The organism is Pseudomonas sp. PB101, from assembly GCF_009764265.1.
In the GTDB taxonomy this organism is placed as follows: domain Bacteria; phylum Pseudomonadota; class Gammaproteobacteria; order Pseudomonadales; family Pseudomonadaceae; genus Aquipseudomonas.
On sequence record NZ_RWIR01000078.1, the window covers coordinates 1 to 51,721 of the forward strand.

Annotated in this window: 52 protein-coding genes and 4 pseudogenes; 35 read left to right on the plus strand and 21 right to left on the minus strand. The window is 62.5% G+C overall.

All coding sequences use genetic code 11. The features are described 5' to 3' along the window. Nucleotides 1-74: 74 nt before the first annotated feature. Together EI969_RS30665 and EI969_RS30670 are read left to right on the plus strand one after the other, a co-directional pair. Nucleotides 75-149: pseudogene (locus EI969_RS30665) on the plus strand (GntR family transcriptional regulator); the annotation flags it as partial. Between the two features lie 99 nt (nucleotides 150-248). Then, nucleotides 249-323 (plus strand): annotated as a pseudogene (locus EI969_RS30670) (GntR family transcriptional regulator); the annotation flags it as partial. Between the two features lie 76 nt (nucleotides 324-399). Here the strand turns inward: EI969_RS30670 and EI969_RS23975 are convergent. Beyond that, complete coding sequence (locus EI969_RS23975) at nucleotides 400-1,311, minus strand: DMT family transporter (RefSeq protein WP_160389956.1); 912 nt, start codon at nucleotides 1,309-1,311, stop codon at nucleotides 400-402. A 96-nt stretch (nucleotides 1,312-1,407) separates the two neighbouring features. Between EI969_RS23975 and EI969_RS23980 the strand changes: the two genes are divergently transcribed. Continuing rightward, nucleotides 1,408-2,271 carry a LysR family transcriptional regulator gene (locus tag EI969_RS23980; RefSeq protein ID WP_160389957.1) on the plus strand — a complete coding sequence of 288 codons (864 nt, stop codon included), beginning with the start codon at nucleotides 1,408-1,410 and terminating at the stop codon, nucleotides 2,269-2,271. 43 nt (nucleotides 2,272-2,314) lie between these two features. On the opposite strand, the pseudogene EI969_RS31075 reads toward EI969_RS23980, so the two are convergent. Then, a pseudogene (locus EI969_RS31075) lies at nucleotides 2,315-2,419 on the minus strand (hypothetical protein); the annotation flags it as partial. 159 nt (nucleotides 2,420-2,578) lie between these two features. On the opposite strand from EI969_RS31075, the gene EI969_RS23985 reads away from it, so the two are divergent. Then, on the plus strand, nucleotides 2,579-3,640 hold the full coding sequence (locus EI969_RS23985) for an AI-2E family transporter (protein WP_160389958.1): 1,062 nt from the start codon (nucleotides 2,579-2,581) through the stop codon (nucleotides 3,638-3,640). On the opposite strand, the gene EI969_RS23990 is transcribed toward EI969_RS23985, so the two are convergent. From EI969_RS23990 to EI969_RS24000, 3 genes are all read right to left on the minus strand, one after another. Next, nucleotides 3,637-3,828: a hypothetical protein gene (locus EI969_RS23990; protein ID WP_150715869.1), complete on the minus strand. Its 192-nt coding sequence runs from the start codon at nucleotides 3,826-3,828 to the stop codon at nucleotides 3,637-3,639. The genes EI969_RS23985 and EI969_RS23990 overlap by 4 nt on opposite strands. A gap of 115 nt (nucleotides 3,829-3,943) precedes the next feature. Further along, the gene (locus EI969_RS23995) at nucleotides 3,944-4,138 is read right to left on the minus strand and encodes a hypothetical protein (protein WP_007988042.1); all 195 of its coding nucleotides are present in this window, start codon (nucleotides 4,136-4,138) and stop codon (nucleotides 3,944-3,946) included. Nucleotides 4,139-4,654: 516 nt separating this feature from the next. Beyond that, nucleotides 4,655-5,020 carry a hypothetical protein gene (locus EI969_RS24000; protein ID WP_160389959.1) on the minus strand — a complete coding sequence of 122 codons (366 nt, stop codon included), beginning with the start codon at nucleotides 5,018-5,020 and terminating at the stop codon, nucleotides 4,655-4,657. A gap of 246 nt (nucleotides 5,021-5,266) precedes the next feature. On the opposite strand from EI969_RS24000, the gene EI969_RS24005 reads away from it, so the two are divergent. Both EI969_RS24005 and EI969_RS24010 read left to right on the plus strand, forming a co-directional pair. Further along, entirely contained in the window at nucleotides 5,267-6,085 is an 819-nt protein-coding gene (locus tag EI969_RS24005; RefSeq protein WP_160389960.1) for a shikimate 5-dehydrogenase, read from the plus strand. A 14-nt stretch (nucleotides 6,086-6,099) separates the two neighbouring features. Continuing rightward, a pseudogene (locus EI969_RS24010) lies at nucleotides 6,100-6,285 on the plus strand (cupin); the annotation flags it as partial. A 163-nt stretch (nucleotides 6,286-6,448) separates the two neighbouring features. Here the strand turns inward: EI969_RS24010 and EI969_RS24015 are convergent. Further along, nucleotides 6,449-7,093, minus strand: a complete 645-nt coding sequence (locus EI969_RS24015) for a YceH family protein (protein ID WP_150715873.1) — start codon at nucleotides 7,091-7,093, stop codon at nucleotides 6,449-6,451. A gap of 171 nt (nucleotides 7,094-7,264) precedes the next feature. Between EI969_RS24015 and EI969_RS24020 the strand changes: the two genes are divergently transcribed. From EI969_RS24020 to EI969_RS24050, 7 genes are read left to right on the plus strand one after another with little or no spacing between them, the layout of a single operon-like run. Next, nucleotides 7,265-8,437, plus strand: coding sequence for an acyl-CoA dehydrogenase family protein (locus tag EI969_RS24020; RefSeq protein WP_160389961.1), 1,173 nt, complete (start codon nucleotides 7,265-7,267; stop codon nucleotides 8,435-8,437). Beyond that, a complete protein-coding gene (locus tag EI969_RS24025) occupies nucleotides 8,434-9,627 on the plus strand; it encodes an acyl-CoA dehydrogenase family protein (protein ID WP_160389962.1) in 1,194 nt (397 codons plus the stop codon). The genes EI969_RS24020 and EI969_RS24025 overlap by 4 nt, the downstream gene beginning before the upstream one ends. A gap of 13 nt (nucleotides 9,628-9,640) precedes the next feature. Continuing rightward, a complete protein-coding gene (locus EI969_RS24030; RefSeq protein ID WP_160389963.1) occupies nucleotides 9,641-10,423 on the plus strand; it encodes an SDR family oxidoreductase in 783 nt (260 codons plus the stop codon). A gap of 2 nt (nucleotides 10,424-10,425) precedes the next feature. Continuing rightward, a complete protein-coding gene (locus EI969_RS24035) occupies nucleotides 10,426-10,884 on the plus strand; it encodes a MaoC family dehydratase (protein WP_160389964.1) in 459 nt (152 codons plus the stop codon). Nucleotides 10,885-10,915: 31 nt separating this feature from the next. Beyond that, complete coding sequence (locus EI969_RS24040) at nucleotides 10,916-12,118, plus strand: acetyl-CoA C-acyltransferase (protein ID WP_160389965.1); 1,203 nt, start codon at nucleotides 10,916-10,918, stop codon at nucleotides 12,116-12,118. Continuing rightward, nucleotides 12,119-12,508, plus strand: a complete 390-nt coding sequence (locus EI969_RS24045) for a steroid Delta-isomerase (RefSeq protein ID WP_160389966.1) — start codon at nucleotides 12,119-12,121, stop codon at nucleotides 12,506-12,508. It begins immediately after the preceding gene. Beyond that, a complete protein-coding gene (locus EI969_RS24050) occupies nucleotides 12,505-12,939 on the plus strand; it encodes a nuclear transport factor 2 family protein (RefSeq protein ID WP_160389967.1) in 435 nt (144 codons plus the stop codon). Before EI969_RS24045 ends, EI969_RS24050 begins: the two co-directional genes overlap by 4 nt. Nucleotides 12,940-13,236: 297 nt before the next feature. Here the strand turns inward: EI969_RS24050 and EI969_RS24055 are convergent, their stop codons facing one another. Both EI969_RS24055 and EI969_RS24060 read right to left on the minus strand, forming a co-directional pair. Continuing rightward, nucleotides 13,237-13,734, minus strand: coding sequence for an SRPBCC family protein (locus EI969_RS24055; RefSeq protein ID WP_160389968.1), 498 nt, complete (start codon nucleotides 13,732-13,734; stop codon nucleotides 13,237-13,239). 13 nt (nucleotides 13,735-13,747) lie between these two features. Further along, entirely contained in the window at nucleotides 13,748-14,524 is a 777-nt protein-coding gene (locus tag EI969_RS24060) for an SDR family oxidoreductase (protein WP_160389969.1), read from the minus strand. A gap of 293 nt (nucleotides 14,525-14,817) precedes the next feature. Between EI969_RS24060 and EI969_RS24065 the strand changes: the two genes are divergently transcribed. From EI969_RS24065 to dmpG, 4 genes are read left to right on the plus strand one after another with little or no spacing between them, the layout of a single operon-like run. Further along, nucleotides 14,818-15,648 (plus strand): alpha/beta fold hydrolase, encoded by an 831-nt coding sequence (locus EI969_RS24065; protein ID WP_160389970.1) that lies wholly within the window; start codon nucleotides 14,818-14,820, stop codon nucleotides 15,646-15,648. Beyond that, nucleotides 15,645-16,436, plus strand: a complete 792-nt coding sequence (locus EI969_RS24070) for a fumarylacetoacetate hydrolase family protein (protein WP_160389971.1) — start codon at nucleotides 15,645-15,647, stop codon at nucleotides 16,434-16,436. The genes EI969_RS24065 and EI969_RS24070 overlap by 4 nt, the downstream gene beginning before the upstream one ends. An 18-nt stretch (nucleotides 16,437-16,454) precedes the next feature. Continuing rightward, nucleotides 16,455-17,363, plus strand: coding sequence for an acetaldehyde dehydrogenase (acetylating) (locus EI969_RS24075; RefSeq protein ID WP_160389972.1), 909 nt, complete (start codon nucleotides 16,455-16,457; stop codon nucleotides 17,361-17,363). 13 nt (nucleotides 17,364-17,376) lie between these two features. Beyond that, on the plus strand, nucleotides 17,377-18,411 hold the full coding sequence (gene dmpG / locus EI969_RS24080) for a 4-hydroxy-2-oxovalerate aldolase (protein ID WP_160389973.1): 1,035 nt from the start codon (nucleotides 17,377-17,379) through the stop codon (nucleotides 18,409-18,411). Nucleotides 18,412-18,475: 64 nt separating this feature from the next. On the opposite strand, the gene EI969_RS30295 is transcribed toward dmpG, so the two are convergent. From EI969_RS30295 to EI969_RS24095, 4 genes are all read right to left on the minus strand, one after another. Continuing rightward, a complete protein-coding gene (locus tag EI969_RS30295; RefSeq protein WP_178120803.1) occupies nucleotides 18,476-18,643 on the minus strand; it encodes a hypothetical protein in 168 nt (55 codons plus the stop codon). Nucleotides 18,644-18,865: 222 nt separating this feature from the next. Then, nucleotides 18,866-19,414: an ADP compounds hydrolase NudE gene (nudE, locus tag EI969_RS24085; RefSeq protein WP_150715887.1), complete on the minus strand. Its 549-nt coding sequence runs from the start codon at nucleotides 19,412-19,414 to the stop codon at nucleotides 18,866-18,868. Between the two features lie 87 nt (nucleotides 19,415-19,501). Beyond that, complete coding sequence (locus tag EI969_RS24090; protein WP_160389974.1) at nucleotides 19,502-20,632, minus strand: helix-turn-helix transcriptional regulator; 1,131 nt, start codon at nucleotides 20,630-20,632, stop codon at nucleotides 19,502-19,504. Nucleotides 20,633-20,767: 135 nt separating this feature from the next. Beyond that, nucleotides 20,768-21,811, minus strand: a complete 1,044-nt coding sequence (locus EI969_RS24095) for a Rieske 2Fe-2S domain-containing protein (protein ID WP_160389975.1) — start codon at nucleotides 21,809-21,811, stop codon at nucleotides 20,768-20,770. Nucleotides 21,812-21,957: 146 nt separating this feature from the next. Here EI969_RS24095 and EI969_RS24100 point away from each other — a divergent pair, with 146 nt between their 5' ends. The 4 genes from EI969_RS24100 (at nucleotide 21,958) to EI969_RS24115 (ending at nucleotide 25,531) form a co-directional block, all read left to right on the plus strand. After that, nucleotides 21,958-22,797, plus strand: coding sequence for an SDR family NAD(P)-dependent oxidoreductase (locus EI969_RS24100; RefSeq protein WP_160389976.1), 840 nt, complete (start codon nucleotides 21,958-21,960; stop codon nucleotides 22,795-22,797). Continuing rightward, complete coding sequence (locus EI969_RS24105) at nucleotides 22,784-23,710, plus strand: alpha/beta hydrolase (RefSeq protein WP_160389977.1); 927 nt, start codon at nucleotides 22,784-22,786, stop codon at nucleotides 23,708-23,710. Before EI969_RS24100 ends, EI969_RS24105 begins: the two co-directional genes overlap by 14 nt. Next, on the plus strand, nucleotides 23,707-24,822 hold the full coding sequence (locus EI969_RS24110) for a 3,4-dihydroxy-2-butanone-4-phosphate synthase (protein ID WP_160389978.1): 1,116 nt from the start codon (nucleotides 23,707-23,709) through the stop codon (nucleotides 24,820-24,822). The genes EI969_RS24105 and EI969_RS24110 overlap by 4 nt, the downstream gene beginning before the upstream one ends. 250 nt (nucleotides 24,823-25,072) lie before the next feature. Next, nucleotides 25,073-25,531 (plus strand): transposase, encoded by a 459-nt coding sequence (locus EI969_RS24115; protein ID WP_160389979.1) that lies wholly within the window; start codon nucleotides 25,073-25,075, stop codon nucleotides 25,529-25,531. Nucleotides 25,532-25,776: 245 nt separating this feature from the next. On the opposite strand, the gene surE is transcribed toward EI969_RS24115, so the two are convergent. The 3 genes from surE to EI969_RS24130 all read right to left on the minus strand — a co-directional run bounded on the left by surE (nucleotide 25,777) and on the right by EI969_RS24130 (nucleotide 29,814). Next, nucleotides 25,777-26,754: a 5'/3'-nucleotidase SurE gene (surE, locus tag EI969_RS24120; protein WP_160389980.1), complete on the minus strand. Its 978-nt coding sequence runs from the start codon at nucleotides 26,752-26,754 to the stop codon at nucleotides 25,777-25,779. A gap of 79 nt (nucleotides 26,755-26,833) precedes the next feature. Beyond that, nucleotides 26,834-28,213, minus strand: coding sequence for a DUF1329 domain-containing protein (locus EI969_RS24125; protein ID WP_160389981.1), 1,380 nt, complete (start codon nucleotides 28,211-28,213; stop codon nucleotides 26,834-26,836). Nucleotides 28,214-28,236: 23 nt separating this feature from the next. Continuing rightward, complete coding sequence (locus EI969_RS24130) at nucleotides 28,237-29,814, minus strand: DUF1302 family protein (RefSeq protein ID WP_160389982.1); 1,578 nt, start codon at nucleotides 29,812-29,814, stop codon at nucleotides 28,237-28,239. Between the two features lie 265 nt (nucleotides 29,815-30,079). On the opposite strand from EI969_RS24130, the gene EI969_RS24135 reads away from it, so the two are divergent. Next, nucleotides 30,080-31,822 (plus strand): FAD-binding protein, encoded by a 1,743-nt coding sequence (locus EI969_RS24135; RefSeq protein ID WP_160389983.1) that lies wholly within the window; start codon nucleotides 30,080-30,082, stop codon nucleotides 31,820-31,822. Continuing rightward, a complete protein-coding gene (locus EI969_RS24140) occupies nucleotides 31,819-32,697 on the plus strand; it encodes an SDR family NAD(P)-dependent oxidoreductase (RefSeq protein WP_160389984.1) in 879 nt (292 codons plus the stop codon). The genes EI969_RS24135 and EI969_RS24140 overlap by 4 nt, the downstream gene beginning before the upstream one ends. A 145-nt stretch (nucleotides 32,698-32,842) precedes the next feature. On the opposite strand, the gene EI969_RS24145 is transcribed toward EI969_RS24140, so the two are convergent. From EI969_RS24145 to EI969_RS24170, 6 genes are all read right to left on the minus strand, one after another. Then, the gene (locus EI969_RS24145) at nucleotides 32,843-34,423 is read right to left on the minus strand and encodes a FadD3 family acyl-CoA ligase (protein WP_160389985.1); all 1,581 of its coding nucleotides are present in this window, start codon (nucleotides 34,421-34,423) and stop codon (nucleotides 32,843-32,845) included. Nucleotides 34,424-34,495: 72 nt separating this feature from the next. Next, complete coding sequence (locus EI969_RS24150; protein WP_160389986.1) at nucleotides 34,496-35,242, minus strand: SDR family NAD(P)-dependent oxidoreductase; 747 nt, start codon at nucleotides 35,240-35,242, stop codon at nucleotides 34,496-34,498. Nucleotides 35,243-35,449: 207 nt separating this feature from the next. Next, entirely contained in the window at nucleotides 35,450-36,532 is a 1,083-nt protein-coding gene (locus EI969_RS24155; RefSeq protein ID WP_160389987.1) for a ferredoxin--NADP reductase, read from the minus strand. 13 nt (nucleotides 36,533-36,545) lie between these two features. Continuing rightward, a complete protein-coding gene (locus tag EI969_RS24160; RefSeq protein WP_160389988.1) occupies nucleotides 36,546-37,301 on the minus strand; it encodes a glucose 1-dehydrogenase in 756 nt (251 codons plus the stop codon). Continuing rightward, the gene (locus tag EI969_RS24165; protein WP_160389989.1) at nucleotides 37,289-38,968 is read right to left on the minus strand and encodes an FAD-binding protein; all 1,680 of its coding nucleotides are present in this window, start codon (nucleotides 38,966-38,968) and stop codon (nucleotides 37,289-37,291) included. Before EI969_RS24165 ends, EI969_RS24160 begins: the two co-directional genes overlap by 13 nt. Nucleotides 38,969-38,977: 9 nt before the next feature. Further along, the gene (locus EI969_RS24170; RefSeq protein WP_110663281.1) at nucleotides 38,978-39,493 is read right to left on the minus strand and encodes a flavin reductase family protein; all 516 of its coding nucleotides are present in this window, start codon (nucleotides 39,491-39,493) and stop codon (nucleotides 38,978-38,980) included. A 379-nt stretch (nucleotides 39,494-39,872) separates the two neighbouring features. Between EI969_RS24170 and EI969_RS24175 the strand changes: the two genes are divergently transcribed. The 12 genes from EI969_RS24175 (at nucleotide 39,873) to EI969_RS24230 (ending at nucleotide 51,655) form a co-directional block, all read left to right on the plus strand. Further along, nucleotides 39,873-41,057 (plus strand): flavin-dependent monooxygenase, encoded by a 1,185-nt coding sequence (locus EI969_RS24175; RefSeq protein ID WP_160389990.1) that lies wholly within the window; start codon nucleotides 39,873-39,875, stop codon nucleotides 41,055-41,057. Nucleotides 41,058-41,180: 123 nt separating this feature from the next. Next, nucleotides 41,181-42,302 carry an LLM class flavin-dependent oxidoreductase gene (locus EI969_RS24180; RefSeq protein ID WP_116581264.1) on the plus strand — a complete coding sequence of 374 codons (1,122 nt, stop codon included), beginning with the start codon at nucleotides 41,181-41,183 and terminating at the stop codon, nucleotides 42,300-42,302. A 397-nt stretch (nucleotides 42,303-42,699) separates the two neighbouring features. Continuing rightward, entirely contained in the window at nucleotides 42,700-43,200 is a 501-nt protein-coding gene (locus tag EI969_RS24185; protein WP_160389991.1) for a DUF4822 domain-containing protein, read from the plus strand. A gap of 107 nt (nucleotides 43,201-43,307) precedes the next feature. Beyond that, nucleotides 43,308-43,748 (plus strand): hypothetical protein, encoded by a 441-nt coding sequence (locus EI969_RS24190; protein ID WP_160389992.1) that lies wholly within the window; start codon nucleotides 43,308-43,310, stop codon nucleotides 43,746-43,748. Nucleotides 43,749-44,095: 347 nt separating this feature from the next. Continuing rightward, entirely contained in the window at nucleotides 44,096-44,986 is an 891-nt protein-coding gene (locus EI969_RS24195) for a VOC family protein (protein ID WP_160389993.1), read from the plus strand. Nucleotides 44,987-44,997: 11 nt separating this feature from the next. Next, nucleotides 44,998-45,879: a CoA transferase subunit A gene (locus EI969_RS24200; protein ID WP_160389994.1), complete on the plus strand. Its 882-nt coding sequence runs from the start codon at nucleotides 44,998-45,000 to the stop codon at nucleotides 45,877-45,879. A 12-nt stretch (nucleotides 45,880-45,891) separates the two neighbouring features. Next, nucleotides 45,892-46,680, plus strand: coding sequence for a CoA-transferase subunit beta (locus EI969_RS24205; RefSeq protein WP_160389995.1), 789 nt, complete (start codon nucleotides 45,892-45,894; stop codon nucleotides 46,678-46,680). A gap of 23 nt (nucleotides 46,681-46,703) precedes the next feature. After that, the gene (locus EI969_RS24210; RefSeq protein ID WP_160389996.1) at nucleotides 46,704-47,576 is read left to right on the plus strand and encodes an enoyl-CoA hydratase; all 873 of its coding nucleotides are present in this window, start codon (nucleotides 46,704-46,706) and stop codon (nucleotides 47,574-47,576) included. Nucleotides 47,577-47,578: 2 nt separating this feature from the next. Further along, nucleotides 47,579-48,646, plus strand: a complete 1,068-nt coding sequence (locus EI969_RS24215; protein WP_160389997.1) for a nitronate monooxygenase family protein — start codon at nucleotides 47,579-47,581, stop codon at nucleotides 48,644-48,646. 10 nt (nucleotides 48,647-48,656) lie between these two features. Further along, nucleotides 48,657-49,412, plus strand: a complete 756-nt coding sequence (locus EI969_RS24220) for an enoyl-CoA hydratase family protein (protein ID WP_160389998.1) — start codon at nucleotides 48,657-48,659, stop codon at nucleotides 49,410-49,412. A 10-nt stretch (nucleotides 49,413-49,422) separates the two neighbouring features. Beyond that, complete coding sequence (locus EI969_RS24225; RefSeq protein WP_160390000.1) at nucleotides 49,423-50,589, plus strand: acyl-CoA dehydrogenase family protein; 1,167 nt, start codon at nucleotides 49,423-49,425, stop codon at nucleotides 50,587-50,589. A gap of 10 nt (nucleotides 50,590-50,599) precedes the next feature. Then, on the plus strand, nucleotides 50,600-51,655 hold the full coding sequence (locus EI969_RS24230) for an acyl-CoA dehydrogenase family protein (protein WP_160389999.1): 1,056 nt from the start codon (nucleotides 50,600-50,602) through the stop codon (nucleotides 51,653-51,655). The last annotated feature ends 66 nt before the right edge of the window (nucleotides 51,656-51,721 follow it).

Consider the following 51,721-nt stretch of genomic DNA (forward strand, 5'->3'; position numbering starts at 1 on the left):
CATCGCGGGCAAGCCGCGCTCCCACAGGTTCTGCGGCTGTACTCAAGAACTGCGGCAACCCTAAAACCCTGTGGGAGGACCCGGATGCGGCGCGGGCGGCGATGTGGTTGCACCTGACCAACAGCCGTGATCGGTTTGCGCCCAGTTGAGGGTCAGTGATACCGCGTTATCGTTCATCGCGGGCAAGCCGCGCTCCCACAGGTTCTGCGGCTGTACTCAAGAACTGCGGCAACCCTAAAACCCTGTGGGAGGACCCGGATGTGGCGCGGGCGGCGATGTGGTTGCACCTGACCAATAGCCGCGACCGCTTTTCGCCCAGTTGATGGTCAGGGATACCGCGTTATCGTTCATCGCGGGCTTGCCCGCGATAGCGCCAGACCTGACAGCGAAAAACCTGAATCAGACCCTGACAGCCTGAACAACCACAATCCGCCGCTCCAGATTCAACGCCAGCACACTCGCCAGCACCACCAGCCCGCCGACCACGATCATCAGCGTCGGCCGCTCGCCGAGCGCGCAGGACGCTATGACCATTGCCGTCGGCGGCGTCAGGTACAGGGTCATCGTCGCCCGGCTCAAATCGACGTGCGCCAGCACATAGGCCCAGGCCAGGTACGCCAGGGCACTGGGGAATACACCCAGGGTGAACACGGCGAGCTGCACGCGCAGCGGCGCCTGGGCGATCTGGTCCACCAGGCCGGGCAGGAAAACCAGCAACAGCGCCGTCCCGGACCACACCGTGTAACACACCAGCGTCAGCCCGTCGTATCGCCCGGTGTGATGTTTTTGCAGGGCGAAGTAGAGACTCCAGGACACCGCCGCCAGCAGGATCAGCAAGCCGTGGGCGTCGATGCTGCCCAGGCCATGATCGCCCGCCACCACAATCACCACGCCGAACAACCCGAGCAGCACGCAACCCCAGCGCCACAGGCTCACCTGATCCTTGAGCACGAAGCGCGCGATCAGCGTGCTGAACAATGGTGTGGTCTGGGCCAGGACGCTCGAAGCGCCAGCGCTGACACCCTGTTGTCCGAAGTTGATCGCCACGTGGTGCAGGCTCACCGCGAAGAAACCCAGGCCGAGCATCAGTGGCAGATCGCGCAGGCTCGGCAGGCGTATGCCTTTGAATGCTGCGATCACGGCCATGAACAGCGAAGCCAGGAGGAAGCGCAGGAGCGCCAGGTGCACAGGGTCGTAGGCCAGCAGGCCGATATGGATACCGGTCGGGGAATAACCCCAGCACGCCACGACAAACGCCATGGCCAGGATGATTTTCCAGGGTGAAACGGGGGAGGGCGTGAGCGGCGTCATGGTCGTGCACCTGTGGGCGGATGCAGCGAGTATCAGAAAGCGTACCGTTCACCACAACTGACTTATACTGTGCTTATCGTTCACTATGGGTGATGTATGGAGCTGGCACAGATTCGCATGTTCAAGACCGTGGCCGAGGTCGGCAGCATCGCCCGCGCGGCCGAGCTGTTGCATTGCGTGCCGTCGAACATCACCGCGCGGATCAAGGCCCTGGAGGCCGAACTCGGCGTCGCGCTGTTTCTGCGTGAGGGCCGCGGGCTGCGCATCAGCCCGTCCGGGCAGACCTTCCTGGCCTACGCTTCGAAAATTCTTGCACTCACCGCCGAAGCCAAGCGCGCGGTTGATCCAGGCTCCGAACCGTCCGGCGCGTTGCGCATCGGCGCCATCGAGTCGTCGGCCACCGGGCGCTTGCCGCGCCTGCTGGCGAAATTCCACAAGCGTTTCCCGCAGGTCGCGCTGGAGCTGACCACCGGCACCTGGGCCCAGTTGCTCGACGACACGCTCAATCACAAGCTCGACGGTGCAATCGTCGCGGTCGACGTCGAGCGTTCGCACCTCAAGCGCACGCCGATGTACCGCGAAGAGTTGCTGCTGATCGCCTCGACTTCCCTCGGGCCGCTGCGCGACGTGACGGACCTGCATGACAAGACCGTGTTCCTTTGGCCCCAGGGCTGTCCGTACCGGGCGGCGATGGAGCACTGGTTATGGCGCAACGGATTGGCACTGCCGATTGTCAGCCTGGCCAGCTATGGCGCGATTGTCGGTTGCGTCAGCGCCGGGGCCGGCGTGGCGCTGGTGACGAAAGGGGTGTTCGATCAATACGCCAAGGGCGCCGGGTGCGTGGCGTTCGAGTTTCCCGAACTGACGGCCATCGAGAGCCTGTTCTACTGGCACGAAAACGCCGGGGTGCACCCGGCGCGTGAGGCGTTCGTGGCGATGCTGCGCGAAGAGTTTGCCTGACGCAGAACCTGTGGGAAACCTGTGGGAGCAAGCTCGCTCCCACAGGTTTTTGTGTGTATTTGACCCCCGGGCCGCCGTAGGCGAAGGCATAACGCATGTTTTTCAGGGTGCCGGTGGGGGCGAGCAGTTCTGGCGCGCTGGGGGGCATGGCGGTGTCGGTCGCAAAAGCCGCGCAGGGTAAACCTTCGGTGGCGAGGTTTATTGACCTGAATCCATGATAGTTCAACAAAGCGATGGCACTCGCGCGAGCCGTAGCGGACTAAACATCAAGGCGGAAGTTTTTCGTCCTCGCTGGCATGGACCGGACATGAAAGAAACGACCCTGCAAGACAGATCGCTGACGGTTTTGCTGGTGCTGGTGAGCGCCGCCTTCATCTGGATCCTGCTGCCGTTTTACGGCGCGGTGTTCTGGGCGGTGATCCTCGGCATCCTCTTTGCGCCGCTGCAGACCCGGTTGCAACTGAAGTTTGGCTGGCAACGCAACCTCACGTCGCTGTGCACGTTGAGCATTTGCCTGGTGATTGCGATTCTGCCGGTGATCATCATCAGCGCCTTGCTGGTTCAGGAAGGCGCGACGCTCTACAAAAGCATCGAGAGCGGCGAACTCGACATTGCCGGGTACGTGTCGCAGTTCAAGCACAGCCTGCCGCCGTATTTCCAGCATCTGCTGGATCGTTTCGGCATGGGCGAGTTGAATGGGCTGCGAGAGAAAATCGTCAAAAGCGCGATGACCGGCGGTCAGGAGCTGGCGGCGCAGGCCTTCATTTTCGGCCAGGGCACCTTCGAGTTCGTCGTCAGTTTTTTCATCATGCTGTACCTGCTGTTTTTCTTCCTGCGCGACGGTGCGGAGCTGGCGCGCAAGGTGCGCCAGGCGGTGCCATTGCAGGAGCAGCAGAAGCGCCGTTTGCAGCTCAAGTTCAATCGTGTGGTACGGGCCACGGTGAAAGGCAACCTGGTGGTGGCGATCACCCAGGGCGCGCTGGGTGGCCTGATTTTCTGGTTTCTGGACATCCACAGCGTGTTGCTCTGGGCGGTGTTGATGGCGTTTCTGTCGCTGCTGCCGGCGGTGGGGGCGGGGATCGTCTGGGTGCCGGTGGCGGTGTTTTTCCTGCTCACCGGGGCGATCTGGCAGGGTGTAGTGCTGGTGTTGTTCGGGGTCTTCGTGATCGGGCTGGTGGACAACCTGCTCAGGCCATTGCTGGTGGGCAAGGACACCAGGATGCCGGACTACATGATCCTGATCTCGACCCTCGGTGGCCTGGCGATTTTCGGCCTGAACGGCTTTGTCATCGGCCCGTTGATCGCGGCCTTGTTCATGTCGAGCTGGGCCATTTTCATTGAAACCAAACCGCGGGTGCAGCTGCCTTAGGCGCTGAGCCTGCCGGACTGCCCGGTGCCGATGCGTTGCGACAGCTCCTTTGCTGCGGGCAGCGAAGTGAGCGGGCCGCTGATCTGCACGCCGTCCTGCACCAGATACCAGCAGGCGAGCATGCCCAGCTCTCTGAGCTGTGCGGGGACGGCGCTGCCGATAACGGACATGATCTGAACCTGGGACATGACAAGTACCTCCATCAATCTGTGGAGCTACTGTAAGGTCCGGGTACCTTGAGGGGTAATCAACGTTTTCAATAGTGGTCATTAATGCCAGCGGGGGCAAACGACCGTTGGTCGGTCAGCTGACCACCTGATCGAGCATATGAACCACTTCCTGCTCGTTGAGCAGGCCCTTGCGCACCAGGTTTTGCGTGAGCAGCGAAAGAAACTTGGCGCTGCGATGGCCTTCCAGGTGCTTGAGTTCGGTCAGTGCGTTGTACACCTTGCTGGAGGTGCACAGACCGACGATGCGGTGCGGGTTTTGCGTTGGCATGTGGTCGTCCTTGTTGTTATCAACCTGTTTTCGACGGACAGCACCGAGCTTGGGCATCTGTCATGACAAAAATATGACCGCTTGATGCCGCACGGCAGAAAACCGGTCGAGTCCATCTTGCCCGCTTTCGCCGCGTGCACTGTCCCGATAGCGACCTTGACGAGATTTATCCAGACCTGCGTCGACAGACGGGCATGAAAAAGGCTCTTCATGCGATCCCTGTAGGAGCCGGCTTGCTGGCGATGGACTCAAACGCGCCGCGTTTATCCTGTTTACACGCGTTATCGTTGACGACCATCGCTGGCAAGCCAGCTCCTACAAGGGACCGCGTCCTGGTCGAAACACGCAAAACCTGTAGGAGCCGGCTTGCTGGCGATGGACTCAAGTGCGCCGCGTTTATCCGGTTTAGACGCGTTTTCGTTAACGACCATCGCCGGCAAGCCGGCTCCTACAGGTTTTCGGGAATCCGTGACGGACAAAAAAGCCCCGCTGATTCAGCGGGGCTTGATGGGTTCGTTACCAGCGACCGTGTGGTGGGCCGTAGTAGCCGCGTGGCGGGCCGTAGTAACCACGGGGTGGTCCGTAGTAGACCGGGGCCGGACGGTAGTAGATCGGTTGTTGCACGTAGACCGGGGCCGGCTGGTAGTAAACCGGAGGCGGCGGTGCGTAATAAACCGGAGGCGGTGCTGCGTACACCGGTTGCGGTGCGACATAGACCGGGCGGTTGGCGTTGATCAGAGCCGAGCCGACAATGGCCGTACCGACGATTGCGCCAAACACCGCCGGGCCCTGCCAGTAATTGCCACCACCATGGGCTTGCGCCTGTCCTGCGATAGCGAGGGCGCCGATCAGCAAGGCTACTGTGGGGATTTTACGGATCATGATAGTTCCTCGGTTCTTCAGCCCGGCGCCTGTGCCTGCAATAGACCCAGGGATTGTCGCGGGGTTACTTCTAAGACAGCGTTTTTTTGAAAATCGGCACGGCCGTTGGGTAAATTTTGTGTAAGGTCTGTACCGACTTTCTTACCGAGCCGTGTAAGCCCGTGTAATCAGGCTTATATGATCGATCAGAACCCGATGGGGGGCTAATCCCGTCCATCCGAAAAGTGCATTCGAAGGAGCTTGCCCATGCAGATGAACCCCAACAAAGACACCCAGTTGTGCATGTCCCTTTCAGGGCGTCCGGGGAACTTTGGCCTGCGTTTTCACAATCATCTGTATGAACAGCTTGGCCTGAATTTTTACTACAAGGCCTTTGCCAGCCAGGACCTGACGGGCGCCGTTGCCGGCATTCGCGCGCTGCGCATCCGTGGCTGTGGCGTGTCGATGCCGTTCAAGGAAGCCTGCATTGCCCTGGTGGACGAACTCGATGCTTCGGCCGCCGCGATTCAATCGATCAACACCATCGTCAACACCGACGGCCATCTCAAGGCCTACAACACCGATTACATCGCCGTTGCCCAGTTGCTGGAAAAACACCAGGTGCCCAGGGATTCGACCTTTGCCCTGCGCGGCAGCGGTGGCATGGCCAAGGCCGTGGCGAGCGCCTTGCGCGATGGCGGCTATGAAAACGGCCTGATCGTCGCCCGCAACGAACGCGCCGGGCAGGCGCTGGCGCAGTCGCTGGGGTATGAATGGCAGGCGGAGCTGGGCAATCGTCGCCCGCAGATGCTGGTCAACGTCACCCCGATCGGCATGACGGGCGGAGCGGAGGCCGGGCAACTGGCCTTTGAACCTGACGTGATCGAAAAAGCGCAAACCGTGTTCGATGTGGTGGCGATTCCCTCGGAAACGCCACTGATCGTGCGAGCTCGTGCCGAAGGCAAGCGGGTCATCACCGGGCTGGAAGTGATCGCGATCCAGGCGCTGGAGCAATTTGTGCTCTATACCGGTGTGCGGCCGACGGATGAGCAATTCCACAAGGCCGTCGAGTTTGCCCGCAGCTAGGAGGTGTCCATGCATCCAGTCACGGCGAGTTGCGCTACCTGGCCGTCAGCACCCAGCAGTCACCGCAGATCTGCGAGTACCCGGATTCCGGCAAGTATGCGGTGATGGATGACTTCAAGGTGGATGCCGAGGGTAACGCGTCAGGCTTTGTTGCGGTGGCCCGGCAGGCGGATGGGGTGGATTACTGGGATGGTGAGTAGCACGCATTACAAGGTGCCTTACAAACCGCTATCGCGAGCAAGCTCGCTCCCACAGTAATTTGTAAAGGTACATGGCATTTGTGAACGCCATAAAACCCTGTGGGAGCGAGCTTGCTCGCGATGTCGACAGTACATCCAACACCAAAGTAAATGGCGGATCACTTTATTCAAGCCGCGCCAAGCGCTCTTCCAGCGCCGCAATCCGTGCTTCGAGCTCTTCGATCCGTTCCACCGAAACCCCGCTGCTGCCGCGCTCGGAAGGGTTCCCTCGGGCCGCCATGATCGCCTCGATATCCGCCGGATCACCCAAAGCGTGGGTATAACGGTCTTCGCGCTGGCCGGCCTGACGTGGAATCAGCACCGCCAGACCCCGGGCAATCAGGCGTTCGAGTTGATGCACCACCTGTTCGGCGTCTTCGAATTCATGCATGCGGCCGCTGCGGGTCAGCAGTTCATTGACGGTCTGCGGGCCGCGCAGGAACATCAGCCCGGTCAGGATCACCTGCGCCGGCACCAGTTCCAGCGCCTTGTCGACCTTGTGCTCCCAGCGGTCGGCGCGGCTGCCCATCACCAGCCTGGCGAAACCGCGTCCTTCGAGGGCGCGCAGGCTCTGGCCGACCTGGCCCGGCGTCAGGTTCATCACCGGCTCGCGGCTGGTTTTCTGGTTGCAGGCGATCACCAGGGCATTGAGGGTCAGGGGATAGGTTTCCGGGCTGGTGGCCTGTTTCTCGATCAACGACCCCAGAATGCGGATTTCCGTGCTGTTGAGCCGCGGCTCGTCGAACGTCGTCTCTTGCTCGGTGCTCATGTTCTGCGTCCTTAGCCGATTCATGTTTTTCACTTGCGTAGACGCACTTTGACATCGCCCGTTCGGACTAGGCAAGGCTAACGATTCTGCCGCGCCCGGGCGGCGCCAGACTTCATGCTCAAAGGGGTGTTGCGCCACGCGCGCCCCGCCAAACGAGCAGAAGGCGCCGCGATGGAGTTTGCATTCAGCGACGAACAGGAAATGATCCGCGCATCGGCCGAGGGATTCCTCGCCGATGTCTCGGATTCTGCCGCCGTGCGCGCGGCAATGGTCAGCGAACGGGGGTTCGACGAAGCCCTCTGGCAGCGGTTGTGCCAGGAAATGTACTGGCCGGCCATTCATATCCCCGAAACCTACGGCGGTCTGGGCCTCGGCTATGTCGAGCTGACGATCCTGCTGGAGCAGATGGGCCGGCGTTTGCTGTGCTCGCCGTTTTTTGCCACCGCCTGCATGGCCACGCCCGCGCTATTGCTGGCGGCCAATGATGAGCAGAAGCAGCGCTGGTTGCCGTCGATCGCCGACGGCAGCGTGACCGCGACCCTGGCGTTCAGCAGTGCCAATGGCTGGTCCGCCGACGACGTCCAGGCAACGGTGGTGGCGGAGGGTGACGGTTTTGTCCTCGACGGCTCCCTCAAGCATGTGCTCGACGGGCAGGGTGCTGACCTGTTGATCATTGCCGCGCGGCAACCCGGCTCGACCGGTGAAACCGGCATCAGCCTGTTTGCCGTCAGCGCCGAGCGGGCCGGCATCGAGCGGCAGATGCTGCCGACCATGGACCAGACCCGACGCCAGGCGCGGATCCAGCTCAAGGGCCTGTACCTTGAAGCCGACTGCCTGCTGGGAGAATTCGGCAGTGGTTGGCCGCACCTCGAGCGGGTCCTGCAACTGGCCTGCATCGGCCTGGCTGCCGAGCAGACCGGCGGCGCGCAACAGGTGCTCGACCTCAGCGTGGCCTACATGCAGGAACGCCAGCAATTCGGCCGTCCGATTGCCAGCTTCCAGGCCCTCAAGCACCGCGCCGCCGACATGATGCTGCAAGTCGAGTGTGCGCGTTCGGCCAGTTACTACGCCGCGTGCGTGGCCCAGGAAGTCCTCGACCCGCAGGGCGATCCGCAGGTCGCGGCCGAACTGCCGCTGGCGGCGGCGCTGGCCAAGGCGCAGTGCTCGGAAACCTATTTCCACTGCGCCTCCGAATCCATCCAGTTGCACGGCGGTGTCGGTTTCACCTGGGAATACGACCCGCACCTCTACTTCAAGCGCGCCCGCGCCAGCGAGAGCTTCCTCGGGCTACCGGCCTGGCATCGCGAGCGCATTGCTTCGGTGATTCTGGGAGAGCAGCCATGAAAATCAGTTTCAGCGAGCAAGACGAACGCTTCCGCCAGGAAGTCGCCGACTGGATGAGCGCCAACCTCTGCGGCGAATTCGAAGCCTTGCGTTTTCGCGGCGGTCCGGGCGACGAGCACATGTTTCCCGAAGAGCGCAAAGCCTGGGAGCGCAAACTCGCCGAGGGTGGCTGGACTTGTGTCGGCTGGGCGCTGGAGCATGGCGGGCGTGGCCTGTCGATCACCCGGCAAGTGATCTTCCACGAAGAGTATGCCCGCGTTGGCGGCCCCGGTCGCATGGGCCACATCGGCGAAGGCCTGGCCGGGCCGACCATTGCCGCGTTCGGCACGGTCGAGCAGCAACAGCGCTTTTTGCCGGGGATCGTCAGCGGTACGTCGTTCTGGTGCCAGGGCTATTCAGAGCCGGGCGCCGGTTCCGACCTGGCCAACGTCAAGACCCGCGCAACGCTGGATGAAGCCACCGGCAGTTGGATTATCAATGGCCAGAAAGTCTGGACCTCCCTGGCCCACGAATCGGACTGGTGTTTTGTCATCGCCCGCACCGAACCGGGCAGCGTCGGCCATCGCGGCCTGTCGTTCCTGCTGGTGCCGATGGCCCAGGCTGAAATCAGCGTGCGACCGATCGAGCAACTGACCGGCACCTCGGAATTCAACGAAGTGTTCTTCGACGATGCCCGCACCGACGCCGCCAACATCATCGGCGCGCCGGGCGATGGCTGGAAGATCGCCATGGCGCTGCTGGGTTTCGAGCGGGGCGTGTCGACCCTCGGCCAGCAGATGCAGTTTCAGAACGAACTCAACGAAATCATCGCCATTGCCAAGGCCAACGGCGCCGACCGCGATCCGATCCTGCGTCAGCGCCTGGCCGAAGCCTGGAGCGGGCTGCGGATCATGCGCTACAACTCGTTGCGCATGCTCTCGGGTAGCCAGGACGGTTCGCTGCGCAAAGAGGCGACCATCTACAAGCTGTTCTGGTCGACCTGGCACGCCAGCCTCGGCAAGTTGGCGATGGACGTGCTTGGCGCCGAGGCGGAACTGCTCGAAGCCGCGCCTTACCAGTTGACCCGTTTGCAGTCGCTGTACCTGTTCAGCCGCGCCGACACCCTGTACGGCGGCAGCAACGAAATCCAGCGCAACATCATCGCCGAGCGTGCCCTGGGCATGCCCAAAGAGCCGCGTCCGCGCGCCTGAAAGGAGAGAGTTCATGTCTGTACCTCAATATGTTGAAGGTCGCGGCCTGCTGCGCGGCAAGTCGGTGCTGATCACCGCCGCCGCCGGCGCCGGGATCGGTTTTTCCGCCGCCGTGCGCGCCGCCGAAGAAGGTTGCTGCGCGCTGATGATCAGCGATATCCACGAAGGCCGGCTGGCCGAAGCGGTGCTGAAAATCCGCGAAACCACCGGGCTGCAACAGGTCTTCGGCCAGGTCTGCAACGTCGCCGACGAAGCCCAGGTGCAAAACCTGATTGCCTGCGCCGAGCGCGACCTGCAAGGGGTCGATGTGTTGATCAACAACGCCGGTCTCGGCGGCTCGCGCCTGCTGGTGGACATGGCCGACGAAGAGTGGAATCGGGTCATCGACGTGACGCTCACCGGCACCATGCGCATGACCCGCGCCATGCTGCCGAAAATGATGGAGCGGCGTGCCGGGGTGATCGTCAACAACGCTTCGGTGCTGGGCTGGCGTGCGCAGAAAGAACAGGCGCACTACGCCGCCGCCAAGGCCGGCGTGATGGCGCTGACCCGCTGTGCAGCGGTCGAGGCCGCCGACTACGGCATCCGCATCAACGCGGTCAGCCCGAGCATTGCCCTGCACGATTTCCTGCGCAAATCCGCGCCCCAGGCGGTGCTCGATCAACTCGCCGCCAACGAAGCGTTCGGCCGCGCCGCCGAAGTCTGGGAAGTGGCCAACGTGATGATGTTCCTGGCCAGCGACTACAGCTCCTACATGACCGGCGAAGTGTTGTCGGTGTCCAGCCAGAGGGCGTGACCATGCCACGTATTTTCGATACGCCGATGGCCTTGTTCGACGCCGTGGGGCAGGCGCTCGGTGTCAGCGACTGGCTGCTGCTGGATCAGGCCCGAATCAATCTGTTTGCCGACGCCACCGGTGATCACCAGTGGATTCACGTCGATCCGGTCAAGGCCGCCAGCGGTCCGTTTGGCGCCTGCATTGCCCACGGCTATCTGAGCCTGTCACTGGTGAACCTGTTCTTGCCGCAGATCGTCGAGGTCCGTGGCCTGGCCATGGGCGTCAATTACGGCTGCGAGCGGGTGCGCTTCCCTTCGGTGGTGCGCGTCGGTTCGCGGGTGCGCGGCAGTGCGCAATTGACTGCGGTCGAGGAAGTGAAGGGCGGCGTGCAGGTGACCATTCGCGTCAGCGTCGAAATCGACGGCGAGGAACGTCCAGGCTGTGTGGTCGACACCATCAGCCGTTACTACCCAGCCTAAGCCTGTCAGCAGAATTTTCGAGGAATTGAGCATGAAAGAAGCCGTCATCGTTTCGACCGCCCGTACTCCGATCGGCAAGGCCTTTCGCGGAGCCTTCAACGACACCGAAGCCCCACAACTGGGCGGCCACGTGGTGCGCGAAGCCGTGCGTCGTGCCGGCATCGAGCCGGGAGAAGTGGACGACGTGATCATCGGCGCCGCGGCGCAGCAGGGCACCCAGTCGTATAACCTGGGGCGCCTGTGCGCGATTGCCGGTGGCTTGCCGACTTCCGTCGCCGGGATGGCCGTCGAGCGCCAGTGCTCGTCGGGCCTGATGAGCATCGCCATGGCCGCCAAAGGCATCATGTGCGACGAAATCGACATCGCCGTGGCCGGTGGCCTGGAGTCGATTTCCCTGGTGCAGAACAAGCACAAAAACCTGTATCGCAACCAGTCCAGCCTGGTGCTCGACCTCGATCCGCACGCTTACATCCCGATGATCGAAACCGCCGAGATCGTCTCCGCGCGTTATGGCATCTCCCGCGACGAGCAGGACGAATACAGCTACCAGAGCCAGCTGCGTACCGCACAAGCCCAGAGCGCCGGGCGCTTCGACCGTGAGCTCGCACCGCTGGCCAGCCGCAAGGCACTGTTCGACAAGGCCACCGGTGAAACCAGTTATGAAACTCTCACCTTGCTGCGCGACGAGTGCAACCGCATCGACACCACCCTCGAGAGCCTGAAGGCGCTGGAGCCGGTATGGCCGGGCGGTCAGTGGAGCGAAAAGGGGCGTTTCATCACTGCCGGCAATGCCTCGCAGTTGTCCGACGGTGCGTCGGCGTCAGTGTTGATGAGCGCGAAAATGGCCGAGAAACGTGGCCTGGAACCGCTGGGCATTTATCGCGGCATGGCGGTCGCCGGCTGCAACTCCGACGAGATGGGCATCGGCCCGATCTACGCCATTCCCAAGCTGCTCAAGCGCCACGGCCTGACCATGGATCATATCGGCCTGTGGGAGTTGAACGAAGCGTTCGCCTGTCAGGTGCTGTACTGCCGCGACACCCTGGGCATTCCGGCCGAGCGTCTGAACGTCAACGGCGGGGCGATTTCCATCGGCCATCCGTTCGGCATGTCCGGGGCGCGGATGGTCGGCCACGCATTGATCGAAGGCCAGCGCCGCGGTCTGCGTTATGTGGTGGTGAGCATGTGCATCGGTGGCGGCATGGGCGCGGCAGCCCTGTTCGAGGTGGTCTGAATGATCAGCGCACAGCAGATTCAGGCGACCATGGCGCGTTATGTCGAGCTGGTGGATGCCGGCGACATCGACGGCATTCTCGCGCTCTACGCCAGTAACGCTACCGTGGAAGACCCGGTCGGCCAGGCGCCGTTGCAGGGCATCGACGCTATCGCGCGTTTCTACCGTGAAGGGTTGGGGGCGATGAACGTCTGCGCCACCCAAACCGGCCCGGTGCGCGCGACGCTCAACGGTTGCGGCGCGATGCCGTTCCGGGTCGACATGGAGTGGGGCGGGCAGCCCTGCTCGCTGCACGTGATCGATGTGATGGAGTTCGATGCCGACGGCAAGATCCGTTCGATGAAAGCCTTCTGGAGTGAAGTCAACGTGACGGCGCGAGGTGCAGCATGAATCTGGAGCAGCGGGTCGCCCGCCTGGAAGCGCTGGAGGACATCCGCCAGCTCAAGCATCGCTACCTCAATGCCTGCGACCTCAAGCAGGTCGAGGTGATTGCCGATTGCTTCGCCGAAGGTGAAGTGCTGATCGATTACGGGCCGCTGGGGATCTTTCGCGAGCGCGACAGTTTTGTCGCGCTGTACCGCGAACTGGCCTGCCATGCGCGGGTGATCGACCTGCATCACGGCGCCAACCCGGAAATCGAAGTGCTGAGCGAGGATCAGGCCCAGGGCCGTTGGGCCCTGTGGTATTTCAATGTGGATGGCGAGAGCGGGGCGACGCGGCAGCTGGGCGGGTTCTATCAGGACCGTTACCAGCGCATCGCCGGCCAATGGAAGATCATCGCCACCTGCTTTACCGCTCACTCGGAAGTAGCGCGTCCCTGAAGCACCTGTGGGAGCTGGCTTGCCAGCGATGGCGACATGTCAGGCAACATCAATGTTGAATGTGCCGGCCTCATCGCCGGCAAGCCAGCTCCCACAGTTTTTGCGGTGAGCCTGGAATTTGCGGACGACCCAATTCACTGTGGGAGCTGGCTTGCCAGCGATGGCGACATGTCAGGCAACATCAATGTTGGATGTGCTGGCCTCATCGCCGGCAAGCCAGCTCCTACAGTTTTTGTGGTGAGCCTGGCATTTGCGGACGACCCGATTCCCTGTGGGCTTGCCAGCGATGGCGGTGTGTCAGGCGACATCTATGCGGGAGGTGCTCAACGCCATATCCGGATTCTGCGTCCGGCCGGTTTCGTAGTAGGCCTTGAGGTTCTCGGTGATCTGCCGCACGACCTTGTTGAAGGCCTTGGCCAACAACCTCTCAAACAGCCTGCCACCGCGCAGGCTGTAGCGCATCTGCAGGGTGATGCGGGTCGCATTGCCTTCGGGTTGCAAGGCGTAGCTGAACGTGGCTTCGCGAAACGGGAAGGGCGAGCCATTGGTGCCTTTATGCAAAAGCAATTCGAAGCCGGTGCCTTCCTGCCATTGCATCACGCTTTCATCCAGGAACTGGCCACCCTTGCGCAGCACTCGGCGACTGGCGCCAACGCCTTCGTGTGCGCCGGGGTGAAAGTGGCAACCGGTGAGCCCCGGCACATAGTGCGGGGCCAGGCTCAGGTCGCGCAGTTTGGCCCACGCCACCTGGGGAGACAGCTCAAGTCGTACGCTGTGGCTGGCAATTGCGGACATGTCGGGGCTCCTGTCATGAATGGGGTTGGGCTGCATCGAGAAACGCCGGGCGTTCGCCCGCGCCATGCACCGCGATGTCCGCGCCGCTGACGTAACGGGCCAGCTTCGAGGCCAGGTACAGGCAGGTATCGCCGATGTCTTCCGGGTTCGCCAGGCGTTGCAACGGAATGGTCGCCGCCACCCGGGCTATGCCGGCATCGTCACCATAATGCATGGCTGCCTGCTCGGTGAGAATCAGCCCGGCGGTCACGGCGTTGACTCGCACCTTCGGCGCCCATTCCACCGCCAGTGAGGTGGTCAGGTTCAACAGCCCGGCCTTGGCCGCGCCATAGGCGGCGGTGCCGGGGGAAGGGCGGGTGGCGCTGACGCTGCAGATGTTGATGATCGCACCGCCATCGGCCTGGGCCTGCATCACCTGGTTGGCTTGCTGGCACAGGTTCAGCGGCGCGATCAGATTCAGGCGGATGATCGCTTCGCTGAAACGCGGCGAGGCCGTGGCGGCATCGGCATTCGGCGAACCGCCGGCGTTGTTGACCAGCACATCGAGGCGACCGAAGCGCTCGACGATCTGCGTGATCAGGCCTGCGGATTGCTCGACATCGCGCAGGTCACAGGCCACGAACAATGCCTCGCGTCCGCCGCTGACAGGCAAGGTCTGCGGGGCTTCGCGACCGCAGATCACCACCTCGGCACCGCAGTCGAGGAAGCGCTGAGTGATACCGCGCCCGACGCCTTTGCCGCCGCCTGTGACCAGTACCACTTTGCCGTGAAAGTCCATTGGATCAGCCATTCGAGTTCTCTTTTTGTCGCTCGGGAATGCTGTCGATGCTAGGTCTGCCGGCCGTGTAATCCAACGTCCGATGGGACTAGAGACTGTGGGAGCGAGCCTGCTCGCGATGGACGTCAACGATAACGCGCAAAGCCTGATGCCCCGCGGTGTGCTGACGTTTTTCGCGAGCAGGCTCGCTCCTACAGGGGGGAGGGGGCGTAGTCCAGGAGAGCAGGCGTAGTCCTGTCGGACGATGTTGATGGCCCGGTCCGTCGGAATAATCCCGCTACAACAACAGGCCGGGAGGACACCTTATGGGCGCTTCAGCGCAAGGGCACTTCGTTACGCTGCCGGATGGTTTGCAGCTGCACTATAAAGACACCGGCGGGAGCGGCGAACCGGTGATTTTCATTCACGGCAGCGGGCCGGGCGCCAGCGGTCACAGCAATTTCAAGCAGAACTACCCGGTGTTCGCCGAGGCCGGCTACCGGGTGATTGTCCCGGATTTGCCGGGCTACGGTGCTTCTGACAAACCCGAGACCCTCTACACCCTGGATTTCTTCGTGGCCGCGCTGAGCGGTCTGCTCGATGCCCTGGACATCCAGCGCTGCGTGCTGGTCGGCAATTCCCTGGGCGGTGCGATCGCGATCAAGCTGACCCTCGACCAACCGCAGCGTGTCAGCCGTCTGGTGCTGATGGCCCCCGGTGGCCTGATGGAAAAGGAGCAGTACTACCTGCAGATGGAAGGCATCCAGAAAATGGGCGCGGCCTTCGCCAAAGGTGAGCTGAACGATGCAGCGGGCATGCGTCGCCTGCTGGCTCTGCAACTGTTCGATGAAAGCCTGATCAGCGACGAAACGGTCAACGAGCGCGTGGCCGTGGTGCAGCAGCAGCCGGTGTGTGTGCTGTCGACCATGCAGGTGCCGAACATGACGTCGCGGCTGGCCGAACTGCAATGCCCGATCCTCGGTTTCTGGGGCATGAACGACAAGTTCTGCCCGTCCTCCGGAGCCCGGACCATGCTCGAAAACTGCTCCGGTATCCGTTTCGTGATGCTCAGCGAGTGCGGGCACTGGGTCCAGGTCGAACACCGTGACTTCTTCAATAGCCAGTGTCTGGCATTCCTTCAGGAGGCCCGCGGATGAGCGTGCAATTGCGCCGTGAGTTCGGCGAAGAGCTTTATCAGGCGCTGCTCAGCGGCTCCACCCTGGCACCGCTGACCGAACGCTGGCCGTCGATCAGCATCGAAGACGCCTACCACATTTCCCTCTACGCGATTGAGCGTCGGGTGGCGGCCGGCGACCAGATCGTCGGCAAGAAAATCGGCGTGACCTCGGCGGCGGTGCAGCAGATGCTCAACGTGCATCAGCCGGATTTCGGCTTCATCACGCGGCAGATGTCGTTCGATGACGATGCGCAGATTTCCCTGTCGGCCAACAAACTGATCCAGCCCCGCGCCGAGGGCGAGATCGCCTTCAAGCTCAAGCATGATCTGGTCGGCCCCGGCATCACCGAAGCCGACGTACTGGCTGCCACCGAATACGTGATGCCGTGCTTCGAGATCGTCGACTCGCGGATTCACGACTGGCGCATCCGCATCCAGGACACCGTGGCCGACAACGCCTCCTGCGGCGTGTTCGTGTTGGGCGACAGCCAGGTCGACCCCCGCGAGCTGGACCTGCCCAACCTGCGCATGCGCGTGTCCAAGAACGGTGAGCCCCTGAGCGAAGGCCTGGGTTCGGCGGTGCAGGGCAATCCGCTGACCGCCGTGGCCTGGCTGGCCAACACCCTGGGCGCCTTCGGCATTCCGTTCAAGGCCGGGGAAATCATCCTGTCCGGATCCCTGGTACCGCTGGAACCGGCCCGTGCCGGCGACCATTTTTCGCTGACTATCGATGGCCTGGGCAGTGCCCGGGTGTCTTTCTGCGCCTGACTTTTGGAGTTTGACCCCATGAGCAAAAAACTCAGAGCGGCCATTATCGGCCCGGGCAACATCGGCACCGATCTGCTGATGAAGATGTGCCGATCGGAGTGGATCGAGCCGGTGTGGATGGTCGGCGTCGACCCTGAATCCGAAGGCCTGAAGCGTGCCCGGGAAATGGGCATCAAAACCACTGCCGGTGGTGTCGACGGCTTGCTGCCGCACGTGCTCGACGATGACATTCGCATCGCCTTCGATGCCACCTCGGCCTATGTGCACGCGGAAAACAGCCGCAAGCTCAACGAACTCGGGGTGATCATGATCGACCTCACGCCGGCGGCCATCGGCCCGTACTGCGTGCCGCCGGTCAACCTCAAGGAGCACGCCTCGAGCCTGGCGATGAACGTCAACATGGTCACCTGCGGTGGCCAGGCGACCATCCCGATGGTGGCGGCGGTGTCGCGGGTGCAACCGGTGAGCTACGGCGAAATCGTCGCGACCGTGTCCTCGGGCTCGGTCGGCCCGGGCACTCGACAGAACATCGATGAATTCACCCGCACCACCGCCGGTGCGGTGGAGAAGATCGGCGGCGCCCGGCGCGGCAAGGCGATCATCGTGATCAACCCGGCCGAGCCGCCGTTGATGATGCGCGACACCATCCATTGCCTGACCGATGACGAGCCGAACCAGGACGCGATCCGCACCTCGGTGCTGGAGATGGTCCGCGAAGTGCAGCGCTATGTGCCCGGCTACAAGCTGATCAACGGGCCGGTGTTCGACGGGCGCAAGGTGTCGATTTTCATCGAGGTCGAAGGCCTCGGCGATTTCCTGCCCAAGTCCGCCGGCAACCTCGACATCATGACCGCCGCCGGTTTGCGCACGGCCGAGATGTTCGCCGAAGAAGCCTACAAGGGCGCCCTGCAACTGCCCGTCCGTTGAGTGGAGAATCCCGATGAATCTACAAGGTAAGAGCGTCCGTCTGCACGACATGAGCCTGCGCGACGGCATGCACGCCAAACAGCACCAGATCAGCATTCAACAAATGGTCTCGGTGGCCACCGGCCTCGATGCGGCCGGCGTACCGCTGATCGAGATCACCCATGGCGATGGCCTCGGCGGGGCGTCGCTGAACTACGGCTTCCCGGCCCACAGCGACGAGGAGTATTTCGCTGCGGTGATCCCGCAGATGAAACAGGCCAGGGTCTCGGCCCTGTTGTTGCCGGGGATCGGCACTCTCGACCATCTGAGGATGGCTCACGAACACGGCGTGTCGACCATTCGCGTGGCGACCCACTGCACCGAGGCGGACGTGTCCGGCCAGCACATCGGCATGTCGGCGAAGATGGGCCTGGACACCGTCGGCTTCCTGATGATGGCGCACATGGTCAGCCCGGAGAAACTGCTGGAGCAGGCGCGCCTGATGGAAAGCTACGGCGCCAACTGCATCTACTGCACCGACTCGGCCGGCTACATGCTGCCCGATGAAGTGACGCAAAAGATCGGAGCCCTGCGTGCGGGGTTGAATGCCGGGACTGAAGTCGGTTTCCACGGTCACCACAACATGGGCATGGCCATCGCCAACTCTCTGGCCGCGATCGAGGCCGGTGCTGCGCGCATCGATGGTTCGGTTGCGGGCCTGGGCGCAGGGGCGGGCAACACGCCGCTGGAAGTGTTCGTCGCGGTGCTGGAGCGCATGGGCGTCAACAGCGGCGTCGACCTGTACAAGATCATGGACGTGGCCGAAGACCTGGTGGTGCCGATGATGGACCAGCCGATCCGTCTCGACCGCGATGCGCTGACGTTGGGGTATGCCGGGGTGTACAGCTCGTTCCTGCTGTTTGCCAAGCGGGCAGAGCAGAAGTACGGGATTGCCGCTCGTGAATTGCTGGTGGAACTGGGCCGGCGCGGAACCGTGGGTGGTCAGGAGGATATGATCGAAGACCTGGCGTTGACCTTGTCCCGGGCCAGGGGTGTACTGCCGACCTGATTATTGCGGCAACGAAAAAACCACCGATGATTCGGTGGTTTTTTTATGGCCGTGGAAACCGTGCTCAAGGCAGCAGATTGCGCACCACGGGCGGATAGCAATTGATCGCCGCGTTCGAACAGCTGAAGTAGGCCGTGGTCGGTCGGTAGGCTTCGTTCTTGAACAGTTGGCAGAGGCTGGCGGTGCTGCCGGCACAGAGGATGATGAACAGAGCACAAGTAGATTTGCGCATGATGGGTCTCGACACGGTTTTATTGTTGTAGAGACAGGTTATGGCGGTGGCTCGCGAGTGGCTTCGTCCGAATGGACTAGGTGATGAATTGGATATTCAACAACCCCCTGTAGGAGCGAGCCTGCTCGCGATGGTCGTCAACGATAACGCGTGAACTCTGGAGAAACGCGGTGTCCTTGTGTTCTTCGCGAGCAGGCTCGCTCCTACAGGTATTGTGTGGTGTCAGGTTCGTTGGGCGAGGGCGGCTATTGCCATGAACAGCGCAGCAATCGCCCGCGCTTCATGCAGTTCACCACGCGCCACCAGTTCGGGAATCTGCGCCATCGGTACGCGCAGGCATTCCAGGGGTTCGGGTTCGTCGCCTTCGAGTTGGCAGGGGCTCAATTGTTCAGCCAACACCACCCGGTAGCGGTGGCACAAATGCCCCGGTGCCAGGGTCAGCTCGCCCAGTTCGGTGAGGCGTTCGGCGCGCATGCCGACTTCTTCGCTCAGCTCGCGCTGGGCCGCCTGCAAATAGTCTTCATCGGGTTCGGCGCCGCCCTTGGGCAGGCCGAGGATGGTTTTTTCCACTCCGACCGCGTATTCGCGCACCAGCAACACATGCGCGGGATCCGGCATCGCCACCAGCATCACCGAGCGATAACCGGTGCCGCGCAGGCGTTCGTAGACCCGCTGCTGGCCGTTGCTGAATTGCAGGTGCAGGGCTTCGATCTGAAAGTGGCCGCTTTGCGCCAGCAGTTCAGTCTTGAGGATGGTTGGGCAGTTGCGCATGGGGCAGTCCCCTGTTTGGGATTAAGTCACTGTGCGCTGTACAACGGGCGCCGCCATCGTCCGAGCGGACGAGGGCGGCAATGAGGGTTAACCGAGGGTCGCCACGCTGCGCAGGATCAGGCGCACCAGCATGGTCTGGCGGGTCACGCCGGTCTTGGAGAAGGTCGAGCGCAGGTGGGCCCGCGAGGTGTTGCGGCTGATGCCCAGTTCTTCAGAGGCTTCGTCGAGGGTCAGACCGTTGGCCAACAGCATCGCCAGCTGGGTTTCCGCCGGGGTGAAATCGAACAGTGCGCGGACGATGTCCTGGGGCGCGGTGGATTGCTGCTCCGGGTCGCTGATGAAAATCACCACGGTGGGGCACTGCTTGCCTTCGCTCCAGTCGCTCAAGGGTACCGAACGCACGATGATCCCGAGATCCGATTTGCCGGACGGCCGTTGTACACGCAGGGCCTCGACCACCGACGGATTGCCGCTCTTTTGCGACAGCAGCGACTGCTTGACCAGACGCCGGAACTCCTGGGTGTCGCGAGCCGTACCGACCTGCAGGCCATCGTTGACGAGCTTGATCCCGTCCTTTTCCTGGATCAGTCGGTCGGCGACCTGGTTGGTTTGCAGCACCTTGCCGGCCTCGTCGAGGATGATCGTCCCGACCGCCATCTGATTCACCGCACCGGCGTACAGGTTGCGCTCGGCTTCGATGCGGTTGAGCTGCATGTGGATCTTGATCGAGCGTTCCAGATGCGGAATGAAGTGCGTCAGCAGCTCTTTTTCTTCGGCGCCGAAGGCTTTGTCATCACGTCCGCGGCTGATGCGAATGCGGCACTGGGCGCCATCGACGGTGTTGATGTCGGCACCCAGGATGTGGAACACGTCCACCGGTTCAAGGAAGTTCTTGTAGAACTCGGAATGCTGCCAGTCGTCGTTGGAGACGAACTCGGCGAGGGTCACGACCTGGCGGTTGGGCAGGTCGACAAAGGGGTCGAGGCTGAAAAAATGTGTGTTGTACGACGCGGTCGCCTCGGTCGAGGTGCCGGTGGTGTTGACCATCAAGCCGTCCACATGAGCGCTGGGCGGACGCAGGATGAAGGTCACGTACTTGCTGTTCAGGTGCACGTTGAGCTGATTGAGGAAAGTGGCCCAGGGAATGTTTTCCAGCGGACCCTGATAGAGGTTGCCGATCAAATCACTGAACGTATCGAGGCTGAGGCTCTGCTGCATAGGGAAAACCGTTTTTATTATTAGCGTTGGCGGTGGCCGAGGATAAGCGCCGGTATCGACTCCTTGCAACGCTCGGGCTCCGGGCCTGACCGGCGGCTGCCGCTCAGGCCCGGGGCGGGCGAAAGGCCGCTGGCGTCAGACCCGTTCGCTGGCGCGCACGACAAACTTCTTGTGTTCGCCGACGTCCGCCGACAGCGCCTGGACGTCTGTGTAGAACTGCTCGTACCAACGGCGCAACTGATAGACCGGACCGTCGCCGTCACACAGCAGCGGGTTGTCGACGCGGGTCTTGCTGTGCCAGATCGCCACGTCTTCGTAGAAGGCTGCCTGGGCTTGCGCCACGTAGGCCTTGGCCATTTCCTGGTTTTGCTCTTCGCTCAAGCCCGGGATCTTTTTCACCAGCACGCCGTAGCGCAGGGTGAAGCTGTCGAGATCGATCGGCACGTGGCAGTTGAGCAGGATCGAATGGATTGGCTGGCCGTTCATCGCACCTTTCATGTCAGTGATCTGATAAGCCGGGCCGAAGTAGGTGGCTTCGGTGCTCAGCACGCTGTCGCCGGACAGGCGCTCACTGCGGGCACGCATGATCTGCGTCGCCAGGTGGCCTTCGAAAATGTTGATGAACTCATCGACCGGCGCGCCGTGTACGGTGCCGAAGTGCGCCATGTCGGCGATGTTGTCGATCAGTTCGCGGCAGTTGGTGCCAATCTGCAGTTCGGCGACTTCCCAGGCTGCCCATTCGTCGCTGTAGCAGGCGTCGATGCGCGGGATGCGTTGTTCGGGCAGCGGCGGATTGCCTTCGGGGTCGTTCCAGACGAACAGCAGCTGGTTCTCTTCCATGATCGGCCAGCTTTTGATTTTGGCCCGTGGCGGAATGCGCTTGGCATAAGGGATGTCATCGCACACGCCGTCGGCGCCCCAGCGCCAGGCGTGGAACGGGCAGCGGATCGAGTTGCCTTCGACGCAACCGGTGCTGAGGTCGGCGCCCATGTGCGGGCAGTAGCCATCGAGGATATGCAGGTCGCCGTCTTCACCCTGGAACGCCACCAGACGGGTGCCGAACACCTCCAGGCGGTGGGCTTTGCCGTCGCGGTATTGCGCGGCCAGGCCCAGGCAATGCCAGCCACGGGCGTAGCGGTCTTCCAGCAGTTTGGCTTCGATGCGGTGCAGGGTACTCATCTTATTATTCTCCCAAGGGATCACGGGTTTGGCGCATGTAACGGATTCTGCCGCCCCTGTAAAAGCGGGCATCGTCTGAATGGACGATGGCCGGTTTAAACAGGCCCGCTCTACTGGCGCCATTGGACCCATGGCAGGAGTTGGCGATGAATGATGAACTAGGGCCGGTAGCGGTGATTACCGGGGCGGCCAGTGGTATTGGCCGAGGCCTGGCCGAACACGCGGCGACGCTGGGCATGCGCCTGGTGCTGGCCGATCGGGATGCGGCGGGCCTGCAAGGTCTGTGCGACGAATTGAAAGCCCGCGGCGTGCAAGCGATCGCCTGCGCCACCGATGTGGGTGATGTGAAGCAGGTCGAGCGCCTGCGTGACCAGGCTGTCGAGCACTTCGGCGGGGTCGACCTGCTGTTCAACAACGCCGGGGTGATGCAAACCGGTTTCAGCTGGGAAATCACTGACGCGCAATGGCAGCGCATGCTCGACGTCAACCTCAACGGTGTGATCAACGGCATTCGCAGCTTTGTCCCTTTGTTGCTCAGTCAGGGCCGGCCAGCCCACGTGATCAACACCGCATCCCTTGCCGGTCTGGTCAGCAGCCCGTTGATGGCGCCGTACAACGTGACCAAGCAGGCCGTGGTCGCGCTCTCGGAAACCCTGCATTACGAACTGGCGATGATCGGTGCACCGGTGTCGGTTTCGGTGCTGTGCCCGGGGCCGGTGGCCAGTGAAATCATGGCCTCGAACCAGGTGGTCGACAGCGCTGGATCCGACTTCAGTCAACTGCTCGACAGCACCATTCGCCAGGGCATGACCCCGGCCGAACTGGCCGCGCAGGTGTTCGCCGCCGTCGCCGAAAAACGCTTCTGGATCCTGCCGCACAAAGGTTTCAAACCGGCTCTGGAGCGCCGGGTGCAAAGCATCCTGGGCGAGACCAATCCGCAGTTCCAAATGGTCGACGTAGAGGACGATGCCCATGCCGCTCGATAAACAGATCGCTGGGGTGCTCCAGCAGTTTCGCGACCTCCCGGAACCCGATTTCAGCCAGGTCGACGCCGCGCAATACCGGCAGTTCTCCGACAACCTGCTGCCGGCCATTCCGGGCGACCCGATGAGCGAGGTTCGTGACCTGAAAGTGGCCGGCGCGGACGGCGATCTGGATGCGCGGCTGTACCGGCCATCGGAAGACCTCGACCTGCCGTTGCTGGTGTTTTTCCATGGCGGCGGCTTTGTCATGGGCAATCTCGATACCCATGACAATCTTTGCCGCTCTCTGGCGCGCCAGACCGAGGCGGTGGTGGTGTCGGTCGCCTATCGACTGGCGCCGGAACACCCGTTCCCGGCAGCGCCTCTCGATTGTTATGCGGCCACCTGCTGGCTGGTCGAGCATGCCGCCAGCCTTGGGGTCGATGGCAGTCGCCTGGCCCTGGCCGGGGACAGTGCCGGGGGCAACCTGGCGCTGGCGGTCAGTCAGTTGGCGGCACAGCACCGGGGCCCGAAGATCCGTCATCAGTGCCTGTTTTACCCGGTGACCGACGCGGGCTGCGACAGCCCTTCGTTCGAAGCATTCGCCGACGGTTATTTGCTGTCCGCGGGAATGATGCGCTGGTTCTGGCAACAATATCTGCAAGAGACCGGGCAGGCGGATGACCCGTTGGCCTCGCCAATGCGCGCAGAGACGCTGGACGGTTTGCCGCCGACCACCCTGATCACTGCCGGGTTCGACCCGTTGCGTGACGAAGGCGAGGCGTTTGCCCAGGCGTTGCGCGAGGCCGGTGTGCCGGTGCGGTTGCAACGTTGCGAAGGCATGATCCACGGGTTTATCAGCATGGCGCCGTTTGTCGAAGGGGCGGCACAAGCCCTGACCGATGCGGCGGCCGACCTGCGCGGGGCACTCCAATGAGCGGCCTGGCGTTCAATACGGTACCGCAACTGATCGAAGCCATCGGCGCCGGTCGGATGGTGGTGATCACCGACGACGAACACAACGGCGAAGGCTCGCTGTTGATGGCTGCCGAACAGGCCGGCGCCGAGGCGGTCACCTTCATGGCGGTGCAGGCGCGCGGGCTGATTTGCCTGGCCCTGACCGAGCAGCGCTGCCGTGCGCTGGGCCTGGACCTGATGGTGCCCAACTCCCGGGCGCAGCATGGCGTGGGGTTCACCCGCTCGATCGAAGCCGCCACCGGGGTGTCCACCGGCATCTCGGCGGCGGACCGGGCGCGTTCGATCCAGGTCGCGGTCGACCCGGCCAGCGGCCCGGCGGACCTGGTGCAGCCCGGGCATATCTTCCCGGTGCAGGCCTTGCCCGGTGGCGTGATGCAGCGGGCCGGCCATGTCGAGGCCGCGTGCGACCTGACACGCCTGGCGGGACTGCAACCGGCGGCAACCCTGGTGGGCATTCTCAACGAGGACGGTGAACTGGCCCGTGGTGCCGAGTTGCATGAATTTGCCCACCGGCATGGCCTGCGGATCGGCACCATCGCCGACCTGATTCACTACCGCATCCTGCATGAAGGCACGATCGAGCGCGGCGGCGAATACCCCTTGCATACCCGTCATGGCGAGTTCCGCGTGACGACCTATCAGGACACCTACCAGGGCTCGCTGCACCTGGCGCTGGTCAAGGGCCGGATCGACAGCACGCAACCGGTGCTGGTGCGGGTGCAAGGCATCGAGACGCTGCGCGATGTGCTGGGGTGTGAAAGCGAGAGCGGGGCGCAGCAGTGGAGCCTGGATCGCTCACTGGCGAGCATCGCCGCCGCCGGTAACGGCGTACTGGTGCTGCTGGCCCAAAAGGAAAGCGCCGACGGGGTGCTTGAACAGTTGCGCCAGCGCAGTGGCGGCAAGCAGCGCACACCGCAGTTTCCACAACGAACCCTGGGCATCGGCGCACAGATCCTGCGCGACCAGAACGTACGCAAAATGCGCCTGATGAGCTCGCCGGTACCGTACAAGGCCGTGTCCGGGTTCGACCTGGAAGTGACGGAATTCGTGCCGTTCCAGCCGGCACTGTAGGAGCGGGCTTGCCCGCGAAGGCGGAGTGTCAGGCGTCATCGATGTTGAATGTGCCGGCCTCATCGCGAGCAAGCTCGCTCCCACAGTAATTTCGGTTGGTTGCATATTTTGTGTGCACCCACGAACCCTGTGGGAGCGAGCTTGCTCGCGATGGCGATCTATCAGACACATCCAGTCAAAAACTGACCCAACTCTCAAGCATCCACCGGTCTAGCCTTCCTCCTGAACTCACCATGTAGAGGGCAAAGGAATGCCGGATTTACCCGCCTCACATCGCCTGCGCACAGGCCGCTATCCTGAACCCAACAGGGTTTACCTGCTGACGAGCAACACGCTGGGCCGAGAACCGGTTTTCAAGGATTTCGGTTTGGGCAGGCTGGTCGTCAAGCAATTTCAATATGCACAGGAACAATACTGGGCGAACTCTTTAGCCTGGGTCGTCATGCCCGATCATTTTCATTGGTTGATCGAACTGCAGCGGTGCTCACTCAGTCAACTGATGCAAAAAACCAAATCATTGAGTACGCGAGCCGTGAACATGTCCGTCGGGCGTAAAGGCAGTCTTTGGCAGCAGGGCTATCACGATCGGGCGTTGAGGCGGGATGACGACCTGGTAAAGCTTGCTCGATATGTCGTCGCCAACCCGCTGCGCGCGGGATTGGTGGGGAAGCTGGGCGATTATCCGCTGCGGGACGCGATATGGGTTTGATCCGTAACCGCGTTGCCACCATCGTCGGAACGCCGCCCGGAGCAAGTTCGCTCCCACAATGATTGTTGGATATCCGCAGAGATTGCTTACACCCGCTAGCTCTGTGGGAGCGAGCTTGCTCGCGATGGCGGAGTGTCGGTCGACATCTATTTTGAATGTGCCGGCCTTATCGCGAGCAAGCTCGCTCCCACAATGATTGTTGGATACCCGTAGATGTTGCGTACACCTGCGAGGGCTGCATTGGCTTAAGGCTTGATGTCGCGCAACATCTTCTTCGCCTGATCCTGCACCGCCTCGGGTGCCGTCATGTTGCCGTCGATCACGGTGATCACCGCATGGCCTTGCCACAGTTGGTAGGCATCGGCCTTTTGCTGGATTTCGGTCGGTGTCGAAGGCGGGGCCAGGTTGACATGGACCACGCCGTCGGTGCCGCGCTGTGAAGTGAAATTCACCCGGTCCCAGTTGCCGATCGGGGCGAAGCTCACGCCTTTGACTTCGCTGGGTGGCAGGGGCGGGTAGTTGAGGTTCAGGCCGTTGACGCCCGGCAGGCCGAGCACGTTCAGCTCGCACGAGTGTTTGCTTTTGGCGCAGGCCTCTCTGGCTTCGGCGCCGGCCAGGCTTGCCTGCTCGATCACCTTCACGGCAAAGCGCGCCGTGTCGTCCATGGCGCCAAGGGTCTTGCGAAAACCTGCCTGCTGGTCGCGGATGATCAGGTCCATGTCTATACCCGTGGACACCGCCACCGCCGGAATCCCTTTGAACATCGCACGTACGGCCGCGTTGAGGGTGCCGGACATCTGCGTCAGCGGGCCGACGTTTTCGCCAAAGTTGCTGCCCGATACCACCAGGTCTGGCGGCGTGTCCTTGAGGATCACGTCGAGGCCGACGTTGACTGCATCCACCGGCGTGCCGATGGCGGAGGTCTTGCCGGCAGGCGGGGTGTAGCCTTCAGGCGGCCCGACGCAAAACCTCCCCGGTGCCAGTTCGGTCACTGCCAGCGCCTGGCCGGGCACGACCACGCTGGCGGCGCTGATGCCGCTGCTGTCGTTCAACGGGCCGACCAGGGTGACCTTGTGCCCGGCGGCGGTCAGGGCGCGGTACATCGCATCGATGCCGGGCGCGCGGCAGCCATCGTCGTTGGTCAGCAGGATGTTCAGGGCGTTGGCTTGCATCGACAGGCCAACGCTGGCCATGGCGATGACGCCGGTGAGGAGTTTGTTCATGGCGGAGTCTTCCGTGGAAGGAGCGGATTTTACAAAGCACGACGCCCCGACCGAATGATTCGGTCGGGGCGCGGTGAGTTTAGCGGGTGCCGAGTTTGCGCAGGTTGCCAGGGGTGAATTCGTCTTCGGTGAAGGCGGTGGCGTTGAGCTTGGCCGGTTTCTGATCGATCAGCATCCGGTCAACCAGATACGAACCGGCGATCAGGTCGTGATAGATCCCGAGGCGGGCGTGGTAGCGCTGCATCTCGTAGGCGTAGATCGACGTCTGCATGTTGGTGCGCCACAGTTGGCCACGGCTGTCGTAGTTGTCGGCCAGGGTTGCGGCCCAGGTGTCCTCGTCCAGGTACATCACACGCTTGGCGTACACGTGGCGGGCACCTTCCTTGAGGGTGGCTTGCAGCACCCAGACGCGGTGTTTTTCATAGCGCATGTACTGCGGATCGATGTGGCCGGTGGTGGCCAGGATCTGATCGGTGCTCACGCTCGGATCATCGATCTTGTAGTTGTGATAAGGAATGTAGATTTCCTTTTTGCCGACGATGGTCCAGTTGTAGCGGTCCGGCGCACCGTTGAACAAACGGTCTTCGTCGTACACACGGAAACCACCGGCACCGGTCGGCGAGTCGTAGCCCACGGTCGGCGCGCGACGCACCCGGCGTTGACCCGGGCTGTACTGCCAGGCCTGGCGCGGGGAGGCGGTCGGGTTGATGAACTCATGACCGACGACGATCTCGCCTTTCTTGCGCACCGGTTCCAGCGTGGTGATCAGGAAGTTGGTGAGAATGCCGTTGGACGTCTCCAGGGTTCTGTCCGGGTTGGACCAGATCGAGAAGATCTTGTAGTTGACCTCTTCGAGCACTCGCTCCTTGTTGGAGTACACCACGGCCTGCCGGTAGTTGGCCTCTTCGGCCGCGGCACGGCCGGCGAGGGTGTGGTTGAACATCAACTCGCTGCCGTTCTTGGGAATCGGGAACGGCGAGCCGGCCCAGGCGTTTTTCGTGTCGTTGTTATCGTTGGCCAGCTCGGCATTGACTGCGTTGTGCTTGACCGCCTCGACCAGTTTCGGATCAACGCGGAAGTCACGGTGGCTTGGGTACACCGGGATCTTGAAGGTGTCAGGGTAGCGTTTGAGCAACGCCTTCTGGCCATCGGTGAGGTTGTCGGCGTACTTGTCCATGTTCTTCGAATCGATCACGAACAGCGGTTTTTCCGCCGCATACGGGTCCGGGTACGGTGTGCCAGGGCCATCGAACTTGAGGCCCGGCGGCAGGCCGAGCCATTTGCCGCTCCAGGCCGGGATGCTGCCATCGGCGTTGCCGGCCTTTTCGGCGCCCATCGGGGTCAGGTCCTGGCCCAGGCGGGCGGCTTCTTCGGGGCTGACCTTGGCGTAGGCCAGGCCACTGCCGAGCAGGCCGACGGTCAGCGCGGTGCTCAATAATGTTTGGGTGAATCTGGACATGCTGTGCTCCTCCGATTGGGGAATCAGAACCGGTACTTGAAGTTGAGCGCGACGTTGTCGCGGTCAGCCAACGGGCTGTTGTTGGCATTGCCGAGGTAGGCGTTGTAGCGGGCTTCGACGGTGAAGTTGCCGAGGTAGCGCCACGAGCTGCCGATGCTGGCGCGGTCGTCGTGTTGGCCAGAGTTGATCGAGCCAACCGTCGAGCTGTCACCGTTGGCGGCAGCGCTGTAGGTGATCGGCACCGACATGTCCCAGCCGCTGAACACGTCGTTGTAGTCAAAGCTCGCCTGCACCGTGTAGCCCCAGGCATCCTGGTCATAGACCAGGCTGTCGGTGCCCGGCAGCGAGAAGCCCGGCGCCAGGGTTACCGGCTGCGACTTGTCGTTGCTGATCACGGTGTTGTAGACCAGCTCGCCGGTCAGGGTGGTGTTGTCGGCGAAGGACGTCGGGCCGACCACGTAGATCATCGACGTCTGCGCCTGCAGGGTTTTGCCGCGCACCGGGCTCGAGAACCCGTTGTTGACCATCACCGGCGCACCGTCGCGGTAGCTGACTTCACCGGCCCAGCTGACATCGCCCAGCACGGTGGCGAAGCTCGCGCCGAACAGGTCGATGTTGTCGAAGTAGCGCACCTGGTAACGGCCCAGGGTCGAGGCGAAGTCCAGCGACGGGGTCTTGTCGTGATAACGCGAGTAGTAGATGCCGAACTCGGTGTTGTTCAACGATTCGGCGGCGTAGGTGAAGGCCAGACCGTACTGGCCGCTGTCGCTCGGCTTGTCGTCCTTCAGGCGGGTGACGAAACCGGAGGCGTCGTTGAAGCCGCCTTCGTCGATGAAGTCGGTGGTGGAGAAGTAGCTACCCACGCCGAACAGCTCGGTCTTTTCCCACTTGTATTGGTAGTAGGCCTGGATGCCCAGGCTTTCGGTCAGGGCGAACTGGGTGAACAGTTGGCCGACCGGCAGCAGGATTTCCTTGACCTCGACACCCGGGGTGGTCGACTTGGTCGCGTCCACCGGGCTCTGGGCCGCGGAAATGCCCGGGTAGAACAGGCTCTCGCCCCAGCTCACCACCTGGTTGCCCAGGCGCGCGTTGAGGGCATGGCCGCCCACGTCCCAGGTGCCATAGGCGTAGTAATCGAGCATGCGCAATTCATTGCGATGCTGATCGATGGTGTCCTGGGAGAAACGGTCGGGCTGGCTGCAATGACCGCCGGCGAAGCAGTTGGAAGTGCCGGTGGTGTTGTCGTTGTCCTGATCGTAGACGTTGTCGTAGAAGCCCGTCGCCCGGACAAACACGCCGTAGTTGTCTTGCCACTTGATGTTGGCTTCGGTGAGAAAGCCGCTGCGGTTGTTGATCAGGCTGCCTTTGTCGAACGCGTTGTCGCCATCGTTGCCGTCGGCATTGGCGGTCAGTTTGTGATCGCGAGCCTCGGTCCGCCAGGCGAGGCTGTACGTCAGTGTGGTGTCCCAGTCGATGCTCAAGTCTTCGCTTGGCTGAAAGCTCATCGCGTTAACGTGAGCGCTTAGTCCGCCAGCCAGCAACAGCAATGCGAGTTGTACACGAGGGTGCTGTGTTGGTGGGGCGATTATTGTTTTTATCATGTCGTCCTCATGGCCCAGGTCAGACCTGCCCGACCTGCATTTCAGGGGGGGGTTAGTGCTGTGGGCGACTATGGAGTCACGACTTGCGCGCAACATCGTCCAAGCGGACTAAGCGATTTGTACGGGGCGACCACTGTCCTGGCCTTAGTCTTATCGGACGATGAACACCCGGCGTGCGCGGCGAACAATCCCGAGACCGACTGCACCGGGCGAAGATCCGGCGGTGGCGGTTTCTGCCTGATGGGCGCTGAACAAGGGTGATCGCATGAACGCTGCCGGGATCAAATGGGACGAGTGCTGTGATGTATTGGTGATTGGCTCGGGAGCCGGGGGCATGACCGCTGCGCTGCGTGCCCATGACCTGGGCCTGAATGCGCTGTTGATCGAAAAGAGCGGCGAATATGGCGGCACTTCGGCGGTGTCCGGCGGCGGCATCTGGATCCCGAACAACCACCGGATCAAGGCCCTCGGCGGCAGCGATTCGGCGGCCGAAGCGATTGCCTACATCCGCGCCGTGACCCATGGCGAAATCGACGACGGGCGCATCGAAGCCTATGTCGAACACGGCCGGGAGATGGTCGAGTACCTGGAAAAACACTCCCGCGTACGCTTCGAGGCGCAGCCGCGCTACGCCGATTACTACCCGGAAGTCGAGGGCGGCAAACCGGGCTATCGCTCGATGGATCCGCAACCGTTCGATGCCGCCGAGCTGGGTGAAGAATTTTTGCGCATGCGCGCACCGTCCCCCGGCACCCTGATGATGGGGCGCATGGCGATGACCATGAAAGAGGCGCAGGTGCTGCTGTGTCGTGGCCCCGGCTGGTTGCGCCTGACCCTGCGGGTGATGTGGCGTTATTGGAAGGACCGCGAAGGCCGGCGCTTGTCCCGTCGCGACCGTTTCCTGACGTTGGGCAACGCCTTGATCGGTGCCTTGCGCTGTTCGTTGCAGGATCGTGGCAAGTCGCTGTGGCTCAACTGTGCCCTGGAAGAATTGCTGCTGGTCGGCGACCGGGTTGGTGGTGCGCGGGTCAATCGAAACGGTCAGGTGCTCAACGTCAAGGCGCGTTACGGCGTGATCATCGCTGCGGGTGGTTTCGAGCGTAACCAGGCGATGCGCGAGCAGTATTTGCCGCAACCGTCCAAAGCGGATTGGAGTGCCACGCCGCCGAACAATACCGGCGACGGCATCCGCGCCGGCCAGGCAATCGGCGCGCGGACCGCGCTGATGGAGCACAGCTGGTGGGCGCCGACCACTCACGTGCGCGGGGAAGAAAAACAGCGCGCCTTGTTCGTCGAACGCACCTTGCCGGGGTGCGTGATGGTCAACGCGGCGGGCGAGCGTTTCGTCAACGAAGCCGCACCCTATACCGATATCGTTTACGCGATGTACGCCAACAATCGCGAAGGCGCCGCGAGCGTGCCGTGCTGGATGGTGTTCGACGCCGAGTTCCGCCGCAAATACCCGTGCGGCGCCTTGCTGCCCGGTTATGCCCAGCGCGATTGGCAGTTGCCCGAGCATCTGCGCGACTACTTCCACAAAGCATCGAGTCTTGAAGAGCTGGCGACGCAAATCGGCGTCGACGGCGCCGGACTGCTGCGCACCGTGCAGCGTTTCAACGGCATGGCCGTGCAGGGCGTCGACGAGGATTTCCACAAGGGCGACTCGCTGTTCGACCGCTACTACGGCGACCCGAACGTGCAACCCAATCCGTGCCTGGCGCCGTTGCTCAAGGGCCCTTTTTACGCCGTGCGCATCGACGCCGGCGACATCGGCACCAAGGGTGGCCTGCTGACCGACGTGCACGCCCGCGTGTTGCATGAAGACGGTGAACCGATCAACGGCCTGTACGCCATCGGCAACAGCGCCGCCTCGATGATGGGCCGCACCTATCCGGGTGCCGGTTCGACCATCGGCCCGGCCATGACCTTCGGTTACCTGGCGGCCAATCACATCAAGCGCCAGAGCGAAACCGCTTCGGTCAAAACCTTGTTCGGGAGTGTCGAATGAATCAGCCACGTCAACAAATCGCAGTCGTTACCGGCGCCAGTCGCGGAGTGGGGCAGGGCATCGCCCTGGCTCTCGGGGCGGCGGGCATGACGGTGTATATCACCGGTCGTGCCCCGGCGCAGGGCGGGTCGAATTTGTACGGGCATGCCTTGAGCGGCTCGCTGGAGGACACCGCCGCCGCGATCACCGCCGCCGGTGGGCGCGGTATCGCGGTGGTCTGTGATCACGCCGATGACGCGCAGGTTCAGGCTTTGTTTGCACAAGTCGAGGCGGAGTGCGGGCATCTGGATCTGCTGGTGAACAACGCCGCGTTCATCCATGACCAATTGATCGAACCGGGGCCGTTCTGGGCCAAGCCGCTGGAGCTGGTGCGCATTCTCGACGTCGGCCTGCGTTCGGCCTATATCGCCAGCTTCTACGCTGCGCCGTTGTTGCTGAAAAGTGCCCAAGGGCTGATCTGCTTCACTTCGTCATTCGGCGCCGGCTGCTACATGCACGGCCCGGCGTACGGCGCGCAAAAGGCCGGGGTCGACAAGCTGGCGGCGGACATGGCGATCGATTTCGAAGGGCAGGGCGTGGCGGCGTTGTCGCTATGGCTCGGCCCGCAACTGACCGAGCGCACGAAGATTGCCGGCGAGCAGCATGGCGAGCAGTACCAGGCGTTCCTGGCCCACGCCGAAACCCCGCAATTCAACGGGCGGGTGATTCATGCCTTGCTCAATGATCCGCAGTTGATGGCGCTGTCCGGGCAGACCCTGATCACCGCCGAAATCGCTCCCGGCTACGGCATCAGCGAAGCCGAAGGCCGCCAACCACCGTCCCATCGCGCCATGCTCGGCGATCCACGCCAGCAACATCCGGCGCGGGTGGTCTGAGTTCACAATCGTCAAGGCATACACAAGAACCTGTGGGAGCGGGCTTGCCCGCGATGAGGGCATCAGCTTCAACATTGATGTTGGCTGACACTCCGCCATCGTCGGAACGCCGCCCGGGGCAAGCCCGCTCCCACAGGGATTGCGTTTAGTCAGCGGGCTGCAGCGCCCACTCGCGCAACACATTCTTGGTCACCTTGCCCGCCGCATTGATCGGCATCTTCTGCAGCACCTGCACCCGGCGCGGCACCTTGTAGTTGGCCATCTGCTCACGGCACCAGGCGAGGAAGCCCGCCTGCTCGATCTCGATGCCCGGCGCGGGCAGCAGGAACGCCATCGCCACTTCACCCATGCGCTCGTCGGGGATGCCGATCACCGCTGCCTGGGCCACGCCCGGATAGGTCAGCAGGCACTGTTCGATCTCCGCCGGGTACACGTTGAAGCCACCGGTGATGAACATGTCCTTGAGGCGGTCGGTGATGCGCAGGTAACCCTGTTCGTCGAGCATGCCGATGTCGCCGGTGTGCAGCCAGCCGTCGGCGTCGAGAATCTCCTGGCTGGCTTCGGGGTTGTTGAGATAACCCTGCATCAGGTTGTAGCCGCGGATCTGCACTTCACCGGGGATGTTCGCCGGCTGGCTGCGGCCGTTGTTGCCGACACAGCGCACTTCTACCCCAGGCATGGCCCGGCCGCTGGTATTGGCGACCAGCTCCGCCGAGTCACCGGCGCGGCAGATCGTGGCGAAGCCGCAGACTTCCGTCAGGCCATACGCGGTGACGATGGTGGCGAAGCCGAGTTCATCGCGCATGCGGTGGATCATCTCCACCGGAATCGCCGCCGCCCCGGTCACCGCCACGCGCAAGGAACTCAAGTCGAACTCGTTGCGTTGCGGATGGGCCAGCAACGATTGATACAGCGTCGGCGGTCCAGGCAACACGGTGATGCGTTCGCGCTGCACGCATTCGAGCACGGCCTGCACGTCGAACACCTGCTGCGGCAGGATGGTGCAGCCGCGCATCAGCGCTGCCAGCCAGCCGGCCTTGTAGCCGAACGAATGGAAGAACGGATTGACGATCAGGTAGCGATCGCTCTCGCGCAGCCCGACGATATCGCTCCAGTCGCGCACGATGCGCAGGTTCTGGCCGTGGCTGGTCATCACGCCTTTGGGTTTGCCGGTGGTGCCCGAGGTAAACAACACGTCGGACAGGGCCTGCGGGCCAACGCTCTGCTCGCGGGTGCGCAACGCCAGTTGCGGCACGTCGGCCGCCAGGTCCATGAACCGCTCCCACGCCAGGGTGCCCGGGTTGGCGCCGCGCAGGCTGACGATGTGACGCAGCTCAGGCAGGTCTTCCGCCGCCAGCATGCCGGGGTAGTCCGCGCCGAGGAACTGGCCGATGGCAAACAGCACGCAGGTACCGCTTTCGCGCAGGATGTAGCCGGCCTCGCTGCCCTTCATCCGTGTATTGAGCGGCACCAGCGCGGCGCCTACGCTTTGCAGGGCGCCGGCGGCGACGATCCATTCCCACACGTTGGGCGCCCAGATCGCCACGCGGTCCCCGACCTGGACGTCGAGGGCCAGCAGTGCGCGGGCGGCCTGGCGGCGCAACTGGTCGAGTTGTCGGTAGCTGATGGTGTGGCCCGCGTCCTCGATGGCCGGGCGATCGCCGTAGGCCTGGGCAGCGTTGGCAAACAGTTGAGCGAAGGTCAGTGCGGTGGCGACAGGCGGCATGGGGCCTCCCCGGTTAGAAGACAGTTGCGAAAAAGGGAGTAGGCCGGGCAGGGCGCCCGGCCGGAATGCGAATTACTGGGCGGGCGGGGCGAAACGTCGGCCGGCGGAGAAACCACCGTCCACGGCGATCATCTGGCCGCTGACAAAAGAGGCTTCGTCCGAGGCCAGGAACAGCGCGACGTTGGCCACTTCTTCCGGTTGCCCGGAGCGGCTGAGCATGTGCTGCGAGGCGAAAAACGCGTGGAACGCATCATTGTCACGGACCATGCTGGTCATCGGTGTTTCGATCAGGCCCGGGCACAGGCCGTTGACGCGCACGTTGGCGTAGCCGTAGTCGATGGCCATCGAGCGGGTCAGCTGGTTGATGCCGCCCTTGGACACGTTGTATGCCACGTTGCCGTCGCAGCCTTGCAGGCCGAAGATCGAACCGACGTTGATGATCGAGCCGCCGCGTTGTTCCACCATCGACGCCAGTGCGTATTTGCTGGTGAGCATGCTGCCGGTCAGGTTGATGTCCATCACCCGTTGCCAGTTGGCGGTGGTGGTCTGGGTCACGCTGCCCTGGTCGGCGACGCCGGCGGCGTTGACCAATATATCGATGCGGGCGAAGCGGCTGATGACTTCTTGCATGACCTGCTGCACCTGCGCTTCGTCGCGCACGTCCAGGGTCATGAACAGGCCGGGAAAGTCTGCCGGTGCGCTGCCGATGTCCAGCCCGACCACTTGCGCGCCTTCCTCGGCGAAACGGCGCACGCAGGCCAGACCGATCCCCGAAGCGCCGCCGGTGACCACCGCGACCTTATTCTGCAAACGAGCCATAACTGCACCTCTTTATTGTTGTGGGCTAATGCTGTGGCCGAGTCTAACCGCAGACCGGGCCTGGGTGATCGTCCAATGAGACTAAGGCGACAAAGCCCCCTGTAGGAGCGAGCCTGCTCGCGAAAAACGCCTGGGCACCGCGTTCATTCAGACAGGGCGCGTTATCGTTGACGTCCATCGCGAGCAGGCTCGCTCCTACAATGAACATTAGTCAGGGAATTTCAGGCGAACCCGAGCTCCCGTAGGTCGGCTCTGGCAGGCGAGTGTCCAACCGTCGGCGAGTTCTTTTGCGCTCAACACATCGTTGCGCGCCAACTGAACCTCACCTTCCTTGACCACGCACATGCACGCCCCGCAGAAACCTTCTTCACAGGACGACGGCACGTCGAGGCCCGCCGCCTTGCAACTTTGCAGCAGGGTATCGCCGGGCTGGCAGGCAATTTCGTGTTGCTGGCCATCGAGTTCGACGATCAACGCTTCACAGTGGGAACCCATCGCGGCCTTGCGGGCGAGGGCTTCTTCGGCCAGCAGTTCGTCCGGGTCCGGCGGTGAGACGAAACGTTCGACATGGATGCGTTCGGCCGCTTCGCCCAACGCCAGCAGCGTGCGCTCCACGGTGTCCATGAACGGTCCCGGCCCGCAGATGAAGTAGTCGCCGCCGGCCGATCCGCGCAGCAGATGACGGACCTGATGGTCCGTCAGGAACCCCTGCACCGAATCGAGGACGTGCACCACGTGCAGTTGATCAGGATGCGCCTTGATCAACCGGCACAGCTCGTCCTTGAAAATCACCGATGCTTCATCGCGGTTGGCGTAGATCAATTTGATCGGCCGCCGGCTGCTGTGCAGCACCGACTTGAGAATGGAGAACACCGGAGTGATGCCCGAACCGCCCCCGAACAGGACCAGAGGCTTTTCGGTGTCCGCCTGCGGGTCCAGGCAGAACAGCCCCGCCGGTGGCAGGACCTCCAGCCAGTCGCCGACCCGGACTTCGTTCATCCAGTTCGACACCCGGCCACCGTCGACCCGTTTCACCGTGACCTTGGGCAGCGCATCCGCGAGGGGCGAACTGGCCATGGAATAGCAACGGGTCAACAGTTTGCCGGCGAAAGGCACGCGAAAACTCAGGAACTGGCCCGGTTTGTAGCGAAAGCGCTCACGCAGGCTTGGCGGTATGTCCAGCACCAGCGAGCGCGCATCAGCGGTCTCGTCGATCACCGCGCACACTTGCAATGAGACGCTTCCCGTCGTCGATTCAGCCGGGGTCAGGTTCTGTTGTTGCGTGCCCATGTTCACCTCGACCTCAGAGCCCGCTGATCAGTTGGGCGTTGTCGACGCGGATCTCGGCACCGTTGACGAATCGCGACTCGTCGGTGGCGAGGAACAGCACCACGTTGGCAATGTCCCGTGGCGCGGCCATGCGGTTCATCGGGTCCTGATCGAGGGCTTCCTGCGGGATTGGCTGACCACCGGCCAGGGCCTGGGTCATCGGGGTGTTCACGCCGTCGGGGTGCACGCTGTTGCAGCGGATGCGGTAGCCCTGTTGCTTGCAGTGCAGGGCAATGGAGCGGGTCATCGCCGCTACTGCGCCTTTGGACGCCGAGTAGGCGCAGAACATCGGCATCGCGCCCAATGCCGCGACCGAGGACATGTTGATGATCGAGCCGCCGCCGGTTTCCTTCATGGCCTGGATCGCGTACTTGCAGCCGAGGAAGTAGCCTTCGCCGTTGATCTTCTGCACCTTCTGCCACAGCTCAAGCGTGGTGTCTTCGATGCTGCCCAGGGCCAGGATCGCGGCGTTGTTGACCAGTACATCGAGGCGGCCGAAGTGTTCGACGGTGGTCTTGATCACGTGCTGCCAGTCGCTTTCGCTGGCGATGTCGTGGCGGATGAACAGCGCATTGGCGCCGATTTCCGCAGCCACCTGGCGACCGCCCTCTTCGTTGAGGTCGGTCACTACCACTTTGGCGCCTTCGCGTGCCAGCAGCAGGGCGTCTTCGCGACCGATGCCGCTGGCGGCGCCGGTGATGATGCAGACTTTGCCTTCTACACGTTGCATTGTTGTTCTCCTGATCGTGCGGTTTGAAGTGCGAATTGGTCAGCCACGTGGGCGGCAGCCCGGCGACCGGAATAGATGCAGTCGGCCAGGGACAGGCCGGAGACATACAGGTTGGAAGCCACGCCGACGGCATTGCGGCCAGCGCTGTAGAGACCGTTTATGGGCACGCCGGAGTGGTCCAGCACCCGACCGCTGCCTTCGCAGACTTTCAGCCCGCCGAGGGTGATGACCGGGCAGGGGAAGAGTTTGCTGTCGAAGGACAGGTCAAGGGCGTACCACGGGCCTTGGTCGAGGTCGGCGAGCATCGCAGCGGATTTGCCGAACTCATCGGCCACCTCACCGCGTGCCGCGCGGGAATAACGCTCGACACTTTGGCGCAGCAGTTCCGGCGGCAGGTTGCAGCGCTTGGCCAGGCCGGCGAGGCTGTTGCTGCGCCTGGCGTTGAACAGCAGGTTGAGCAGCACCGGCAGGCGCTGGAAATTCCACACCTTGCCCGGGCCGACCTGACGGAGCGCTTCTGCGACCAGGGCCCGATTGAGAATCAGGACGGCGCGACCGTCCTGTTCTTCGACCATGGCGTGGCCGAGGGTCGCGCCGTAGATTTCTTCGTTGGCGTAACGTTGCCCACGGGCATTGACGATCAGCCCACGGGCCCAGGCCAGTGGCGGGTTGATGAAGCGCCAGGCGCTGACTTTGTCCATCCGCGCCACGCTGCCACCGGCGCTCTGACCGAGGGCGATGCCGCTGCCGTTGCACCCGGTGGCACCCAGCGGCAGGCCGGCCAGGTACTGCGGCGCGTGCTGGCGAACCAGATCGCGATTGAAGATAAAGCCGCCGCTGCTCAGCAGCACCGCCTGTTCGGCGCGAATCAATTGGCGAATGGCGCTGCTCTGTTCGATGCGCCGCTGACGGGCGCGCAAGTGATCGGCCAACGCCGGAGCGTACATATGAATGGCGGCGGCCCAGCGTGACAGGCGCGCATGTTGTTTGGCGGCGCGGCTACCCGACGGCAATTGCCAGGCTTCGACACCGATGACCTTGTCGTCGAGGTCGAGCACCAGCCTGCGCACTTCGCACTGGCTGCGCAGGCGAGCACCGTGACGCAAGGCGCTGGCCTTGAGCGGGGCGAACAGGCTGGCGCCGGACATGCCCGGGCCCTTGGTGCGATGGCCACGGGGCGCCGGTTTGGCGCTGGCGGCATAGGCCGGCACGGCTTCGTTGCCCGAGTAATAGAGGTAGTACTGGTCGCTGGGGTACGAGGTTTTGTGCGGCGGTACGCTGGCTTCGAAGGCTGCGCCTTGTCGCTCCAGCCAGGCCAATTGCTCGCGGCTGCCGTCGCAGAAATCCTTCAGGGTCTCATGGCTGACGGCTTCACCGACTTCCTGGCGCAGGTAATCGAACATGGCATCGCTGGTGTCTTCATAACCGGCCTGGCGCTGATACGGCGTGCCACCGCCGGCGTAGACAACGCCGCCGCTGAGTGCGGTGGCGCCGCCACCTTCGAAGCGATCCAGCGCGAGCACCGACAGGCCACGAGTGCTGGCTTCGATGGCGGCACAGGCACCGGCACCGCCAAACCCGACGATCAGCAAGTCGCAGCGGTCATCCCATGGCAACTGGTCGGCGCTGCTCACTCGCAACGCCGTCAACCCGTTCTGGCCGTTCATGTCCGGGCCTCAGCCGGCAGCAGCGAGAGAAGGGGCGGGTTTGGCTGTGGTGGTGTAGCTGCCGTCGAGGTAGACCAGCGGGGTGATCTCGGCGGTGGTGTGGATCTGCAGGATGCGTCCGATGAAGACGGTGTGGGTGCCGTAGCTGAAGTGGCCGTCCTGGCGGCAGAGGATCGCCGACTGGGCGTCACCCAGGTAGGGGATGCCGCCTGGGCTGGTCAGCCAGTTGCCGCGGTCGAAGCGTGCTTCGCCCTTGATTGCGCCGCTGCACAGGTTGGCGAGGTCTTGTTGTTCGACGCCGAGGATGTTGACGCAGAAGTCGGCGCCGGTCGCCAGTGCGGCGTGGGGCGAGGCGGTCTTGTTGACGCAGATCAGCAGCGATGGCGGTTCGGTGCTCAGGGAGTCGACTGCGGTGGCGGCCATGGCGAAGCGTTCGGAGCCGTTGCTGGTGCTGATAATGGTGACTGACTTGGCCAGGCGGCGCATGGCCTGGAGCATGTCGGCTTTGAGGTTGGCGTCGTTCATCGCACTGGGCCTTTTTTGTTGGGGATGGAGTGCGATGGATTCTTGCTCTGGTGTCTAGCGCAAACATCGTCCGAGGGGACTAGGCCAGCGAGGCCTGCTGGCTGACATTCATGTTGAATGGGCCGGCCTCATCGCTGGCAAGCCAGCTCCCACAGGTTTCAGCTGTGAGCACAGATCCTGTGAACACCTGCAATCACTGTGGGAGCTGGCTTGCCAGCGACGGCGGTCTGCCAGGCAAAGCGATTCTCCAACCCCACATGGTCCGTTTGAGGGATGTCCCCCGCGTTGCGCATTGTTTGAATGCCAGTGTAGGGGCGCTACACCCGCCCCGCTGCACGCGCGCCCCGGCGGATGGGGTGAACAAAGGAGAACAATAAAAATGCTCAACCAAGACCTGATTCGCCAGCGTCTGAGCCAACGTGCCCGCGAGTTGGTGCCGATCCTGCGTGAACGCGCCCTGAATGCCGCGCAAGCCGGCCAGTTGCCTGAAGAAACCCTGAAGGATTTCCACGACGCCGGGTTCTTTCGCATCCTGCAACCGTCCCGTTGGGAAGGCTATGAGCTCGAGCCCAAGGATTTCTTCGACGTACAGATGACCCTCGCCGAAGGCTGCATGTCGTCTGCCTGGGTGCTCGGTGTGGTGGCGATCCACAACTGGCAGCTGGCGCTGTTCGACGACCGCGCGGCCCAGGATGTCTGGGGTAGCGATTCCAGTGTGCTGATCTCCTCTTCCTATATGCCGGTGGGCAAGGTGGAGCGCGTCGACGGTGGTTTCAAGCTGAGCGGGCGCTGGGGGTTTTCTTCCGGCAGCAAGCATTGCGACTGGGCGTTCCTCGGTGCGCTGGTACCGCCGGCAGAGGCGGGCGGGGCGCCGGATTACCGGACGTTCCTGGTGCCGCGCAGCGACTACCAGATTCTCGACAACTGGAACGTCATGGGCCTGGAAGCCACCGGCTCCCACGACATCCTGGTGGAAAACGCCTTCGTTCCCGAGTATCGCACCCATCGCGCACTCGACGGTTTCATGCAGAACAGTCCGGGCAACGAGGTGAACACTGCGCCCTTGTTCCGTTTGCCGTTCGGGCAGATTTTCGTGCGCGCTGTCTCGTCATCGGCCATCGGTGCCTTGCAAGGCGCGGTGGATCAGTTTGTCGAGCACAACCGTGCCCGGGTCGGGGTCAATGATGGTCGCAAGATGGTCCAGGACCCGGCTGCGCAATCGTCGCTGGCCAATGCCATGGTCTGCGTCGACGAGTGCAAGACCGTGCTGCATCGCAACTTTGCCCTGATGTTGGAGCGCGCGCAGAAAGGCGAGCCGTTGAGCATGCCCGAGCGGGTGAAGATGCGTTACGACTCGGCGCTGGTGGCCGACAAGTGCGCCAAGGCCGTTGGCGAGCTGATGTTCAACAGCGGTGCTTCGACGATCTTCCGCAGCCACCCGATCAACCGTGCGTTCCGCGACATTCACACCGGTCGCGCGCACGTCGCCAACAGCCCGGCCAAGTACGCCTGGAACCTCGGCGGCGTCAGCATGGGGCAGGACAGCAGTGACTTTTTCCTCTGATATTTTTACTGAATTAGCTAGTCCGTTTGCGTGATTCGAGCGCCCCGTCGATGCACGAGCATTGACGGTAAGGCGAAGGTCTACGGCGCCGACTGCGCATCCAAATAAGCACAAGGATCAACCATGAAATTTTCCCTGATTTACGAAGCCCAGACGGTGGACTCCAGCCGCGAAGGCGACCGCAAGATTTTTGAAGACACCGTCGAGCAGGCCGTGCTCGCCGACAAACTCGGCTTCGATACTTTCTGGTGCGTGGAACACACCGCGCTGAGCAACTACTCGCACATGTCCGCGCCGGAAACCATGCTGGCGTTCGTGGCCGGTAAAACCGAGCGCATCGGCATCGGCCACGGCGTGGTCTGCCTGCCACCGGCGATGAACCACCCGGTGAAAGTCGCCGAGCGCATCGCCACCCTCGACTTGCTGTCCAAGGGCCGTGTGCACTTCGGCGTGGGCAAGGGCGGCACACAGCAGGAAGCAGGCACCTTCGGCTACGACCTGGCGACCTTGCAGCCGCAGATCGACGAGATGATGTACCTGATCCCGAAAATGTTCGTGCAGGACGAGATCGAGCACAACGGCGACTTCGTGCAGATCCCCAAGCGCCCGATCCATCCGAAGCCGTACCAGGATCCGCACCCGCCGATGTACCTGGCGTGCACCAACACCGAGTCGCTGAAGAATGCCGGCGGTCGCGGCATGGGCGCCCTGGTGCTGGGCTTCGGTGGCCCGGAAGAGATCGCCAAGAAGGTCGAGGTGTATCACACCGCCTACGACAATCGCGATGAGAAGAAGCAAGTGGGCTTCCGCCCTAACCGTCACATCGCCGCGCTGTGCCCGGCCATCGTGCTGGACGACAACGAAGAAGCGCGCCGCATCGGCATCCGTGGCCAGCGTTACTTCATGGAATCCCTGGGCTACTGGTACGGCGGTGGCGAGCGTCCGGACCCGGAGAAGTGGAAGGACGACACCTTCGTCGATGGCAACGGCCAGAGCGTGATCAAGTCGCGCTTCGCCTCCGAAGAAGTCAGCGTCGACTTCTCCGACCCGACCATGGCGATGATGAACCCGAACCACGCCTACGGTACCGTCGAGGATTGCATCGGCTACGTGCAGCGCCTGATCGATGCCGGCGCCGACGAAATCCTGTTCATCTGCCAGATGGGCACCGTGCCGCAGTGGGCACAGCTGGAGACCCTGAAGAACATTGGCGAGAAGGTGATTCCGCACTTCCGCAAGGGCTAAGAGCTAACCCCTGTGGGAGCGAGCTTGCTCGCGATGGCGGTCTTGACTGGTATGGCCCCATCGCGAGCAAGCTCGCTCCCACAGGTTTTTGGTCTGCCATCTGGCTGATCAAGCTTAGAAGTTTTTCAGGCCTGGCACGGACGTCAGGCCAACTTTCCAACGGGTCCCCAAGGCCCGTTTTTTTATGCCCGCCGATTTCTCCCCGGTCGATTGACCTGTGCGTAGCTGTCACCCCTTGTTTAACTTCGAGAACATTCCGCGGCAATTGTTGCAAATATATGCCAGGTATTGTGAGTGGCTGATATCGGTCCTATATTCCATCCGCTGATCGCAGTGATCAATTTCCGCGACAACAAAAAAACAAGCGTTACCTCTAAGCTCATCGAGGGATTATTTCATGCGAAAATACAACTCAATGTTTATAGGTTTGCTCTTCGCTGGACTACTCAGTCCGCTTGTCAGCCATGGAAAGCAAATGGAGAATAAGTCTGATATTCAAGCATTGGCCTCATCTTCTCAATGGTTGACAACCAAGGTTTATGTAGAAGGAACCCCTGAAGTAGATGTGAAGGAAAAGTATCCGGGTGTTGTTGGGATTTCAATGTGGGATCCCGGCCGCAATCGTTATGAGTTTTTCTATACCGATACCGGGCTATCAAAGTATGACAATGGTGGTGGCGGTTACTTCCTTGTCACCGGTGACAAAACAACGCATATCCTGGTGCCTGATCAAGGAACGGTCAGGACTGTGGTCAGAAGGCTGGAAAAACTGGATAACGAAGAGTTCACCTATTCACGAGAGGTGCCTCGCGACATGGTCGATGCCAATGCGCCTGTCCGGATTTATGTGGTTCATGCGCCCTACAAAGGCCCTATAAAGACCTCGATGTCGCACTAAAAACTTCCTGCAGTAATTTATCAATCCATTGTTTCGATATTGTAAAGCGTCCACTTTGTTGATGCTGTCCTGAAATAACATCCATAAAAATCAAAAAAAGGCACAACATGATTATTGAATTCAGACCGCTATTAATGTCTATGTTACTGCTGGCTGGAATGTACTCGGCTGGCGCCAATGCACAGCCGACAACGCCTTCGGTTTCAAAAGAGGCTGTCGCCACACCCGATAATGCAATCATGCTGACTGTTTTCCTGAAACACGATCAGTCACGGCCATTGGGGGAGTTGAGAGAGCAATTCACCAAGCTGGGGTTTTACAAGGTGTTCCCTCCTGCCGGGGTGGAGGTTGTCAGCTGGAATATAACCATGGGTATTGGACATGTCATCGTTCTGCGCTTGCCTGCCTCGCGTCTCGCAGCGGTAAATCTCGCACTCGAAAACACCGCATGGGGAAGTTACCGGACAGAATTCTTTCCTACCTATGATTACAAGGAAATAGCACTGGCAGAGCAAAAGAAAGTGCGAGAAGCCAAATCCAACCAGTAACTACAGAGCAGACGTGCAACGCCATAACGGGTCTTCCAGGCCCGTTTTTTTATGCCTGCCGGATAGGGCGTGACCACCGCATATCCCCTGTAGGAGCGAGCCTGCTCGCGAAAAACAGAAGAACGCCGCGTGGTGTCAGGCTATCAGCGTTTTCGTTGGCGACCATCGCGAGCAAGCTCGCTCCTACAGTTTTGATGTGTTTACCCCATCATTTCCGCTAGTCCCATTGGACGATGTTGCCCCTCCCCGAACCCGTTTGAATAGCTCCTACATATAGCCCCTACATAAAGTCTCCCCCGGCAGTCGCCGAAGGGCGGCACGGCCTGAGTAAAACGAGGAGTGCATCCATGGATATCCGCGGTCTGGGTTACGTCACCCTGTTATCCAGCGACCTGGCGCAGTGGCGCCACTACGCGAGCCAGGTGTTGGGCATGATGGTCAGCGGCGACGATGAGCAGCTGTACCTGAAAATGGACGAGCGTCATTACCGCATCCTCGTGCAGAAGAATGCCGAGAACAGCTTCGGTGCCTGCGGCTGGGAAGTGGCCGGCAAGGCGGCGCTGGAGCAGGCGGTCAGTGAGTTGCAACAGGCCGACGTACAGGTGACCCGTGGCACCGCGGCCGAAGCCGAGCTGCGCAAGGTCCAGGAACTGGTGCACTTCAGCGACCCGGATGGCAACCGTCACGAAATCTTCTGGGGCCCGCTGCAGGACTTCGCTCGTTTCGTTTCGCCGGTGGGCGTCAAAGGTTTTGTCACCAACGACCTCGGCATGGGCCACGTCGTATTGCCGGCCCCAGCCTTCGAACGCTGCCGCGACTTCTACGAACTGGTGATGGGTTTTGGCTTGTCGGACCTGATGAAAGTCCGCTTCACCCCGGACCCTGCCGAGCCGCAAAAACGCATTCACTTCCTGCACTGCAACAACGGCCGGCACCACTCGCTGGCGATTTTCGAGTGCCCGATGCCCCACGGTTGCGTGCACATGATGGTCGAGGTCAACGCGCTGGACGAAGTCGGCCGTGCCCTGGACCGCGTGCACGCCAACGGTGTGAAGCTGTCGGCCACCCTCGGCCAGCACACCAACGACCAGATGATTTCTTTCTATATCAAGACCCCGTCCGGGTTTGACCTGGAGTACGGCTGCGATGGCCTGGTGGTCGATTGGGACCGCCACACGCCGTTCGAAAGCACCGTGGTCAGCCACTGGGGCCACGACTTCAGTGTCGGTCGCCAATGAGGAACAAGACGATGGACAAGCAAATGAGCACCGCCGAGATCGTTGGCAATCTGCGTGACGGCATGACCATCGGTATCGGAGGCTGGGGCCCGCGCCGCAAGCCGATGGCGCTGGTGCGCGAGATCCTGCGCTCGGACCTCAAGGACCTGACCGTGGTTGCCTACGGCGGGGCCGATGTCGGCATGCTCTGCGCGGCCGGCAAGATAAAGAAACTGGTGTTCGCCTTCGTTTCCCTGGACTTCATTCCGCTGGAGCCGTACTTCCGCAAGGCGCGCCAGGAAGCGGCGCTGGAAGTGATGGAGATCGACGAAGGCATGCTGCTGCTCGGCCTGCGGGCGGCGGCGATGAATGTCCCGTTCATTCCGACTGCCGTGGGCCTGGGCACCGACGTGCTGCGCCACAACCGTCAGATCAAGTTGATCGCCTCGCCGTACGCCGATGGCAAGGACTGGGTCGCCATGCCGGCGCTCAAGCTCGACGCGGCGCTGGTCCACGTCGACCGCGCCGACAAACGCGGTGTGTGCCAGATCAGCGGTCCGGATCACTACATGGACGATCTGTTCGTGCGGGCCGCGACCCACAGCTACGTGACCTGCGATGAGCTGGTCGACAGCGAGTATTTCCATCAGGACAGTGCCCACGCCCATCAAGTGTTCTGGGAACGCAACCTGACCACGGCCGTGGCCCACGTGCCGGGCGGGGCGCATCCGTCGTCCTGCGCGCCGCTGTACGGTTTCGACGTCGCGCACTTCAAGGCCTACAACGCCACGGTCCAGGCGGCCGATGGCTGGGAAGGCTACGTGCGCGACTACGTCGACTGCACCCACGAACAGTATCTGGAAAAGGTCGGCGGCCTGGCTGCGATCCGTGAACTGCCGTTGCCGATTTTCTAAGGGAGCCTTTCGATGAGCACTACTGATTACAGCCTCGCTGAGTTGATGATCTGCGCGGCCTCCGAAGCCTGGCGCGAAGACGGCGAAGTTTTGGCCTCCGGCATCGGCGTGATTCCGCGTCTGGCTGCTTCGCTGGCCATGTTGACCAGCAACCCGCAACTGCTGATGACCGACTCCGAAGCCTACATGGTCGCCGAACCGGTGCCCTTGGGCGCGCGCAAAGGCTATGAACCCAAGCGCGACAGCTGGATGGGCTTCTCGCGGATTTTCGACAACGTCTGGGGCGGCAAGCGCCATGCCCTGGTCGGCCCGACCCAGATCGACCGTTACGGTCAAGCCAACATTTCCTGCATCGGCGACTACGCCAAACCCAAGGCGCAGATGCTCGGCGTGCGCGGTTTCCCCGGCAACTCGATCAGCCACGCCAACTCGTTTTGCGTGCCGAGCCATAACCGTCGGGTGTTCGTCGAAGGCGAGGTCGATATGGTCGCCTCGGTCGGCTACAACCCGGCGCGTCTGGCGCGGGGCTGGTCGCTGGACGACATCGACATCCGCCTGATCATCACCGACCTCTGCGTCCTGGATTTCCAGGGTCCGCAGCGGCAGATGCGCATCCGTTCGCTGCACTCCGGCGTGACGGCAGCGCAAGTCCAGGACAACACCGGTTTCGAATTGCACGTGCCGGACGACTGCCCGACCACCGCGGCCCCGACTGTCGAGCAATTGCAACTGATCCAGCGTCTGGACCCGCACAACCTGCGCGCCCTGCAACTCAAAGACAACCCGCCAGGCCAACGCTGAGCAACGCGTTGCGGAGAAAAGTGATGGCTGAACATAACGATAACAATCAGGCCGAGGTGGTGCTGTACGAGGTGCGTGGCGCGGTGGCCCTGGTCACCATGAACCGCCCCGAGTTCCACAACGCGCAGAACTCGCAGATGACCTATGCGCTGGACGCGGCGTTTCGCCGGGCCTGCGATGACGATGAAGTGAAGGTCATTGTGTTGCGTGGCGCCGGCAAGCATTTCTCCGCCGGGCATGACATCGGTACTCCGGGCCGCGACGTCGACAAGACCTTCGACCGCGCCAGCCTGTGGTACGACCATGTGAACAAACCGGGCGGCGAGTTTTTGTATGCCCGCGAGCAGGAAGTCTATCTGGGCATGTGCCGCCGCTGGCGCGAAATGCCCAAGCCGACCATCGCCATGGTCCAGGGCGCGTGCATTGCCGGTGGGCTGATGCTGGCCTGGGTCTGCGACCTGATCGTCGCCAGCGAGGATGCCTACTTCGCCGATCCGGTGGTGCGCATGGGCATTCCCGGGGTGGAGTATTTCGCCCACGTGCATGAACTCAATCCGCGCATCGCCAAGGAATTCCTGTTCCTCGGCGAACGCATGCCGGCGCCGCGTGCCTATCAGATGGGCATGCTCAATCGAGTGGTGGCTCGCGACGAGCTGGAACAACAGACCCTCGACATCGCCGGGCGCATCGCACAAATGCCGCGCCTGGGCCTGCAACTGAGCAAGCAAGCGGTGAACAACGCCGAAGACCTGATGGGCAAGCGCGCGACCATGGACATGGTGTTCGGCCTGCATCACTTCGCCCATGCCCACAATGAACTGGTGTCCGGCGACCGCCTCGGCGGCTACGACGCCAAGGCCATGGCCAGTTCCCAGCGCAAGTCGGGCGAGGCGTGAGCATGGCGATCTCGTTGAATACCCGTTTGACTGAACTGCTCGGTTGCCGTTATCCGATCATCCAGACCGCCATGGGCTGGGTCGCCGACCCGAAACTGGTGGCGGCCACGGGCAATGCCGGTGGTTTCGGTTTTCTCGCCGGGGCGACCATCGAGCCGCAACAGATGGAAGCGGCGATCATTGAAACCCGGCGCCTGACCGATCAGCCGTTCGGGGTGAACTTCCACATGTACCAAGCCAATGCCGGCGAGATCGTCGAGCTGGTGTTGCGCCATAAAGTCCGCGCGGTGAGCTACAGCCGTTCGCCGGGCAAGCAAATGATCAGCCGCCTGAAGGATGCCGGCGTGGTGTGCATTCCCACGGTCGGCGCGCTCAAGCACGCGCAGAAAGCCGTGGAAATGGGCGCCGATGCGGTGACCGTGCAGGGCGGCGAGGGCGGTGGGCACACCGGTTCCGTGCCGACCTCGCTGCTGCTGGATCAGGTGGTCAATGCCGTGTCGGTGCCCGTGGTGGCGGCCGGTGGGTTCAAGGACGGTAAAGGACTGGTCTCGGCCCTGGCCTACGGTGCCGAAGGCATCGCCATGGGCACGCGTTTCCTGATGTGCGCCGACAGCCCGGTGCCCCAGGCGACGCTTGCCCGTTACCTGGCGGTCAAGGACCCGGCGGCGATCATCATCAGCCGCGCTATCGACGGCATGCCGCAACGGATGATCCGCAACGAATTGCTCAACCAGCTGGAAAGCAGTGGCGGCCTAAAGCGCCTGTTGCTGGCGTTGCAAAGTGGCCTGGCCTACCGCCGCCACACCGGCATGAGCCTGACCCAATTGCTCAGCAGCGCCTTGAAGATGCGCGGTGCCGGAGAGCTGACCGCCGCGCAAAGCATCATGGCCGCCAACGCGCCGATGGTGATCCAGAAAGCCATGGTCGACGGGCAACCGGCCGCGGGCGTGTTGCCCGCCGGACAGATCGCCGCCTCCATCGACAGCTTGCCCAGCTGCGCCCAATTGATTGAACAGATCGTCCGCGACGCCGAAGCGCGCCTGGGCGAGCTGTGTCGCCGTGTGTCGTAAGGGGAAAGACATGAAACCATTTAGCGTCAGCATCGATAACGGCATTGCCGAACTGGTGTTCGACCGACCGCCGGTCAACGCCTTCAATAACCAGGGCTGGGCCGACATCGCCAGCGAGATCGAGGGCCTGGGTCGCAACAGCGACGTGCGGGTGATCGTGATTCGTGCCGAAGGCCGCGGCTTCTGCGCCGGGGTCGATATCAAGGAACTGGCCGCCGACGGCAACCTGATCGTCGCGGTGAACAAGGGCAACTACGACAGCTTCAAGGCGATCCATCGCAACCCGAAACCGGTGATCGTTGCCGTGCATGGCTTCGTATTGGGCGGCGGCATCGGCATCTGCGGGGCGGCCGACATCATCGTCGCGTCCGAGTGCGCCACCTTCGGCGTGCCGGAAGTGGATCGCGGCGCCATGGGCGGCGGCGCGCATTTGCAGCGCCTGTTCCCGGTGCAGAAAGTCCGCCACATGTACTTCACCGGTGAGGCCATCGACGCCGCCGAGGCTTACCGCCTGGGCGCGGTGGAGCGGGTGGTCAAGCGCGAAGACTTGCGCGAAGCGGCGTTGCAGATCGCCCGCACCATCGCCGCCAAGAGCCCGGGCATGATCAGCCTGGCCAAGGAAGCGCTGAGCGGCATCGAAGACGGCAATCTGGAAGACAAATACCGCTGGGAGCAGGGCTTCACCCTCGAAGCCTACCGCTCACTGGACTCTCAGGAAGCACGCGACTCGTTCGTCGAGAAACGCGATGCCCGATTCAACGGCTGAAGGCATATCCATGGACCTGACCTATACCCCGGCCCAGCAGGCCTTTCGCGTCGAGGCGCGGACCTGGCTGGCGGCCAATGTACCGAGTGAACCGTTGCAATCGTTCGACACCGAACAGGGCTTTGCCGAGCACCGCGCCTGGGAAGCCAGGCTCAATGAAGGCCGTTGGGGCATGGTCACCTGGCCGACCGAACTCGGCGGGCGCGGCTGCGACCTGATCGAGTGGCTGATTTTCGAAGAGGAATATTACCGTTCCGGGGCGCCGGCACGGGTCAACCAGAACGGCATCTTCCTGCTCGGCCCGACCCTGATGGAGTACGGCACCCCGGAGCAAAAGGCGCGGTTCCTGCCGCGCATGGCCACCGGCGAAGACATCTGGGCCCAGGCCTGGTCCGAGCCGGGTGCCGGTTCCGACATGGCGGCGATCCGCTCCAAGGCTGAACGGGTGGGCGACCACTACGTGATCAATGGCCAGAAGACCTGGTCGACCCGCGCGGTGTGGGCCGATTGGGCGTTCGGTATTTTCCGCACCGACGCGCAGTCCCAGCGTCATCACGGGCTGACTTTCATCCTGTTGCCACTGGACACGCCGGGCATCACGGTGCGGCCGATTCCGCAGCTCAACGGCTTGCCGGGCTTTGCCGAAATCTTCTTCGACGACGTCAAGGTGCCGGTGGAAAACGCCCTCGGTGGCGAAGGCATGGGCTGGCACGTGGCGATGTCCACCGCCGGTTTCGAGCGTGGTTTGTTGCTGCGTTCACCTGCGCGCTTCCAGGAGACCGCCAAGCGCCTGGTGCAGTTGTACCTGGCCAACCGTGAACAGGCCGACCGCGACCCGGCCATTGGCGAAGCGGTGATGCGCGCCTGGCTCGATGCCGAGGCCTACACCCTGAGCACCTACATGACCGCCTCGCAACTGGTGCAGGGCGGCAAGATCGGGCCGGAATCGTCGACCAACAAGATCTTCTGGTCCGAACTCGACCAGCGCATGCACGACACCGCCATGAGCATTCTCGGCCTGCGTGGCGAACTGCTGCCGCATGCCCCGGCCGCCGGTGACGTCGGCCATTGGCTGGAAGGTTTCCTGTTTGCCCAGGCCGGGCCGATCTACGCCGGCACCAACGAGATCCAGCGCAACATCATTGCCGAACGCATGCTCGGCATGCCGCGTGCCTGAGGAATAGACCATGGACTTTAGTTTCAGCCGCGACCAACTGCTGTTTCAGGACAACGTCCGCAGCTTCCTGATCAACGAAGTCACGCCGGAACGCATTCGCGAACTGTGGCAGAGCGACAGTGGCCGCAGCGATCAGCTCTGGGCGCAACTGGTGGAGCTGGGCCTGACTGCACTGACCGTGCCCGAGGCGCAGGAGGGCATGGGCATGAACGAGCTGGACTTCGTGCTGATCGCCCAGGAATGCGGTTACGCCGGTCTGCCTGAACCGCTGGTGGACACCATGCTGGTCGGCGTGCCGTTGCTCGCGGCCCTGGATGAGCAACATGCGTCGCTCAAGCAAAAATGGCTGTCGCGAGTGGCCGAGGGCCGCGCACGTCTTGCTGTTTCCGAGCCAGGTAATCCGCTGGTCAGCGATGCCCATGTCGCCGATCTGCTGTTGCTGGCCAATGGCGACGAAGTGCACGCCTTGGAGCGTGATGCCGTACGCCTGACCCGCAACGTGTCGGTCGACCCGAGCCGCCAGTTGTTCCAGATCGAGTGGACACCCACGCCTGCTACCTGCGTCGCCTCCGGTGAACAGGGCCGACGCTTGTGGGCGGCCGCCTTCAACCGTGGCGCTCTCGCCAGTGCCGCGCAATTGCTCGGGCTGGCCAAGCGCATGGTCGACCTGGCGGTGGACTACACCTTCGAGCGCAAGCAATTCGGCAAGCCGGTGGGCTCGTTCCAGGCGGTCAAGCACTTGATGGCCAACGTCGCGGTGCAGATCGAGTTCGCCAAGGGGCCGTTGTATCGCGCCGCTTATGCTATCGCCGAACAACAACCGGAGCAGGACGTATTCGTGTCCCACGCCAAATTGGCGACCGCGGAAGCGGCCATGCTCGCGGCGAAGAACACCATCCAGGCTCACGGTGCGATGGGGTACACCTGGGAAGTCGATTTGCACCTGTTCATGAAACGCGCCTGGGCACTGGACAAGGTCTGGGGCGATCGCGGTTTGCACAAAGGACGGATTCGTGCGGCGCTGTTCGACGGACAACGTGCGTTGGGTGCCGGTAGCACCTTCTAGTCAACGGGGATCGAACCTGTAGGAGCCGGCTTGCTGGCGATGGCGATCCCAAATACGCCATCGCCA

Bases quoted from the DNA above. Each gene is read 5' to 3' on its own strand.
- EI969_RS23975 (WP_160389956.1), bottom strand. From the start codon at position 1,311: ATGACGCCGCTCACGCCCTCCCCCGTTTCACCCTGGAAAATCATCCTG.
- EI969_RS23980 (WP_160389957.1), top strand. From the start codon at position 1,408: ATGGAGCTGGCACAGATTCGCATGTTCAAGACCGTGGCCGAGGTCGGC.
- EI969_RS23985 (WP_160389958.1), top strand. From the start codon at position 2,579: ATGAAAGAAACGACCCTGCAAGACAGATCGCTGACGGTTTTGCTGGTG.
- EI969_RS23990 (WP_150715869.1), bottom strand. From the start codon at position 3,828: ATGTCCCAGGTTCAGATCATGTCCGTTATCGGCAGCGCCGTCCCCGCA.
- EI969_RS23995 (WP_007988042.1), bottom strand. From the start codon at position 4,138: ATGCCAACGCAAAACCCGCACCGCATCGTCGGTCTGTGCACCTCCAGC.
- EI969_RS24000 (WP_160389959.1), bottom strand. From the start codon at position 5,020: ATGATCCGTAAAATCCCCACAGTAGCCTTGCTGATCGGCGCCCTCGCT.
- EI969_RS24005 (WP_160389960.1), top strand. From the start codon at position 5,267: ATGCAGATGAACCCCAACAAAGACACCCAGTTGTGCATGTCCCTTTCA.
- EI969_RS24015 (WP_150715873.1), bottom strand. From the start codon at position 7,093: ATGAGCACCGAGCAAGAGACGACGTTCGACGAGCCGCGGCTCAACAGC.
- EI969_RS24020 (WP_160389961.1), top strand. From the start codon at position 7,265: ATGGAGTTTGCATTCAGCGACGAACAGGAAATGATCCGCGCATCGGCC.
- EI969_RS24025 (WP_160389962.1), top strand. From the start codon at position 8,434: ATGAAAATCAGTTTCAGCGAGCAAGACGAACGCTTCCGCCAGGAAGTC.
- EI969_RS24030 (WP_160389963.1), top strand. From the start codon at position 9,641: ATGTCTGTACCTCAATATGTTGAAGGTCGCGGCCTGCTGCGCGGCAAG.
- EI969_RS24035 (WP_160389964.1), top strand. From the start codon at position 10,426: ATGCCACGTATTTTCGATACGCCGATGGCCTTGTTCGACGCCGTGGGG.
- EI969_RS24040 (WP_160389965.1), top strand. From the start codon at position 10,916: ATGAAAGAAGCCGTCATCGTTTCGACCGCCCGTACTCCGATCGGCAAG.
- EI969_RS24045 (WP_160389966.1), top strand. From the start codon at position 12,119: ATGATCAGCGCACAGCAGATTCAGGCGACCATGGCGCGTTATGTCGAG.
- EI969_RS24050 (WP_160389967.1), top strand. From the start codon at position 12,505: ATGAATCTGGAGCAGCGGGTCGCCCGCCTGGAAGCGCTGGAGGACATC.
- EI969_RS24055 (WP_160389968.1), bottom strand. From the start codon at position 13,734: ATGTCCGCAATTGCCAGCCACAGCGTACGACTTGAGCTGTCTCCCCAG.
- EI969_RS24060 (WP_160389969.1), bottom strand. From the start codon at position 14,524: ATGGCTGATCCAATGGACTTTCACGGCAAAGTGGTACTGGTCACAGGC.
- EI969_RS24065 (WP_160389970.1), top strand. From the start codon at position 14,818: ATGGGCGCTTCAGCGCAAGGGCACTTCGTTACGCTGCCGGATGGTTTG.
- EI969_RS24070 (WP_160389971.1), top strand. From the start codon at position 15,645: ATGAGCGTGCAATTGCGCCGTGAGTTCGGCGAAGAGCTTTATCAGGCG.
- EI969_RS24075 (WP_160389972.1), top strand. From the start codon at position 16,455: ATGAGCAAAAAACTCAGAGCGGCCATTATCGGCCCGGGCAACATCGGC.
- dmpG (WP_160389973.1), top strand. From the start codon at position 17,377: ATGAATCTACAAGGTAAGAGCGTCCGTCTGCACGACATGAGCCTGCGC.
- EI969_RS30295 (WP_178120803.1), bottom strand. From the start codon at position 18,643: ATGCGCAAATCTACTTGTGCTCTGTTCATCATCCTCTGTGCCGGCAGC.
- nudE (WP_150715887.1), bottom strand. From the start codon at position 19,414: ATGCGCAACTGCCCAACCATCCTCAAGACTGAACTGCTGGCGCAAAGC.
- EI969_RS24090 (WP_160389974.1), bottom strand. From the start codon at position 20,632: ATGCAGCAGAGCCTCAGCCTCGATACGTTCAGTGATTTGATCGGCAAC.
- EI969_RS24095 (WP_160389975.1), bottom strand. From the start codon at position 21,811: ATGAGTACCCTGCACCGCATCGAAGCCAAACTGCTGGAAGACCGCTAC.
- EI969_RS24100 (WP_160389976.1), top strand. From the start codon at position 21,958: ATGAATGATGAACTAGGGCCGGTAGCGGTGATTACCGGGGCGGCCAGT.
- EI969_RS24105 (WP_160389977.1), top strand. From the start codon at position 22,784: ATGCCGCTCGATAAACAGATCGCTGGGGTGCTCCAGCAGTTTCGCGAC.
- EI969_RS24110 (WP_160389978.1), top strand. From the start codon at position 23,707: ATGAGCGGCCTGGCGTTCAATACGGTACCGCAACTGATCGAAGCCATC.
- EI969_RS24115 (WP_160389979.1), top strand. From the start codon at position 25,073: ATGCCGGATTTACCCGCCTCACATCGCCTGCGCACAGGCCGCTATCCT.
- surE (WP_160389980.1), bottom strand. From the start codon at position 26,754: ATGAACAAACTCCTCACCGGCGTCATCGCCATGGCCAGCGTTGGCCTG.
- EI969_RS24125 (WP_160389981.1), bottom strand. From the start codon at position 28,213: ATGTCCAGATTCACCCAAACATTATTGAGCACCGCGCTGACCGTCGGC.
- EI969_RS24130 (WP_160389982.1), bottom strand. From the start codon at position 29,814: ATGATAAAAACAATAATCGCCCCACCAACACAGCACCCTCGTGTACAA.
- EI969_RS24135 (WP_160389983.1), top strand. From the start codon at position 30,080: ATGAACGCTGCCGGGATCAAATGGGACGAGTGCTGTGATGTATTGGTG.
- EI969_RS24140 (WP_160389984.1), top strand. From the start codon at position 31,819: ATGAATCAGCCACGTCAACAAATCGCAGTCGTTACCGGCGCCAGTCGC.
- EI969_RS24145 (WP_160389985.1), bottom strand. From the start codon at position 34,423: ATGCCGCCTGTCGCCACCGCACTGACCTTCGCTCAACTGTTTGCCAAC.
- EI969_RS24150 (WP_160389986.1), bottom strand. From the start codon at position 35,242: ATGGCTCGTTTGCAGAATAAGGTCGCGGTGGTCACCGGCGGCGCTTCG.
- EI969_RS24155 (WP_160389987.1), bottom strand. From the start codon at position 36,532: ATGGGCACGCAACAACAGAACCTGACCCCGGCTGAATCGACGACGGGA.
- EI969_RS24160 (WP_160389988.1), bottom strand. From the start codon at position 37,301: ATGCAACGTGTAGAAGGCAAAGTCTGCATCATCACCGGCGCCGCCAGC.
- EI969_RS24165 (WP_160389989.1), bottom strand. From the start codon at position 38,968: ATGAACGGCCAGAACGGGTTGACGGCGTTGCGAGTGAGCAGCGCCGAC.
- EI969_RS24170 (WP_110663281.1), bottom strand. From the start codon at position 39,493: ATGAACGACGCCAACCTCAAAGCCGACATGCTCCAGGCCATGCGCCGC.
- EI969_RS24175 (WP_160389990.1), top strand. From the start codon at position 39,873: ATGCTCAACCAAGACCTGATTCGCCAGCGTCTGAGCCAACGTGCCCGC.
- EI969_RS24180 (WP_116581264.1), top strand. From the start codon at position 41,181: ATGAAATTTTCCCTGATTTACGAAGCCCAGACGGTGGACTCCAGCCGC.
- EI969_RS24185 (WP_160389991.1), top strand. From the start codon at position 42,700: ATGCGAAAATACAACTCAATGTTTATAGGTTTGCTCTTCGCTGGACTA.
- EI969_RS24190 (WP_160389992.1), top strand. From the start codon at position 43,308: ATGATTATTGAATTCAGACCGCTATTAATGTCTATGTTACTGCTGGCT.
- EI969_RS24195 (WP_160389993.1), top strand. From the start codon at position 44,096: ATGGATATCCGCGGTCTGGGTTACGTCACCCTGTTATCCAGCGACCTG.
- EI969_RS24200 (WP_160389994.1), top strand. From the start codon at position 44,998: ATGGACAAGCAAATGAGCACCGCCGAGATCGTTGGCAATCTGCGTGAC.
- EI969_RS24205 (WP_160389995.1), top strand. From the start codon at position 45,892: ATGAGCACTACTGATTACAGCCTCGCTGAGTTGATGATCTGCGCGGCC.
- EI969_RS24210 (WP_160389996.1), top strand. From the start codon at position 46,704: ATGGCTGAACATAACGATAACAATCAGGCCGAGGTGGTGCTGTACGAG.
- EI969_RS24215 (WP_160389997.1), top strand. From the start codon at position 47,579: ATGGCGATCTCGTTGAATACCCGTTTGACTGAACTGCTCGGTTGCCGT.
- EI969_RS24220 (WP_160389998.1), top strand. From the start codon at position 48,657: ATGAAACCATTTAGCGTCAGCATCGATAACGGCATTGCCGAACTGGTG.
- EI969_RS24225 (WP_160390000.1), top strand. From the start codon at position 49,423: ATGGACCTGACCTATACCCCGGCCCAGCAGGCCTTTCGCGTCGAGGCG.
- EI969_RS24230 (WP_160389999.1), top strand. From the start codon at position 50,600: ATGGACTTTAGTTTCAGCCGCGACCAACTGCTGTTTCAGGACAACGTC.